This is a genomic window from Prevotella jejuni (genome assembly GCF_900187995.1).
In the GTDB taxonomy this organism is placed as follows: domain Bacteria; phylum Bacteroidota; class Bacteroidia; order Bacteroidales; family Bacteroidaceae; genus Prevotella; species Prevotella jejuni.
This window is the reverse complement of the sequence record NZ_FZNZ01000027.1, coordinates 1-53,215: the sequence shown is the minus strand read 5'-3', so window position 1 is coordinate 53,215 and position 53,215 is coordinate 1. Positions and strand designations below refer to the sequence as shown.

Genomic DNA, 53,215 nt, shown 5'->3' with positions numbered 1-53,215 from the left:
AATATTCTTTATGACTCTCATCGTTATTACGAGTTAATTTTATTTTAACTGGCCGCAAAGGTAGTGAGAATATATGAAACAAACAAGAAATTAGCAAAAAAATATAAAAAAAGAAAGTGAATTATCGCTGTCCGTTTCCCCAGTCTCTATGTGGCTACTCAAAGAAACCTTGTATTGAGACATAACTCATAAGTAGAATTCTTATCATTGTTGCCAAGCCTGAGAAGCCCCTGGGTCTCTTTATTTTGTTCTTCACAAGTGTTACAGGCAGATTGGCTATAAGCGTAATCCATATTTTTGTTTTTATAGCATTCGCACTCTCTCCATAGAAGTATCTTAGAGGGAAATTCTGTTTTAATTACTTAAATAAAGTCTCTATTTGCCATCCTCTCTTATAGATAGGTATAATATCTTCTGCCGACATCTGAAAATCATTGGTCAGCAGAGATATTAATCTGATCTTCCCTTTCTTGGTCTTATCCTAATATGTGATTTTTCTTGCTTTATGGTAGATATCTTTTTCTCTGGTATTCTTTTTCTCACAGAGTTATACTGAAGAACAGATTTCACAAAAACAATTCAGAGGCGTTAAGCCAAACCGATAACACAGAGCGTTTCAGCTATTGTTGGGTGTTGGGTGTTAAATGTTAGGTGTTGATGGTTAGCAGAAAGGCTCTGTGATATCTATCGTCGCTTGTCGGCGTTTGTGGGTTCTCCCTGTTCGCAGAAAGGTTTCTGTTCATCTGTGAGAATCTGTGAGAAAGAAAATACCCAACAGGCTTCTTGTGTTCTAAAAATTTGTGAGAGACAAAAAGTTCAATGAGTTTTTCTTGTGTTTGTATTTCAAAATATTCAACTTATCTATACACAAAAGTAAGGAAACAAAATTGGGGATATACTTCTCCTTTTATCCATACGAACATTAAAGTCGGATAAAAGAGATGTATATCCCCAAACTCTGTCTATCTAATTTATCAAGAACTTATTCCGTGTACAAGAAGCGCTTGATAGATTTCTTTGGTGTCTTCTCAAACTCTTCTTCATGAATACGTATCTCTGAAACCTTACAATAGGCCGGTACAATAGCATTCAACTGTGTACGATTCTCTTCCATGATATTCTTAATATCGTCAGCATTAAGTCCTAAGTTCTGAGCTTCATCATAATCAGGATGTACCAAAGCTATAAGCTTCTCGCCACTCTGAATAACCAAGCATTCATTTACGAGAGGAAGAGAGTTTAACTTGTCTTCTATCTCTTCTGGATAGATGTTCTGCCCATTACTACCTAAAAGCATATTCTTCGAACGTCCTTTAATAAAGACATTCCCGTCTTGGTCCATCAGACCAAGGTCACCTGTATGGAACCATCCGTCCTTGTCGATTGTCTGACTTGTGGCTTCTTCGTTCTTATAATATCCTAAGAGGACATTAGGACCCTTGGTAAGAATTTCTCCTGGAATGTTCGTTGGATCAGGACTATCTATACGCACTTCTTGATGTAAGGCAGCTTGTCCACAAGAACCTTGCTTAAAGCTATGCCAATCACGATAACAAATAATTGGACCACACTCCGTTGCACCGTAACCTACCGTATACGGGAACTCTATACGACGTAAGAAAGATTCAATCTCACCATTGAGGGCTGCACCACCAATAATAATCTCATATAGATTACCACCAAATGCTTGATAAACTTGCTCACGTATTTTGGCACGTACCTTCTTATTAATAACTGGCATGTTAAGAAGCAAACGCATACGATTGTTCTGTATCTTTGGAAAGACCTTCTTACGAATAATCTTCTCTATGACCAATGGTACGGCAATCATGATTACTGGCTTAACTTCCTGCAAAGCTTGCGAAATAATTGCAGGAGAAGGTATGCGAGTTAGGTAATAGATATGAACACCTGAGAGGAACTCAAAGATAAACTCAAATGCCATTCCATACATGTGGGCCATCGGAAGGATACTGATGACATTATCGCCTGGCTTTATGATATTACCTAACACATGCTTTGCGAAATCAGCATTACTCCACAAAGAACGATAAGGAAGCATAACACCTTTTGAACGTCCTGTCGTTCCACTTGTGTAATTTATCAAAGCCAATTCATCTGGACTCTGTTCACGATAGTAATGGATATTTTCTTGACGGAAATACTTCGGATAACGACGCCCAAACTCCTCATTGAGATGTTCGCGTGCATAGGTTAATTTGTCTGTACGACTTACTACCAATGAATAATCAGGGATATAGATGATACCTTCCAACTTTGGCATCTTCATGGCGTCAACCTGTGTAACTACGACGTCACCAACAAAGAGTAGTTTTGCATCAGAGTGATTAACAATATTATGAATCTGCTCTGGCATAAACTCATGCAAGATAGGTACAGCTACTGCGCCATAGGTGAGTACGGCAAGAAAAGCAGCTGCCCATGCAGAAGAGTTCCTTCCACAAAGCGCTATCTTATCTCCTTGTTTAACACCACTTGCCTCAAACATAATGTGCAATTTCTCTATCTTTCTTGCAACATCATGATATTGGAGGGTCTTACCCTTATAATCGGTTAGAGCATCACGATCCCAAAATTCGATGATACTCTTCTCTATTAACTCATTAAAACTTGGAATCTTTTCCATTGCACAATATTTCAAACTCTGTGCAAAGATACATATTAATAAGCACATTTCAAAATATTATGTGCAGAAAAGTACAAAGATGAATTGAAAAGAAACATAAAAAGCGACGTGTCTAAACGAACAAAAAAAATGCCCCCTTAACACCAACAATGGTGACAGGGGGCGTCATACATTCATACGACTTGTCCCAAACGAGTGTATACAATATTAAAGAACTCAAAGACAACAAGCCATTTTATCACAATTGTAGCATCTTAGAAGACAAAGGGTACATCAGTGCGGAAAATCAACTTGACATTTTTGATATTGTTAACATCAGGCTTGAATGTCCATATAGGCTTATCCAAAAGAACTAAAAGCCAACCTTCAACCCTATAGCAAAGGTAAGAAAGAGGATTGAAACAGTACTTTCACAACTTACAAACCAGTTCCTCGTCATCAGAAAGTACGCCAAAGAAACATGCGCTCTTTTTGTCCGAATAGTGGGAAAAGTCTGTACGATGACCGCATTAGAACACATCAACTACATTATCAACAAACCTATAAGCAGGTTCAAATACACGCTGATTTAATTCCACCAATGGGTTGAGACTATCAAATATACCCGAAAAGCATAATATACATCAAATGTCAATACACTTATAAAATTATGATCAAAGTGTTTGGTAATCTCGAGAATATCGTAACATCTGCTCTGTGTATGACTCAGAATAATCTACGACAACATCTATTACTTCACCAAAATCATTATAAACAGGTGTAAGGACTGGGTTTATAAACCCTTTATAAGGTACTATATTCAAGTTTTCATAGCGACGTAATACTTCTGCATGAAGAACAGGATTCAGTTTGATAGCATACTTCTCCACTAAAGCACGAGCCATATAGAAGTCTCCTTCGCTCTTAATACGCTGTATCTCTGCAAGTTGATAAGCAAAGATATACCGTAAAGTTTCATAGTCATTAATACGCACAAATGTTTTTGATTGGCCTGTCTTTCCATCTTCACGAGTTACAAGCTCTACAACATTATCATCTTTTCCTAACTCCAAAGCCCATTGCGCAATAAGTGCACGGTTCTGCATGTGCGACTCTTCTATCTGTTTGCCAGGTTTAATACGGACTTGTTGGGTGAGCAAACCATTCATCATATAGCTATAATACTGCGCCTTATAAGCTTCTTCATTATCTAAGAGTCCAAGCTCTAAAAGTTTCAGATCTGCTATATAATATAACCCAAATAAATCAGCACGAGCCTCTTCTATAGTATTACCATAGTTCTTCAACGCATCAGGATCAGTACCAGGCAGTAATCGTCCACTCCCATGTCCTAAGCATTCATGAAGATCTGTATGAAGATCATCGGTCTTATCAGCATATAGTTCTAATAGTCTTCGTGTATCATCGTCAATGACAAACTCCTCCCGAAAGCCATTTCCTTTCGCAGCCATATTGTAAGCATGGGTAAGATTAGATATTGTCACACTCTTCGAACCATACTCTGCTCGAATCCAGTCAGCATTTGGCAGATTTATACCTATAGCTGAAGATGGATACTCATCACCTCCCAACATTGCAGCACAAACAACATTTGCTGTAACACCTTTTACAACCTCTTTCCTAAACAAAGGCTTAATTGGTGAATGGTCCTCAAACCACTGTGCATTAGCAGATATAGTTTGTGTACGGTGTGTGGCTTTAAGATCTTTATATTCAACGATACCTTCCCATGAGCCTTTCAATCCCATAGGGTCACCATAGACCTCAATAAAACCATTGATAAAGTCTATACGCCCATTCTGCTCACGTAACCACTCAATAGAATATGTATCGAAATCATGTAAATCACCTGTCTCATAATAACGAATTAACAATTCTATCACACGATGCTGTCGTTTGTTTTCAACAAATTCTTTTGCACAATTTAGCCAGAATACTATCTGTCTAATCGCAGCCCCATATTTCCCTTCTATTTTCCAGACATCTTCACGGATTAAATCACCTTCTTTTACAAGAGTAGAATTTAATCCATAAGATGGCACTTCACTTATTGGGCCTTCTTGCTTTAACTTAGCATAAAATTCTTCAACCTCCTGCTGAGAAACTCCGTCATAATAATTACATGCAGAGGAGCGTACTATATCTTTACCATCCGACTTATCAACTCGCTTTGGAAGAACTGTCGGATCAAAGATTACAGGACATAGCTCATCGAGCAAAGACGTAACAGTCTCTCCCTCGTTAAGCGGAAGCTGATTGACTTCAAGCGCTAAGACTTCTTTACGAAAGAAATCTTCTGTAAATAATGGTGAGAACTTATCGCACGCATAATGATGATAAATACCATTAGCAAACCAAACGTGCTTCAGATATTCCTCTAAAGCACGAAAATTATAATCTAACTTTTCACCATTATAGTTCAAATAGACAGCCTCTAAAGTCTTTCTAATACGGAGGTTGTATTTGCCGAACTGATCAAATGTTATATCACGTCCAAATAGCGTAGCTTGCGACAAACAATATATTAATTGTTTTTGCCTAATTGTCAGTGATTCGAAATCCGGGAGCCGATATCGTAATAGTTGTATATCGGCAAACCGTTCATCCTGAAAGTTAAAAGTTTCCTCTCCTATTGATTCGAACATTTTTTATTTATTTCTTAAGCGGTTTCTTCACACGTACATCTTCAGATGAGTGTTGTGTTGAATGCCGCATTCTATAGTCACGTGGGGTGACACCATTTAGTTTATAGAAAGAAGCATAGAATGATTGTCTGTTTGAGAAACCCACCATATCACTGATATCTTCCATATTCAGCTCTTGATAACGTTTATCAACCAATAGAGCCATAGCCTCCTCTATTCTGAATTTGTTAACGAATGACGTATAGTTCATGTGAAATCTCACATTTACTACCGCCGAGATGTAGCGTGTATTAGTCCCCAAGTCCTCAGCAAGTTGCTTGGCAGAATAATTCTTGTCTTTGTAACGTTGCTGAATAAGAATGATATTAAGGATTTTCTCCTTTAATTCATCCATTAGTTGCGGACTGACCAAACTTCGGTAAGCAGCTACCTTCTCTTTCTTTTCAGTTAAATTGTACTTAGCCATAATCCGTGTATTTTTAGTTACCTATTTGTTATTACACTGCAAATATAACATTTTTAATTAAGAATGTCAAGTTTATAGCAAGTTTTTTAATATCTATTAGTTATTAAATTTCACAAAGAAATCATTACACTCTCTATTATCCATGTATAAATTATTTACATATATAATCTTAACATCTTTTTATACAAAGCGTTTCCGATTTTATCTTTTTACGTTCTTCTTTACATAAGACAAATCTTATACGTCGTAAACAAAGAACCATCACCTTTATATTTTTTTAACCTTACCCCGTCACAAATGTTACCTTGTTCACTTTCTTTCATCATATACCTTTGCATCCGAAAATAACATTATTGAAATAAATATAGAACTAAGAAACATGGCAGAAAACAAAATGTTCTGTTTCCAATGTCAGGAAACAGCAAAAGGTACAGGGTGTACTATTCAAGGTGTATGTGGTAAGAAAGCAGACACAAGCCGTTGGCAAGATTTGTTACTTGGTGTTGTAAGAGGTGTTGCTACTATAGCAGATTCACTTCGCAAAGCTGGTATAGAAACGAATCAAGAGGTTGGTGATTATCTCGTAGACGCACTTTTCGCTACGATTACAAATGCCAACTTTGACGATCAAGCTATATTAAATAAGGTGGACAATGGTGTACGAATTAAGCACGAACTTCTCTCTCTTGCAAAGGAGAAGAATGTAACTCTACCTGATTACCAAGAAGTAAATTGGGGAGGTGAGAAGGCTGACTACGAAGCAGAAGGTAATCGCGAAGGTGTACTCCGTACAGAGAATGAGGATATACGTTCGTTGAAAGAGTTGACTGTCTTAGGTTTGAAGGGTATGGCTGCTTACTACGAGCATGCATCACGCCTCAACGAGCGCAACGAAGACATCATCGCTTTCATGGAGAAGGCTCTTGCTACCATTTCAAACCCAGCTGCTGACATGGATACATTGCTGGCTACAGTAATGGAAACTGGTAAATTCGGTGTAGATGCAATGGCATTGCTTGATAAAGCGAACACGCAGGCTTACGGCAATCCAGAACTTACAAAGGTTAATATTGGTACTGGTAGCCGTCCAGGTATACTTATTTCTGGTCATGACTTGAAGGATATCGAGCAGCTTTTGGAGCAGACAGAGGGTACTGGTGTAGACGTTTATACTCATGGTGAGATGCTCCCAGCTCACTATTATCCACAGTTGAAGAAATACAAGCACCTTGTAGGCAACTATGGTAATGCATGGTGGAAACAGAAAGAAGAGTTCGAGACATTCAATGGTCCTATCGTCTTCACGACGAACTGTATTGTTCCTCCATCACCAAAGGCAAGCTATAAGGATCGTGTCTTCACGACTAATGCAACTGGTTTCCCTGGTTGGAAGCACATCGTAGCTGATGAGAATGGTCATAAGGACTTCTCTGAAGTAATTGAGATCGCAAAGACATGTAAGGCTCCAACAGCTATCGAACAGGGTGAGATTGTCGGTGGATTTGCTCATGCACAAGTATTTGCGTTAGCCGATAAGGTCGTTGAGGCCGTTAAGAGTGGTGCTATACGCAAGTTTGTTGTAATGAGTGGGTGTGATGGTCGTATGAAGAGCCGTGATTATTATACAGAGTTTGCAGCTCAACTACCAAAGGATACTGTTATCTTGACCAGTGGTTGTGCTAAGTTCAAATACAATAAACTGAACCTTGGTGACATCAATGGTATTCCACGTGTATTGGATGCAGGACAGTGTAATGATTCTTATTCATGGGCTGTAGTTGCATTAAAGCTGAAAGAAATCTTTGGTGCAAATGATATTAACGACCTTCCTATCGAGTTCAACATCGCATGGTATGAGCAGAAGGCAGTTATCGTCCTACTTGCCCTACTCTACCTTGGTATCAAGAATATTCACATCGGTCCTACATTGCCAGCCTTCGTTTCTCCAAACGTTTTGAAGGTGTTGGTTGAAAACTTTGGTCTGGGCGGTATTACCTCTGTTGAGGAAGACCTCAAGAACATGGTAGGATAAATTAATCACATATATAAACTTGAAGCTCATTCTTTTTTTGAATGGGCTTTTTTTATACCTTTCAGAGAAATGAGTAATAGAACCTGTTAAAGAAAGGAGATATACATCTACCTCCTTTCTTCCTTCTACAAGTGAAAATCTAAATAATAAGATTTCAGCTATAAAGTAGCTAATAAAAGAAGTGAGAACGTTAAACAAACACGAAGAATACGTTAGACATTTCTGTGGATAATCTCCTTCTACTTGAGGAAAGGGCAGGAGTAAGACTATTATTCATGCGTTTATGTCAATATTTTTCACCCTCATCAATTCTAACACATGCTCTTTAAGTTCATAGGAAAGCCTTATTTACGTTCAAGAACATGCCCTTCTTACATATTGAAGACGCCCTTCTTGAAGCAAAAGAAGCATCTTCTTTATTCATGCATATAACCTACTGAAACACAATTTATTATACAACCAATGCCAAGAGGAGGTATAGTATTATTTTGAGAAGATTACACACATCTTAATGTCATGCTTTTTCATAATCCTACCGATTACCTTGAAGTGTAGAGCAATTACTGATACATCATTATGAAGATGCTGGCAAATAAAGTAAAGCAAATCCATCTTTCATTGAGAAATGGGAACTGCCAACGACTTTCTTGCGTGTTATCTTATGAGTAGAACGAAGTATCCAACAACTTGAGGTACACAGAGAGTGTACATGTGAAGAGCTTACAACAATCACAAACTTAATCAAAAAACATGCAGAGAAACAAGTTCTAAAGCATAGGAAAGTTTGCACATATCCCTCGAAAAGGATGATAAACGAAACAATAGTTGGGTTCAAACATCATAGTTAGAATTAAATTAAATATAAATTTAAGGTTTATTATCCGTAAAAAGATAAATTATTAATAATAATTTGTATCTTTGTGCAACCATAGGAATATAATAATATCATCATAAAATATAATGCAGAAAAAAGCACTTATCACGGGTATTACAGGCCAAGATGGTTCTTATTTGGCAGAATTGTTACTCGAAAAGGGTTATGATGTGCATGGAACTATCCGTCGTTCATCAGTAGATTTCCGTGAGCGTATAGCTCATTTAGAGGGACGTCCTCATTTCCATTTGCATTATGCTGACCTCAGTGATTCAATGAGTATTCTTGGAGTAATCAGCAAAGTACGCCCTGATGAGATTTATAATCTTGCAGCGCAAAGTCATGTACAGGTCAGCTTCGACTCTCCAGAGTTTACAGCTGACGTCGACGCTGTGGGCGTATTACGTATTCTTGAAGCTGTTCGCCAGTTAGGAATGACAGAGACTTGTCGTATCTATCAAGCTTCGACATCCGAATTATACGGCAAGGTTGAGGAGGTTCCACAGAACGAAAACACCCCATTCCACCCTTACAGTCCCTACGCAGTTGCTAAGCAATATGGTTTCTGGATTGTGAAGGAATATCGTGAGGCTTATAATATGTATTGTTGCTCTGGTATTCTTTTCAATCATGAGAGTGAGCGTCGTGGCGAGACTTTCGTTACTCGTAAGATTACACTTGCTGCAGCTCGTATCAAACAGGGTAAGCAAGACAAGCTCTACTTGGGCAACCTCGGTTCTCTTCGTGACTGGGGATATGCTAAGGACTACGTAGAGTGTATGTGGTTAATCCTCCAACAAGAACAACCAGAGGATTTCGTTATTGCAACGGGTGTACAACATAGTGTTCGAGAGTTCTGCTATTACGCTTTCAAACGTGTAGGAATAGAACTTGAATTCCAAGGCGAAGGCATGGACGAAAAGGGTATTGACAAGGCAACTGGAAATGTTATCATTGAGGTAAGTCCTGATTTTTATCGTCCAACTGACGTTGTCAATCTCTGGGGAGACCCAACAAAGGCAAAGGCAAAACTTGGATGGAATCCTAACAGTACCAGCTTTGAAGAGCTTGTCAACATTATGGTAGACAGCGACATGGCAAAAGTTGCATCTGAAGGTGCTGCTGAGAAGGTTAGGACAAATCTTGAAGAGTATTTGGAGAAAGGTATCGTTAAGTAGGACATCTTTCGTCATTCTCTCTCCTCAGCGAGAGGGATAATTACCGCTTATGCTGATAGTTGGCGATTCTCAATAGTCGCTTTCTATCAGCTATTGTTACTTTTTACAGTCTATTCAACAAATACGCAATGAATAAAAATAGTAAGATATACGTCGCTGGACACAATGGATTGGTTGGCTCAGCAATATGGAACAATCTTCTACAACGAGGATACAAGAATCTTGTTGGACGAAGTCATAAAGAACTGGACCTAACTGATCAGCAAGCTGTAAAGCGATTCTTTGATGAGGAAAAGCCTGATGCTGTTGTTCTCGCAGCTGCATTTGTAGGAGGAATTATGGCTAACTACCTCTATCGGGCAGACTTTATCATGCAAAACATGAAGATACAATGTAATGTTATCGAGCAAAGCTATCTTCATGAAGTAGAGAAACTCCTCTTCCTTGGTAGTACATGTATCTATCCAAAGAATGCACCACAGCCAATGCACGAAGACTCTTTATTGACTTCTCCTTTGGAATACAGTAATGAAGAGTATGCTATTGCAAAAATAGCTGGACTGAAGATGTGTGAAAGCTATAACCTTCAATATGGTACGAATTACATAGCAGTTATGCCAACAAACCTCTATGGGCCTAATGATAATTTCCATTTGGAGAACTCTCATGTGATGCCAGCAATGATGCGCAAGATTTACCTTGCCAAATTAATCCATGAGAATGATTGGGATGCTATACGTAATGATATGAACAAGCGACCTATCAATCCAACCGACAAGTTGCGTGCAGAGATTGGTGAAGGTAATGTTGATGGTAAGAATACAGAAGAACGTATCTTGAAAGCACTCGCTTTCTATGGCATTGAGAATAATAAGGTAACGCTATGGGGTGACGGAAGTCCATTACGTGAGTTCCTTTGGAGTGAAGATATGGCTGATGCCAGCGTTCATATCCTATTGAACGTAGATTTCAAGGACATCATTGGTATTGAGAAATACTCAAGTGTTTTCTATGGTGCAAAGATTGATGGTGTAGTCGACCGAAACAATTCTGAAGGCCGTGGTGGTGCTATCCCATCATTAGGAGAGATTCGTAACTGCCACATCAATGTAGGTACTGGCAAAGAGCTTACCATCAAAGAACTTGCAGAACTTGTCAAGAAGACAGTTCACTTTGAAGGAGATATAATCTGGGATACTGAGAAGCCGAATGGTACACCACGAAAACTCATTGATGTAGAGAAGTTGCACCGCCTTGGGTGGACACACAAAGTGGAAATTGAAGATGGTGTTGAGAAACTCTACGAGTGGTATCAAGAAAGCTTAAAGTAATTTATATTATTGATTGGGCATATTGGGCATATCAGCCCAATAAGCCTAATTAGACTAATAAGTCCACTCTATCGCAAACAACATTCATTCATTAAAATCTTTACTATATGAAGAAACAAGTATTACTAACCGCAGCATTATTGTCTGCCACAAGCATGATGGCACAGAAGCTAACGTATCCACAAGCTCCAAAGGATGGGACTGTAGACACCTATTTTGGTGTTCAAGTTGCCGATCCTTATCGCCCATTAGAGAATGATAGTTCCAAAGCTACTGCTGAATGGGTAGCTGCTGAGAACAAGGTTACACAGGAGTATCTCTCTCGTATTCCGTTCCGTGGGAAACTCCTAAAACGTATGAAGGAGTTATCAAACTATGAGAAGGTATCGGCTCCCTCCTATATCAAATCTATTGGAAAGTGGCTCTTCTACAAGAATGATGGTCTGCAGAACCAAAGTGTACTGTATATCATGGATCGACTTGGGGATGAGAAGAACGCACGTGTATTCCTTAACCCTAATCAACTGTCATCAGACGGAACCGTTGCATTGAAGGGTATCTACTTCTCACACAACGGCAAGTATGCAACCTACTCTATCTCTCGCAGCGGAAGCGACTGGCAGGAGTTCTATGTAATGGATGTCAAGACAGGAAAACTGCTTGATGACCATATTAATTGGGCCAAATTTTCTGGCGCATCTTGGCAAGGTGACGGTTTTTATTACAGTGCCTATGATGCTCCACAGAAAGGACATGAGTTCAGTAATGTCAATTCTGTCCAGAAAATCTACTATCATAAGATAGGTACTCCACAGTCTGAAGATGTCCTCTTCTACCAAAATCCAGCAAACCCAATGCGCTTCTATGCTGTAAGTGTTAATGAAGAAGAGACCATGATGTTCCTCTATGAAAGCGGTGCAGGCTCAGGCAACATTGTCTATGTACGTGATCTCCGTCAACCTAATAGTCAATTCATTCAGATGACTTCTAATCTTGATTTACAGTATAGCCTGATTGAGACTATTGGTGATAAGATGTACTTCCTTACTAATGATGGTGCACCTAAGAACCGACTGATGGTCACAGACCTCAAGCACCCTGGTTTCAGTGAATGGAGGACCCTTGTACCAGAGTCTAAGGACATGCTTGAAGGAGTTACCTTTGCTGATGGAAAGATGATTCTCAACTATATGAAAGATGCTTCCAGCCACGCGTACGTTTATTCTATGGATGGTAAACAACTCTCAGAGATTAAACTTCCGACATTAGGTAGTGCGGCTTTCTATGGAGAGAAAGATCGTAAAGAGGTATTCTATTCCTTCTCTTCTTTCACCGTACCAACTACCATCTTTCAGTATGACCTCAGTTCTGCAAACAGTAAGGTATATGCAGCACCAAAGGTTAAGTTCAAAGAGTCTGACTATGTCTGCGAACAGGTATTCTATACAAGTAAGGATGGGACAAAGATTCCTCTCTTTATCACTTATAAGAAAGGCTTGAAGCGCAATGGTAAGAACCCAGTATTCCTCTATGCATACGGTGGCTTCAATATAGCCTTGACCCCATACTTCTCTTCTGTACGTATTCCTTTCATTGAAAATGGTGGCATCTATGCACAAGCATCCCTTCGTGGTGGTAGCGAGTACGGAGAAGATTGGCACACAGCAGGTACGAAGATGCAGAAACAGAATGTTTTTGACGATTTCATTGCAGCTGGTGAATGGCTTATCGAGAATAAATATACAAGTAAAGACTACCTCGCTATCGTTGGTGGCTCAAATGGTGGTTTGCTCATAGGAGCTTGCATGACACAACGTCCAGACCTTTATAAAGTATGTATCCCACAAGTAGGTGTTATGGATATGTTACGTTATCATAAGTTTACTATTGGTTGGAACTGGGCTCCAGACTACGGAACAAGTGCTGACTCAAAGGAGATGTTTGATTATCTCCACGCTTACTCTCCACTCCACAACCTCCGTCCTGGTACAAAGTATCCTGCTACTTTGATAACAACAGCCGACCATGACGACCGTGTTGTACCTGCGCACTCATTTAAGTTTGCAGCTACATTGCAGGCTGATAATGCTGCTGACACACCAACACTTATCCGCATTGATACCAAGGCGGGACACGGAAGTGGCAAACCTCTGTCTAAGCAGTTGGAAGAACAAGCTGACATTTATGGCTTCATCCTTTATAATATGGGATTGAAATATTAAGAGTTTAAAGGGGTTATGCCTATTGCTCATATCCTAAGGGCTATCTTTAATAAAGGTATAACCCCTTACCATTTTTATATTTCTCGACAGGTAAAATATTGTCCTAACTCCATTTCACCCTTTTAATCCTAAGTTTTCAATCAAATGCAGATACTATTAGCATCCGCTAAAATAATGAACAGTACCACAACGGTACCAACTCCTAACACTCATCTGCCTCGTTTCCATAAAGAAGCGGGGCAGATGGCGTTAGAGCTAAGCAGCCTTTCTGTAGAAGAACTTGCCCAAACGATTCCATGTAACGCTAAGATAGCACTTGAAAACAAGCTACGCTATCAAGATTTCTTCAATGAAGAAGCCTTTCTCCCTGCTCTCCTCGCCTATTACGGACAAGCATATAAATGTCTTAAAGCACATGAGTACAGTCAAGAAGACTTCAGCTATGCAGACAAACATCTCTGGATAACAAGTTTTCTCTATGGCCTCTTACGTCCATTAGACCTTATCCATCCTTATCGTCTGGAAGGGAAAGCAAAGCTACCATCGGCTGAAGGCAAGAATATGTTTGCATATTGGAAACCACTCCTCACAGACCTCCTCATAGAAGCAGTGCATGCTGACGATGGTATCTTAGTACATTTAGCCACAGAAGAGTTCCAACACCTCTTCGATTGGAAACGTTTACAAAAAGAGGTACGCATTATTCAGCCACTCTTTATGGTTGACCAAGAAAGTCGCCTAAAGGCTGTCAGTGTATATGCAAAGAGTTGCCGTGGCGCAATGACAAGTTACATCCTCCGTAATCAACTGGCCTCGCCTGACGAGCTCCTCACCTTTGAGTATGATGGTTTCACCTATCATAAAGATTATGGAGATGAAAACCATCCACACTTTATACTAAAGTCTTAATCAATAGTGACACCTTATTATAAATGTAAAAGTCAAATTAATTATGTCAATAGAAGAATATCGTCAACAGATCCTAACCTCCCTACTTGCCAAAACCAATAGTAAGGGAGAACCACGTTTTGATGAAGCAGCTGCAAAGGAACTACTCGCTCAACTGTCAGACGAGGAGTTAGAAGAAGGCATCATGTTCAATACACCTGATGACGTTGCAGAAGTTCTATCAGAAGTCGGAAAGCTTTAATAGATAGTCAAGGGGTTATTAACCTTGAAATAGAGTGATTGACTAAAGAGCAATTATACATCTTTCACACGCCTATCAAGGTTTAGTAGGAATACAAAGTGACATTCCTACACATGCCGTAAAAATGGCTCTAATAAGAGAGAGACTATAACCTCTATTATATAAATAAAGTTTTAAATTCATTTGCTGTCATTTTTAACATTTGATGTTAGTATGCTATAAATTAATAAGTTAAGTGTCTACGAAGAATGACAACAATGACAGGAAATTAAGTTTAGATGAATTAAACAACTTAATCACTCAAGACTTCTAATCATTTTGTGATTATCGTTATTGAAACACCCTACGAAGAGCAATTATGACAACAGCAACAAAAAAGGTAAAAGAGAGAATACTCCTTTACCTTTTATGCTTTATATCTTTATATAAGTTCCTTAGAAGCGATAGCCAACAGTGAGTAGCAACTGACTTCTGTTATTCTTAACATCAGTAGTTGTAGCCACGTTAGACTCTGTTACAGTTGTCGTACCAGAAGGTATAGATATGTTCCTAATATTAGAGAATGGTGCAAAAGAGCCATTCTGTGCACTATACTGGTAAGCCAAGTCAATATTGAAATTCTTAACTTGATAGCCAACACCTAATGTGAAGCGGTTGATTGCACTCCAATTAGTGTAGTCTGTTGCAGAAGCATAGGCTGTACCAAAAGAAGCAATACCTGGGTCTTTCTGCACATCCTTATCGTACATTGCACTAACATAGTTATAACCCATACGCAAAGCAACATTGCTTACTGGTTTGTACTCAACACCTAACTTCAAAGTACTTACACCTTTCAGAACCTCCTTAGTGTGTGCATTCATATTCTTGTCAGCAGTTGATGACTCGTAGTACTGACCATAGTAATAATCATAGTATCCACCATCGTTGACTCTACTGTTTATATTACTAAAGTTCTCATACTCGTAAGTTGCACCTAAAGCGAGGTAATTACCAACGGTGTGACCAAGAGAGAAACCAAACTTCCATGGTGTCCACATCTTGAAATCGTATGAATTACTAATAGATGAATCCGTGCTTCGCACACTCGTTGTACTTGGGGAATAAACAAGACGAGTATTATTTGATGTCGTCAAGTCATACCATGTTGGAGACTTCACGTATGCACCTATTCTAAATGGAGACTCAGCCACTGGACGAACGATAACACCAGCAGTGATATCAAAACCTGAACCTGTTATCTTTCTTTCATCACGGACAAGCACACCACCAGCATTGCTGAAATTCTCACGATACTCGCTATATCCCTTATAATTAACATCCTTCATACCGAATGTCAGACCAAGATAAACCCTGTCATTGAAATTCCCGCTCACAGCAAAGTCATAATTACCAATATAACCAGTGTTTGCACGAGCAAGATTATAGCCCGAAGCCGACTCATAGTTAAGCCTTCCTGTATTTTTATCAGGGATAAGATTATTCCAATAGAGGTAATCAATCTGACTCCAAGTGTATGCGACATTCTCTGATGTAGAATTTACATAACCGATATTCTCACCATACTTATTCTTATCAACAAAGAATCCACCAGAATTCTCATTAGCAAGCATACCCTTAATATATGACTGCTTATTCTGTGAACTTCCGTCCAATGAGTTAGCAGCATTGAGGATATAATCAAAGTTCTTACCCTTATGATAGTTGAAACCAAAGTTAATGAACGATTTCTGTCCACTACGAGTAGAATAAACACCACCTATCTGGTCGAAGCTCAGATTAGTCTTTTTGCCGTTAGAGAAGTCCTTACCATCAGACTGCATAAGTAGTCCACCACTGATACTGACATTGCTATGACGGAACAGACCGATACCAGCTGGATTAGTACCAATAGTAGAAATATCAGCACCCAAAGCTTCCATAGCTCCACCCATACCAACATAGCGTGCAGTACCATTCAAGTCCTCGCCTGCTAACTTAGCATTCTCGTATGTCTCTTGTGCGTTTGCTGACAAAGCAGCAAACAACGATACTGCGAAGAAAATATATTTACTCTTCATATCTGATATGCTTTATTAATTAAATATTCATTATCCCAAATACTATCTATGACTACCGAAGGCACTGCGTGAGCCACCAGAACTGCTGCCTCCACCACCTGAATATGAACCGCCGAAGCTACCACCACCACTTCTTGCACCACCGAAAGAGCTTGGTGAAGGCTGTGAGAATGTTGAACGTTCTGGCTGAGAATAGCTACGTGTCTGATTCTGATAACCATTCTGACGTGCACCACCAAAGCGGTCATAATAATTGCTCATATCATTACGTGGAGCTGCTGTATTACCATACTGGTTCACATTACCACGACGATTTGAGTATGTAGATTGTCCATTGCTATAGACATTACTTCTTGCTTGAGAGCCAAAGTCCCTTTGAGAACTACCCCAGTGATTGGCAGTACCAGTGTGTCCATTGTAAGCATAGTAGCCACTTCTTCCGTAACCATAGTAAGGATAGCCACCATAATAGCCATAATATCTGCTCCAAGGACTGTACCAACCATAACCAGCATAACCGTAATAGTATGGATAACCGCCGTAGTAGCCATAATATGGATAGCCACCGTAATAACTATAATAAGGATAACCACCATAATAACCATAATACCATGGGTCGTCCCAAGTGTCATACCATCCACTATAATAAGGTGAACGCCAACCCCAACCTACATAGAACGAAGAACGACCAGCATACCAAGGGTCATAATAACCACCCCAGAAGCCATCGAAGCGACTCATTCTTCTGCTATAAGCAAAGTCATCGTTATCACTTTCGTACTGACGAGTAAAACCTCCATAGATAGTATCTAACACTACAGAGTCGCCATGCAACGTAGAAACACGTGACATAAAGATATCATTACCCAAAGAGTCAACACCTATCTTCTTATAGTTATACTTACCACGACGATTGTATTCGTCATTAGACTTACCAATGCCACTATAATAGACAGGACGATCTTCCTCTATCTTATTCTGTTGATAAGCAGACTGCTCTGCCTTTGACGGGGTAAAATAAAGGTCATCTTGTGCCATTGAAAGTAATGGCATAGCTCCAAACAAAACCGAAAGAAAAACTAATCGTTTCATATACCCTATATTTAATTACTAATTGTTCTTTAACACCAACAACAGTGTATATACACTATTTCGATAGTGCAAAAATAAGACAACTTTACTTGCAAATATACGGATTTTCCCTAATCCATGGTAGGTTTTTCCCTATTTTTTATAATTTTGCAGTAGAAATTTAACACCAAGATGAAATATATACAAGTAAAGTTTACGGCAGAACCTGATTCTCAGGACGTAAGAGACATTATTGCAGCCCTTACAGGTGAAATAGGATTCGACTCCTTTACGGACGAGCCTGACGGACTCGTTGGCTACTGCCAAGAAGACCTTTTCAACGAAGATACACTCACTGAGACCCTACATAACCTGCCTCTACCAGACGTAACAGTTACTTTTACAGCTAATCAAGCCGAGGATAAGAACTGGAATGAGGAGTGGGAAAAAGCTGGCTTTGAACCTATTATCATTGACAATCGCTGTGCTATCGTCTGCAAGAATATGGAGGAGGAAGCTATTGCTAACTATCCTCAACTTGAGACTATCCCAATGAAAATACTTATTGACGCACAACAAGCATTTGGCACAGGTACACATGAGACGACACAGATGATTGTTTCCTTGTTACTAAACCAAGACCTGAAGGACAAGAGAGTTCTCGATTGTGGCTGCGGTACGGGTATCTTAGGTATTGTGGCCGCAAAGTGCGGTGCAAAGGAAGTTGTAAGCTATGACATTGATGAGTGGAGTGTGCGCAATGCCGAGCATAATGCCAAACTAAATGGTGTAGAGTTAGATGTGCTTGAAGGCGACAAGCGAGTCCTCTCACACGTGAGTGGAGTCTTTGATGTTATCTTAGCAAACATCAACCGTAATATTATCCTTGAAGACATAGACGAGTTTGTCAGTGTTATGACAACTGATTCAAAGATTATTCTGAGTGGATTTTATGAGCAGGACGCAGAGGCTATCCTTCAGAAAGCTAACGATCTCGGTCTGAAAGAGAGTCAACGTTTATTGAATCATGACTGGTGCTGCTTACTTCTTGAACGTCAGTAACATCTTCTTGTATAAGTAGTTGCTGCAAGTCATAGAAGCTACCATTGTAGATGTTTAAGTCTACGTATCCCTTAATACCTGGCAGTTTCCCAGCATCGGTATGCTGCCAGAATTTCCAATTCCCCTGATACTCCATCTGATGAACATAGTAGTGAGCTATCCAATAAGGGTAGTCATCAAAACGAGAATCTGAGAGATATTGGTCCTTAAACTTATAATAGGTGTAGATGATAGGCTTCACATGATACCTATCTTCTACTATATGCAACCATGTAAGAATATTCTGTTGGAACTCTTCCGTACTTATATTCTTCGGTTTGTGCTCAACATCAAGTACAGGAGGCAAATCTCCAGGCTCAAGATGAACCATAGCTAAGAAGAAATAAGCTTGTCTGCGCGCAGAAGAATTATTACTCCAGAAATGATAAGCGCCACGTATAAAGCCCGACTCCTTTGCATTATAGAAGTTATCCCTAAACTTCATGTCAACATGCCCATCGCCCTCTGTTGACTTAATTATGATAAACCTTATGGGTAAACGGTCTATCATTGCGTTCCTAAGACGGTTCCAATTAATCGTACCTTGATAACGACTCACATCAATACCATATATCGTGTAACCCTCAGGATAATCAGGGTCACCATAAATAGCACGCCATCTAAAACCTGTAGGTGCGACAAATAGGAAATAAAACAAGAAACTATATCCTGCAGCAAGACACAATCCTCCAGCCCATCTCATCCAACCTGGCATCTGACTCCAGGTCTTTCTCAATGAATGAAGTACTTTGGGAATAAACATGTTCTTACTGATTGATAATTTAGAATTCTACTTTATCTTGCATTAGACGGTTACTTTCACAAATTCTTTTCATGAAAAAAAATATTTCTTGTCGTGAAAAAAAATATTTTTTATCGTGAAGAAAATTATTTCTTGTCATGAAAATAAATTAGTAAAGCAGCTGAATATGCTGAAAAGATACTGTTTCTTTTGATTTAATAAACAATGAGGAAGCCAACAATTAAGCATGGATTACAGTCGTAATCATACGATTGAGGACTTGCATTAACACGATAATAATAGATTGAAAACCAAAGGTATAACTAAACCTTAATAACTAAACACTTGAAATAAGTGTATTGTATAAGAACAGACAATAGTAAAAAACAAAAGAAGAAACAGAGGACACAATTATCCCCTATTTCTCCTTTATGAATATACTATTACTTAGCCTGTTCTAATTCAAGCGTCTTAGTAGTCAAATCACATACTGAAGAAGGACCCCAGTACTGGATAGGACCTGGATAAACATAGCATGTTTCCTTAGCCCACTTATCACGCTGAGCAGCGAAAGTCTTGAATGGAGCGCCATCAAGCTCAACCAGTGCCTTACGGATAACAGGCTTCATTTCACCATTACGTCTCTCCATGTTCATCATCATAGTGATTGGCACACCACCAGCCTTCCACTGGTCAGCAGGTGCTGTGGTATTCTTAACGATAGCCATATAGCCCGTCTTACCATTAGCAATCAGCTGAGCTGCAGATGAACCAAGTGCATAGCAGTAGTCTGCATCAAAGTTAGAAGGAGCTGCGCAACGACCCTCATAACCGAAGAAATGGTGCTGAGCAGCAAACTTACCTGTGTATTTGCCTTCCTTCTTCCACTGATCAAGCTTAGCAGCAACCATCTCTGAGATAAGTTTCTCAGTCTCAATGAGAGACACCTGTACGTTTCCGTGTGGGTCACGGTCAAGAGAAAGCTGACGTGCTACACCTTCTGGGAGTGTTTCGAAAGTAGCCTTGTTCTCTGCAGAGAGATGTTCAAGGATATATACACGCTGTGCCTGCTTGTCAAGGTTCAAGTATTCTGCACCGTGAGCAGCCAATAAGTCATTCAATTCCTGGATTAGACGACCAATAGCAGGGACAAATTCAATAAGGCCCTCTGGGATTAATACAACACCAAAATTGTTTCCCTGTGCTGCACGATAAGCAACAACTTCAGCAATGTTCTCAACGATATCGTTCAAAGTCTGGTCCTTTGCCTCAATCTCTTCAGAGATTAGACAGATGTTAGGTTGTGTCTGCAAAGCACACTCAAGCGCAATGTGAGAAGCAGAACGGCCCATCAACTTAATGAAGTGCCAGTACTTACGAGCAGAGTTACAGTCACGCTCGATATTACCGATAAGCTCAGAATAAGTCTTCGTTGCTGTATCGAAACCGAAAGAAGTCTCAATCTGACTGTTCTTCAAGTCACCGTCGATAGTCTTAGGACAACCGATAACCTGTACGCCATACTGTTTAGCGGCATAGTACTCAGCCAATACGCAAGCATTGGTATTAGAGTCATCACCACCAATGATTACTACAGCCTTGATATCTAACTTACGAAGAATCTCAAGACCCTTCTCGAATTGATCCTCTTTCTCGAGCTTTGTTCTACCAGAACCAATCATATCGAAACCACCAGTGTTGCGATAAGCCTGAAGACTCTCAGCTGTTATCTCGATATAATTGTGGTCAACAAGACCGCCAGGACCCATGAGGAAACCATAAAGACGGTTCTCTGGATTCAACTTCTTAACCTCATCAAAGAGACCAGAAATAACGTTGTGACCACCAGGAGCCTGACCACCAGAGAGGATAATACCAACGTTGATCTTTGCATTGTTAGCTGAATCAGCTGGAACAAACTCAACGAGAGGCATTCCGTAGGTGTTAGGGAATAGCTTCTTGATATCTTCCTGATTGTCAACACTCTGTGTAGGAGCACCTTCCTGCACCTTTACTGCACCCTGAAGAGCCTTAGGCAACTTGGGCTGATAGCCTGCTCTTTCCTTCTGCAATGCGCTAATTTCCATGTGTTTAATTTAATGTTTGAAATATAATAATTCTTTGTTATATCCTTATCTACTCTGCAAAATTACTTTTTTTATCCGATAATAGAAAGGAAAAGACGCTAAATTAAAATTTTAACTCTATTTTTATGTAAGAAAGCCTTGCCTTTCTAATTTTTTACTTATCTTTGAACGATGAATATAAATATAGCTATTTAGGATTAATATGAGCAACAAAAGAGATTTAAAACGCACCATCAATTATATTTGTGGTGACTTGTTTACAGAGGGTATCGCAGCATCCCTCTATGGTGAAGAGCATGATAATGATAATACTGAGGCAATCCTCACGTCAATATTGGTAATGCATAGCAACTACATCAGACGCGTATCTCATGTAGAACCAGGCATGCCTGCCAAGGTATACTTCAATGATTTGAAAGATAAGTTTAGTAAAGAAGTCAATGAGATAGTAGACCAACTCAATAACCTTGCATAATGTTACAGGCTATAGCTAAGTGGCTACTTTATAGTTTTATGGGGTGGAAGAAAGATGTTAGGTACACTTTACCTGACAAAGCTATTATTTGTCTTGCACCCCATACGAGTAATTATGATTTCCTTATAGGACAACTCTACGTAAGGGCCGAACAACAGAAAAGCAACTTCCTAATGAAGAAGGAATGGTTCTTTTGGCCGTTGGGTCCTATCTTCCGTAGGCTCGGTGGAATTGCTGTATGGCGAGACAAGCATACGAGTATGACCGACAGACTGGCCGAACATGCTATGAAGGCTGATAGTTTTCAACTATGTATTACGCCCGAGGGTACCAGAAGTCTGAACCCTGAATGGAAGAAAGGCTTTTATTATATAGCCTTAAAAGCACAGCTACCCATCCACCTTTACGGCTTAGATTACGACAAGAAGCTAATTCAATGTTCGAAAGTAATCATACCATCGGGCAACATTGAGGAGGATATGAAGGAAATCAAATTGTATTTCAAAGACTTTAAGGGTAAACATCCAGAACTGTTTACGATAGGAGAATTAGACGGATAATGAAGATAAAATTGCTTTGTACTGCACTTCTTGCTATGTCATTTGCTACAACAAATGCACAAACAGGTAAGGCGTCATGGGGAAGAACGAATTATGAAGATGCACCTTGGGTTAAGAATGTATCCCGCCCGAATGAAATAACAGATGGCTTACAGAACAGACACCTTTCTGTTTGGTCATCTCATGGAAGATATTATGATGCTAAGAAAGGTGGATGGAGATGGCAAAGGCCTATCTTATTTGGTACTACCGAGGATCTTTATACACAAACGATAGTTCTCCCTTATCTCATACCCATGCTTGAAAACGCAGGAGCAATTGTCTACTCACCACGTGAAAGGAACTGGCAAAGGAATGAAATCATAGTTGATAATGACAATAAAGTCAACTATAAAGAGGAAAGTCTTAAGAAGAAATGGAGCAACACAAGTGAGAAAGGCTTTGCACTTCACTATGGTAGTTATAACGATGGAGAAAACCCGTTTATTGCTGGTACGGCTCGACAGGTCAAGGCAAGAAAGCGTGATAGCAAGCTGAGTTCCGTTGTCTATCAACCTACTTTCCCCGAAACAGGACGTTATGCAGTATATGTAAGCTACCAGACACAGAAGAAGAGTGTGGAAGCAGCGGAGTATATTGTATTCCACCAAGGCCAAGAAACTCATTTCCACGTCAATCAGCGCATGGGTGGCGGCACATGGGTTTATCTTGGAACATTTGAGTTTGACAAAGGAAACAGTATCAACAACTCTGTTGTACTGACTAATCATAGTTCGCATAGAGGCATAGTAACTACTGACGCAGTACGCTTCGGTGGTGGTATGGGTAACATTGTTCGTGGAGGAACATTGAGTGGCTTACCTCGATTCCTTGAAGGAGCGAGATACTCAACACAATGGGCTGGTGCGCCTTGGAGTGTCGTCAGCAAGAGTAATGGCTCTAACGACTATAACGACGATATCAATTGTCGATCACTGATGACGAATTGGTTGGCTGGAGGGTCATGCTATCTCCCTGACAAGAAAGATGGGAAGAAGGTGCCTATCGAGCTTGCTTTGGCTGTTCATAGTGATGCTGGATATAAAGCCGACAATAGTTTTGTGGGTACCTTAGGAATTTGTACAACCCAAGAAGGGAATAAGACATTAGGAGATGGCCTTTCACGTAAGGTTTCAAAAACACTTGCAGAACAGTTGGTTAGCAATGTTAAGAGAGATATAGACAATGCCTTCCATGTGAACTGGGTCACTCGTTCTGTGTGGGATCGCAACTATAGCGAGACTCGTCTGCCTGAAGTACCATCAGCCATACTTGAGACACTATCACATCAGAACTTCCCTGACATAATGTTAGGGCAAGATCCTAACTTCAAATTCACGCTTGCACGCTCGGTCTATAAGACTATCTTGAAATATGAAGCTAACATGCACGGTAAGACCTATACCGTACAACCCCTTGCACCAAGTAATTTCAAGATTGAATACATATCCCCTAAGAAGATTAGACTACAATGGAAACCAACCTTCGATGCCAATGAGCCTACAGCAACTCCTACCTCTTACAACGTTTATGTTGCTATGGGAACAACCGGATTTGACAATGGTATGAACGTTCGTAACCCGTCTTTTGAGATAGAGCTACAACCTGGTTTAGTCTATAACTTTAAGGTAACGGCTTGTAATCGTGGTGGTGAGAGTTTCCCAACAGAGACCCTTTCTGCCTTACGTAACGATGGTGCAAGTCAGACAATACTTATTGTCAATGCCTTCCACCGCCTCTCTTCTCCAGCTGTGGTGAACACAAACGCAGAACAAGGGTTTGACCTTGAGGCCGACCCAGGCCTTAGCTATGGTCCTGTCGCTGGATGGGCAGGAAGACAAGCTAACTTTAACAAGGCTATGATTGGTAAGGAAGGACCTAACGCCTTAGGCTATGGAGGAGAGGAACTTGTTGGTAAGATTATAGCAGGAAACGACTTCAACTACGTAAGAGAACATGCAGAAGCATTACGTCATGCTGGTAGATACAACATTGTTAGTTGTAGTAGTAAAGCCGTTGAGAATGGTGAAATAAACCTTTCAAAGTATGCTATGGTAGACTTACTCCTTGGCAATGAGAAAGATGATGGGCATAGTTTATTATATTATAAGACCTTCAAACCATCCCTTCGTCAACAACTCACAAAGTATCTCAATGGCCGTGGCAATCTCTTTGTCAGTGGTTCTTATATTGCATCAGACATGCAAGGGACTGACGAACAAGACTGGTTGAGAAACAACCTCAAGATTACATTTGACAGTGCTAACCCTGATAATTATAACTCTATCGTCACGGGTATGGGTATGTCGTTCGATGTCTATCGAACTATCAACGAACAACATTATGGTGCTTACACGCCAGATAACATCCAACCTGCCGACAACGCCTTCAGTACATTGACTTATGCCGATGGCCATACAGCGGCTGTAGCCTATAAAGGAACCAACAACAGTGTGTTTACACTCGCCTTTCCTTTTGAATGTATCAAGGATGCTGCTACCCGCAATAGTATTATGAAGGGAATAGTTAACTTCTTGCTAAAGAAATAAATAGAATTATCTAAAAACGCAATTACTATGTATAAAATTCAAGCAAACGCTTCTGGCACACGAAGCATTGAGATAACAGACTGCCATCTTGAGACTATCAAGAAGTATTCACTCCTATCAGGACTGGTCAACTCCAATGGGATTATCGACGAAGACATCCTTGACAAACTTAAGTTTAACGTACGTGGTCTGCTTGAGTCAGAACCGGGTAAGGACAAAGACTTACTTGACTTATGTCTTGATGTCATCTATAATCAAAACATGAAGGGTATCGGACTGAAGAATCTTGTTGCTCTCTATAAAGAATGGAGTTTGTCTCATCAAGACACTGAAGAGTAGACGATGATGTCTATCTATCTGTGTTCAAAACAATAACAAGCCCCTATGCGTAGGAAATAGCTTATCTCCTCAGAAAGTAAATCAATTAAAACAAACATCATTTGAGTTCACAAAAAGGAAATACAAGACCTGCTAAGCAGCATAAGAAAACAACACCAACTCAACAACAGAACAGAGAGCGTGTTGTTAAGAAAGAAGAGAAAGTATTAAAACCATCAAGATTTCAACTAACAGATTTCCTCCCTACCACTAAAAAAGAGGTGGAACTGCGTGGTTGGGACCAGTTAGATATTATCCTCTTCTCGGGTGATGCCTATATTGATCACCCTGCCTTTGGAGCAGCTGTCATAGGTAGAACACTTGAAGCAGCTGGCTATAAGGTGGCTATCGTACCACAACCCGACTGGCATGGAGACTTCCGTGACTTTAAGAAGTTAGGCCGGCCGCGCCTTTATTTCGGTATTTCGCCAGGCGCAATGGACTCGATGGTGAACAAATACACCGCTAATCGCCGTCTACGCTCCGAAGATGCCTACTCTCCTGATGGTAGACACGACTTGCGACCAGAGTATCCAAGTATAGTCTACTCTAATATTCTCCGACAGCTCTATCCCGATGTTCCTATCGTCTTAGGCGGCATTGAGGCTTCACTACGGCGTCTTACCCACTACGACTATTGGAAAGATTGCCTTCGTAAGTGTATTCTCTGCGATGCACATGCCGACATGATTATCTATGGTATGGGCGAGAAACAGGTGGTTAGCATTGCACAGGAGTTAGAGAATGGGGCTCATATCAAGGACTTAAAGCATATTCCACAGACTGTTTACCTCTGCAAAGAGGATGATATCCCAGGTGGGATTAATGAGGATGACATCCTACTTCATTCGCATGAAGCATGTCTTCATAATAAGAAATATCAAGCGGAAAACTTCAAGCATATAGAAGAAGAGTCTAACAAGAAACACGCACAACGTATTCTGCAGGCTGTCGACAACGTCTATGCTGTCGTCAATCCGCCCTATCCTACGATGTCAACAGCAGAGGTAGATGCGGCTTACGACCTCCCATACACACGTGAACCACACCCAAAGTATCGTGGTAAAACAATCCCAGCATACGAGATGATTAAGCACAGTGTGAACATTCATCGTGGATGCTTCGGTGGTTGTTCGTTCTGTACCATCTCTGCTCATCAAGGTAAGTTCATTAGCTGCCGCTCAAAAGAGAGTATCTTGAAGGAGGTAAAACAGGTTGTTCAGATGCCTGATTTCAAAGGCTACCTCTCTGACCTTGGTGGTCCGTCAGCAAATATGTATGGTATGGCGGGCAAAAACCAGAAGGCGTGCGAACATTGCAAACGTCCAAGCTGCGTCAATCCAGAGATTTGTCCTAATCTCGAAACCGACCACACCAAACTACTTGAAATCTATCATGCAGTAGACGAGCTGCCAGAAATCAAGAAGAGCTTTATCGGTTCAGGTGTACGCTACGACTTACTGCTTCATAAGAGTAAGGATGAGAAGAGTAATGAAGCTGCCAAACAATATACGCGCGAACTGATAACACGCCATGTCAGCGGCCGTCTGAAGGTTGCACCAGAGCATACCTCTGACCGAGTACTGCACCTCATGCGCAAACCTTCTTTTCAACAGTTTTATGCGTTCAAAAGGATTTTCGACCGCATAAACCGTGAGGAGAATATGCGACAACAGATTATTCCTTACTTCATTTCCTCCCACCCTGGATGTCAAGAAGAGGATATGGCCGAGTTAGCAGTACTGACGAAGGACCTCGATTTCCACCTCGAGCAGGTGCAAGACTTCACCCCTACCCCTATGACTGTCTCCACGGAAGCATGGTACACAGGCTACGACCCCTATACACTTGAGCCTATCTTCTCGGCAAAAACACCAAAGGAGAAACTTGCTCAACGCCAATTCTTCTTCTGGTATAAGCCTGAAGCACGTCGTGACATTGAACGAGAACTTCATCGCATTGGGCGTAGTGACCTGATAGCCAAGCTCTATGATAATCCGTCAAAACAGCATCCACGTGCTGTCTACGACCCTAAGGCGATTGGAAGTACACCTGACGTCCCTAACAAGAAACGTAAAGGACGCGAAGAAAAGCCGACGGACAATCGCAGAAAATCGGCAAAACAAAATGATAAGCGACCCAAGAGTTTCAATCCAAACTTCTCTGGTAACCATCGTCGTAGACAAAAATAAGACATCTGAAGAAGGAGTTATGACCCATTAATCATAGCTCCTTTTTCAGCTTTTAATGATAGCAGAGACGAGATTTCACTGTCGAATAGTTTTTATAACATACCAAGTACTTTGAGTGAGGAAATACAGAAAGGACTATGAAAACTAACTCTACATTGTTATGAAATAATATGACAAAATAAAAGATAACCAGTTCATAATCCTTCTCGAAGGTAAGCTCTCAACAAATTCATAACCGACTAATATCCAAAGAGATAGAAACAGCGACAAAGAAGAGGCTTAGCTTGGTTCAAGAAGGGCGTTAATTAGCCCCAAGAAGGGCGTCTTCAACAAGCAAGACAGGCCTTGTTTAGAAGTCAAAAGAGCATGTCTAATTTTCTTGCTCAGATTTTTTATTACAAAACAAAGGGATAAGTGACGAATAAAGAGACGACAAGCAACTCCTTTTATCATCTATGACACGATAAAGGATGGGCATAAATGATATACTTTACAACAGACTATTCTCCCCTACCAAAGACTTACTTTCACCCACAGACATGTACAATCAGATATAAACAGAAGGTATGAAACACAAATCCTTAACAATATTTAAAGAGGTGAAGATAACTATCTCACCCTTTTTTAGTAATTTTGCATTTGATTCAGTAAGAAGGGCTCTTAATTACATAAGTGAAAGTAGCAGAGGAGCCTACTGACAAGATGAATAGATAACAATAAGAAGCTATAAATAAGAAAATAAATTCAAATTATGAGTAAGCAAACAGAAAAGATCAAGGCACTCGTGGAGAAGCGCGAGTTAGCACGCTTAGGTGGTGGTCAGAAGGCCATCGACAAGCAGCACGAGCGCGGAAAGTATACTGCACGTGAGCGTATTGAAATGCTGGTTGACAAAGGCAGCTTCGAGGAATACGATATGTTCAAACTCCATCGTTGTCATAACTTCGGTATGGAGAAGAAGCAGTACCTCGGTGATGGTGTTGTTGCTGGTTCAGCAACTATCGACGGTCGTCTCGTCTACCTCTATGCACAGGACTTCACCGTAAATGGTGGTTCGCTTTCTGAAACAATGGCTCAGAAGATCTGCAAGGTAATGGATATGGCTATGACCAACGGTGCACCAGTCATCTGTATGAACGACTCTGGTGGCGCACGTATCCAGGAGGGTATCTCTGCTTTGGCAGGTTACGGCGAAATCTTCGAGCGTAATATCCTCGCTTCTGGTGTTATCCCACAGATCTCAAGCATCCTTGGTCCATGTGCCGGTGGTGCAGTTTACTCTCCAGCATTGACAGACTTCATCATCATGAAGGAGCAGACAAGTTACATGTTCCTAACTGGTCCTAAGGTTGTAAAGACCGTAACTGGTGAAGATATCGACGCAGAGCACCTTGGTGGTGCAAGCGTTCACGCTTCAAAGAGTGGTGTAACAAGCTTCACAGCTAAGACTGAGGAAGAGGCAATGGACCTTATCAAGAAGCTCCTTTCTTACATTCCTTCAAACAACCGCGAGGAAGCACCACGTGTAGAGTGTACCGACCCTATCGACCGTAAGGAAGACCTCTTGAACGAGATTATCCCAGACGATCCAAACCAGGCATACGATATGTACAAGGTAATTCAAGCTGTAACTGACAACGGAGAGTTCTTCGAGGTTCAGCCAAAGTTTGCTAAGAACATCATCACTGGTTTCGCTCGTTTCAATGGTCAGAGTGTTGGTATCGTAGCTAACCAGCCATCAGCCTACGCAGGAGTATTAGACACTAACGCAAGCCGTAAGGGTGCGCGCTTCGTTCGTTTCTGCGATGCTTTCAATATTCCAATCGTTTCACTTGTTGACGTACCAGGTTTCCTCCCAGGTACTGGTCAGGAGTATAACGCTGTAATTCTTCACGGTGCACAGTTGCTCTATGCTTACGGTGAGGCTACAGTTCCAAAGATTACTATCACATTGCGTAAGAGCTATGGTGGTTCACACATCGTTATGGGTTGTAAGCAGCTCCGTTCTGATCTCAACTTTGCATGGCCAAGCGCAGAGATTGCCGTTATGGGTGCATCTGGTGCTGTTGCCGTTCTCTGTGGTAGAGAAGCTAAGGAAGTTAAAGAGCAGGGTGGCGACGTTAAGCAGTTCCTCGCTGAAAAGGAAGAGGAGTACTCAGAGAAATTTGCTAATCCATATCAGGCAGCTCAGTTCGGCTACATTGATGATGTTATCGAACCACGCAACACTCGTTTCCGCATCTGCCGTGGCTTGGCTCAGTTGGCTCATAAGAAGCAAGACTTACCAGCTAAGAAACATGGCTGTATGCCAATGTAATAAGGAGGCACGCGACTATGGATAAGAACGTATATGCAGCTATTGCAATGGCACTCTATGAGTTTGCCGGAAACAATGTTCACGATAACGAACCAGGCTTTATCACTATTCTGCCAAAGCAGACAATGTGGGATGCTAAGTTCGAGATAATGACAAAGAAACCATAATAGACAACAATGAAAGAATTCAAATATACTATCGACGGCAAGGAATATAAAGTCGAGATTGGTGAGATTAATGCCGAGAATGTTGCAGAAGTATCTGTCAACGGAGAGCAGTATGCAGTACAGATGGAACAGCCTGCTGAGCCAGAGAAGAAGAAGATTGAGCTTGGTAAGCCAGCTGCTGCTGAGGCAAGTGAGGAGGCTACTCCTGCTGTTGCTATCAACAGTTCTGCAGCTGTTAAGGCTCCACTTCCAGGAACCATCACATCTGTTGAGGTGACTGTTGGTCAGGAGGTGAAAGCTGGCGACACTGTTGTTGTCCTCGAGGCAATGAAGATGCAGAATAACATCGAAGCCGAAAAGGATGGTAAGGTGACTGCTATTGCTGTGAAGGTCGGTCAAGCTGTGCTTGAGGACGACCCATTGGTTGTTATTGAATAATTCAGCTTTCAGCTGACTAATGTCAGCTGGCACTGTATAACATTTTCTTAAAGAGGGTATGTCGACATGATATACCCTCTCTTTTTAGTATCTCATTTTTCCAACTAAGCGCAAGCTATCTCCTAATAAAACAAGAGTAGGATTAGAATAGGACTTGAACTGAAAGCAAATTGACCAAAAATAATTTTGCTGTCATTCCTGTCATCGTTAATAGTTGTATAACAAATTAGTTCACAAAGGATTATACGAAATGTTAAAAATGACAGCAACTTAATTTAAAACTAAATCGTAGTATTAGGTTAGTATCATACGTACTTGTATGATGCCCAATATGAGCATCACAAAAGAGTAAGCTTCTTTCACTTACACCTTACCCTTTCTGAGAGGAAATGAAACTCGAATTATCCTATGACTCTACAATTTATAGAATAGTATTAGAAACTCTGTAACACGATTTAGGAGAAAGAAGATAGATGGACTATATTATATAAGGTATAGTAAGTCACACACAATAAACTGATATAGGCTAAACTTTTATCGTGTATCTCTCAATAAAAAACAGACAATCACATACCCTCCTCCAAGTTACCCAAGCACCGATTTATTATAAGTTCGAACTTATTAATAAATGGCCCCTTTGTCGAACAATGGAGAACGAAATGTGATTGTATGGTTATAAAAGTGTGAGCTATGCACCCACCACTTATAAATTCGAGGGATTAAAGTCCCTACAACCAGCTTACAATATCTACTTACAGTTTATTACCTTCCTTTGGAAAGACAACAGAAGGCTTAAAGGATTTTGCCTCTTCAAAATCCATCATTGCATAAGAGATGATAATCACCTCATCACCAACTACAACTTTACGGGCAGCTGCACCGTTAAGACAGATACATCCAGAGCCTCGCTCACCTTTTATAATATAGGTCTCGAAGCGTTCACCATTGTTGTTATTTACAATCTGAACCTTCTCGCCTGCTATCATATTAGCTGCATCCATCAAGTCTTCATCAATGGTAATGCTTCCCATATAATGCAGATTGGCCTCTGTCACAGTGGCACAATGCAACTTACTCTTTAATACTTCAATCAACATCTTTACTTATTATCCTCTGTATTTTATATGGTCAATAAGGCGGATAGGCGTATGACCACAATAAACCGTAATACAACCAACAACGTAATCCTCCCATGTATTTACTTTAAGGAGTGTGTTGCCATCTACAATCTCAAAATATTCAACCTCAAGTCCGTCAACTGCATTAATCTCATTAACGACCTTCTCTTGCGTCTCAGCAACACTATGCGACTGAGAGTAATCAACACTCTTGCGCAAGGCCTCATATATCTTCGGTGCTATCTCCCGTTCATCAGCTGTCAATAGCATGTTGCGAGAACTCATAGCTAAGCCATCCTGCTCACGTACGATTGGACATTCAACTATAGTAATACTGTCCTTCATACCGATAAAGTCGACAAGTCGCTTAATGACAGCTATCTGTTGCCAATCTTTCTCACCAAAGTAAGCCCTATCAGGACGAACAATATAAAACAATCTACTGACAACTTGGCAAACACCATTGAAATGACCAGGACGCTTTGCACCCTCCATCACTGTTGACTGGGGCGAGAACTCAAATTGACGATTATCTGGTTTTGGATAGATATCTTCAACTGTTGGAGCAAAGACATAATCTGCACCACACGCTTCAAGAAGCTGGCAATCAGTCTCTAACGTACGAGGATAACGTTCTAAGTCACCTTTATCATTAAATTGGGTAGGATTAAGAAAAACTGAAACGACCGTTACATCATTCTCCTTGACACTTTGTTTCACAAGTGAAGCATGCCCAGCATGCAACGCCCCCATCGTAGGAACTAAGCCAATCGTCTTATTGTTCTTACGGTAAGAGAATAGTTCGTTCTGAAGTTCAACAATCTTTTGAATAACTTTCATCAATCATTATAGTTTTTGACAATGCAAAGTAACAACAAAATAATTAAATAGACGAGATTTTAATTAAATAATCTCAATGTGCTCTACTTTTTATTTGTTTTCAGAAGAAAGCAACTGTATTATCAGTTTTTTTTAGTAACTTTGCACCCAATAAGTTGCGCCTTGGAGTTTATACATTCTTGGCGCATACTTATTATAGTTGCGAAAACAAAAATGATAAGATAAGAATGGGAAAAAAAGTATTATTTGTTAATCAAGAAATCATGCCCTATGTGCCAAAAACAGAGATGTCTTCTTATGGCGCTGAAATGCCACACATCATGCAAGAAGCGGGATTCGAAATTCGCACTTTCATGCCAAGATGGGGAAATATCAACGAACGTAGAGGGCAGTTGCATGAGGTTATTCGCCTTTCAGGTATGAACTTGATTATAGACGATACCGACCATCCATTGATTATCAAGGTGGCAAGTATTCCGCAGACACGTATACAGGTTTATTTCATTGATAATGAAGACTATTTCCAAAAACGCCCAGCTATGACAAAGGACGAATTAGGAAATGACTACCCTGATAATGGTGAGCGTGCCATCTTCTTCGCAAGAGGAGTTCTTGAGACTGTTAAGAAACTTAGATGGACACCTGATGTAATCCACTGCCAAGGATGGATGTCATCTGTAATCCCATTTTATGTAAAGACAGCTTACAAAGATGAACCACAGTTTGCCAACTCTAAAGTAGTTACCTCACTCTTTGCTGAACAACCACAAGATAGCTTAGGGACAAACTTTAAGCATTGTCTTGAGTTCCGAGATGCAAAGGCTAAGTACTTAAAGGAGTATGGTGATAACTTTGATTTTAAGGAGTTAGGTAAGTTAGCTATCGATTATTCGGATGGTGTTATTGGAACCAGTGATGGAGTACATACTGACCTTATTAATTATGCAAAGAGTAATGATAAGCAGTTATTAGAACATCCTATTGATGACACTGAGCTTAAAGAGAAATATTCAGAATTCTATAACAAGCTATTCTGAGATACTTAGATTATTACAAATACGATATTCTAAATGAGAAGGAAGATTATTGCAGCTTGTATGCTTGCAGCTTGTATCGGCATGATATCATGCGATGATACCACAAATACCATCGGCGACTCACTAATTGACAATGGCGACAAGCTCTCTATAACAGCAGATACGTTCAGCGTAGCCTCTGAAACAATGGTTGCAGGACGAGTTATTGCTCGTTCATCAACTGGATATCTGGGTAGAATGGTTGACCCTGAGACAATGACAACTGTTACGGGTAACCTTATGTCACAGTTTCATGTACTGAGTAATTATGAGTTACCAGCGAAAGACTCTATCATGAGTCGTGATGCTAACAATGAGATTATTGCTGACTCTTGCGATATAAGATTGTATTATAGCACCTACTATGGCGACTCTCTTAGCCAGATGAAAATGACAGCATACGAGCTTTCAAAGCCTGTTAAGGAGGGAGAGAGCTATTACTCTGACTTTGATCCAGAGGCACAGGGTTATATCCGACCAGCTGCACAAGGTGGTATAGCAGAGAAACGTTCCTTTACTCTAACAGATTATACGGAAGCTGATAGCATAAGAAATAGAAGAAACTATAACCGAAACATCATTGTCCGTCTGAATAAACAGTATAAGGATAAGAATGGAGTAACGTACAATAACTATGGAACTTACCTGCTACGCAAGTATCAGCAAGACCCATCTGCATTCCGTAACCCTTATCGCTTCTTACATGAGATTTGTCCAGGATTCTACTTTAAGGTAGATGGTGGCTCTGGTTCAATGGCTCACATCCAGCTTGCACAGCTGAACATCTATTTCAAAAATAAGCAGAATGGTAAGGTATCAGAGATATCTACTAACTTTGTAAGTACTGAGGAGGTACTTCAATTGACTAATTTCTCTAATGATAACACCAAGTTGCAACAATTAGCCAACGAGTCAGGTCATACTTATCTCAAGACTCCTGCAGGCTTATTTACAAAGTTGACGTTGCCAATGTCTGACATTATGGCAGGACATACGAGTGATTCTATCAATACGGCAAAGGTTGTCCTTCACCGAATAAACAACAGTTCAATTTCTGACTATCAATTCGGAATACCACACAATGTCGTGATGGTACCTGCAGACAGTCTGCAATCGTTCTTTGCAAATAACCGTTTACCAGATAATAAGACCTCATTCATGGCTACTTACAATAGTAAGACAAACGCATACGAGTTCAATAATATATCTGGTATTGTCAACCTCTTCTCACGCAACAGAACTATGCCTGCATGGGGAAAGGTGGTTGTAGTACCCGTTGAATTACAGTCTGTTACACAAGGAACTGGTAGCAGTAAGAAAACTGTTATTACCAAGGTCTCTAATGATATGGGCCTATCAAGTACAAAGCTCTTGGGTAACACATCTACAGGCAAGAATATTCAGATTTCGATAATATACGGTAAGTTCAATGGCAGATAACTATTTAGAACGACATCGTGAGGAATATGAGCAGCGCAAAGAGAGGTGGCTTCGTAAGAAAAAGAACCTGAGACGACCTGTGAAGATAAGACTTCAGAAGCCAGACGACGAAGCACTATAACATAAAATATACATATAGAATCGAACTTACAATATAGATGTACGTTCGATTCTTATGTTTTTGGCATAACATTTGTTTGTAATGACCAACTAAAAGAGGACATATTGTCCACAGAAACAAGTAAAAAAAGAAAGGTTAGGATATGATGAATCAATTTTCACCAAAGGTTTCTGAGGTTCTTTCATTCAGTAGAGAGGAAGCAGAGAGACTGACGAGTAAGTCGGTAACTCCCGAACATATCATGCTTGCTATCCTACGAGAAAAGTCAGGACCAGTTTGGGAACTATTCAGTAAATGGAAGGTTGATATAGACAATATAAAGAGAGAGATAGAAAAGAAGGTTCAAGAGAAATCCATTGATACTACGGTTTCAATACCAGACATTATTTTGGACGAGCAAGCTAATAACATTTTAAAGTTAGCTGTACTCGAAGCTCGTATGCAACATGCTGAGACTGTAGATATTCTACATCTATTCCTTGCCATCCTACATGACTCATCTAACAATGGTGCAAAGGTAGTTTTGGAAGACAGTGGATTCAATTATAACAACGCAATATCAATGTTACAACAACGTGCAAACCAGCCAAAAGACGGTATAGGGATGGCTGATGAGGAAGAAATGGATGATGACATGATGTCGTCGTCATCTAATAATGGTGGTAACACAAAGACAACACAAAGCTCACGAACAAAGTCTAAGACGCCAGTACTCGATAGTTTCGGTACCGACCTCACTCAGGCTGCAGCAGAGGGGAAGCTCGATCCTGTTGTAGGAAGAGAGAAAGAGATTATGCGCGTTAGTGAGATTCTTGGTAGAAGGAAGAAGAATAACCCAATCCTTATCGGTGAACCAGGTGTTGGAAAGAGTGCTATTGTAGAAGGCTTAGCACAACTTATTGTAAAGCATCTCACCTCTCCTATCCTTTTCGATAAACGAGTCATCACACTCGACCTAACAGCTGTAGTTGCAGGTACCAAGTATCGTGGTCAGTTTGAGGAACGCATCCGTGCGTTGATAAAGGAAATTGAGCAGAACCCAGACATCATCATCTTCATTGATGAGATTCACACGCTTATCGGGGCAGGCTCTTCTCCAGGCTCTATGGACGCTGCTAATATCTTGAAGCCAGCCTTGGCAAGAGGTACAATACAGTGTATCGGTGCTACGACACTTGATGAATACCGTAAGTCAATTGAGAAAGATGGAGCCTTAGAGCGTCGTTTCCAAAAAGTTTTGGTCGAACCAACAACAGCAGAAGAGACGCTTCAGATTCTTGAGAATATTAAGGATCGTTATGAAGGCCACCATCATGTGCGCTACACAGAGGACGCTTTAAAAGCTTGTGTTAAGTATGCTGAGAGATATATCACCGATCGCTCATTCCCAGACAAGGCGATAGATATTATCGACGAGGTTGGTTCACGTGTTCATTTACAGCATGTTAAGGTACCACAGTCTATCCTCGACATTCAGAAAGAGATTGAAATAGCACAGGAGAAGAAGCAGGCTGCTGTAAAGAATCAGAACTTCGAACTTGCTGCAAGCTTCCGTGATAAACAAACGGAACTTGAACAAAAATTGAAAAATGAGCAGGAAAGATGGCAAAATGGCGACACCGAAGATAAGATTGAGATTGGAGAAGATGCCATTGCTGATGTTGTCTCTATGATAACAGGTGTCCCTGTTCAGCGCATGCAAGAGGCCGAAGGCATCCGATTAAAGAACATGAATAACGATCTCAAGCAGGTTGTCATTGCTCAAGATGCTGCTATCGACAAGATGGTTAAGGCTATTCAGCGTAATCGTGTCGGTTTAAAGGATCCTAATCACCCTATCGGTGCGTTTATGTTCTTAGGTCCAACGGGTGTAGGTAAGACTTATCTTGCCAAACGCCTTGCTGAGATGATGTTTGGATCAGCCGATGCCCTGATACGTATTGACATGAGTGAATATACGGAGAGTTTCAACACCTCACGCCTTGTTGGTGCTCCTCCAGGATACGTAGGATATGATGAAGGAGGACAGTTAACCGAGAAAGTGCGTCATCACCCCTACTCTATCGTCCTACTTGATGAGATAGAGAAGGCACATGGCAACGTGTTCAACATGCTTTTACAGGTACTTGATGAAGGTAGATTAACTGATGGTAACGGTCGATTGATAGATTTCCGCAATACTGTCATCATTATGACATCCAACGCTGGTACACGTCAACTGAAGGAGTTCGGGCAGGGTGTTGGTTTCAAAGCAACTAATCTGAATGGCTTATCACAGAATGAAGGTGACAAGGAGCGTGCTCGTGCTATCATTCAAAAGAGTCTTAGCAAACAGTTCGCACCAGAGTTTCTCAACCGTTTGGATGAGATTATCACCTTCGACCAGCTCGACCTCGAGGCTATCAAGAAGATTATCAACATTGAACTCAAAGGTTTGTTCAAGCGTGTGCATGAATTAGGCTACGAGATGGAGATAACAGATGAAGCTAAGGAGTATGTGGCAACGAAGGGATATGATGTACAATTTGGTGCACGTCCATTGAAGCGTGCTATCCAAAATCACATCGAGGATGGATTAAGTGAACTCATTCTCTCTGGCGAAATCAAGGCTGGTGACACCATCAAGATATCAAAAGAGAAAGATAATGATAAACTGAAATTTGATATTCTACCAACAGAATAACAGCTAAGAGTGGGAGTTATATCTCCCCCGCTTGTGCTATCAGTCCATAATAAGCTTACTTTTGAATGTAAATAAAATGTTCACATGATTTCTCATTAATCTTTAATAAACGTTCAAAAGAGACTTAGTAAAAAAAATAAAAGGTGTTTAGTCAACAGCTGACTAAGCACCTTTTTTTATGCTCTTTTGTCATTCTTATTGACTGATAAATTCAGATAAGAAAGGATAACACGCTACTCATGAAAAGAGACAGCCGTAATTACGTATTATTACAAGAAAAGTTTAAAATTCATTTGCTGTCATTTTTAACATTTCATGTAACTATACTGTAAGCTAACAAGTTAAGTTCATGAAACGAATGACAGATATGACAGCAAATTTAAAACTATGGGAAAACACTCAATAAGCCGTCTATTAAAAAGTGGCCACACCGGGATGCGATAACTTCATCTTTCTACACAATATAGAGAATATAAGAGTTCTACAAAATAATTCATATCTAACAAACGCAGATTTATAGATATTATATAATACTCGCTTTTATTCTTACTAATACCAACACAAAACTTTACTCGTCTTAAAAAGGGTATGCAAGGTTTTATATGTACAGAAATATCAAAAATAGTATCAGAGAGCTACCTTCCAACTTCTCCTCCATAGTAATCACTACCTATACCACCAACAATTCAAAGAGGAACAGGAACTGTGCCTGAACCACCTAATCAACAAAAAACCGCACTGCCTTTTCTAAAAGTATTCGATTATTTTAATTGTTCTTCAATGACCAAGGAAAATAAAGGTCTATCACAAGAATGACTTTTGTAAGCCCTTATGTAAGATTCAGATCTATTACAACTGTTTTGCACGTAATTGTAATATGACTCATTTGGAGTTCTATCATAATACCAACTATCATCTAAATCCTCTATTGTAGAATCAGTCAAACTATATACATCACCACCTAAGATTGGAATCAATAAAAGTTTGCATATTTGCACTATTTTAAGTGCTTCTTGGTCTGGAAAAGCATAACCATCAATACCTAAATGCTTCAAGGAATAATATTCAGAAACATTATTATCTTGAATAATAGACATTATATCACTTTTTTCCATTTACAAGAGACTAAATAATCTATGACTTGAAAGGCTAAAATATCAAATAGCGTAGCACACTAAAAGAGACAGAAAGCTATCCAAAGATTTATATACAAGAAGGCATAAAACAATAAAAAGCAGGAGTTTCCACAAATAAAACTTTATAGAGACTCCTGCTTTAACTATAATATAAAGCCCTCGCAAATATTATCAAAGGCTAAAAATAGACCATTACAAACCCAAACTCTTCTTGATAGCCTCAATCTTTTCACAAGCACGCTGCTCGCAAGCAGGGAAATCAGAAGCAGAGTTCATTGTATCCTTTATCTCAAGATAGAACTTAATCTTTGGTTCAGTACCTGATGGACGAACGCTCACCTTAGTGCCATCAGTGCAGAACCACTGAAGAACATTGCTTGTATCAGGCATATCCATCTTCTCCTTAGAACCGTCAGCTTTCGTTAGCTCAAGGCTCTGGAAGTCCTTGTAAACATTGATGACACTACCACCAAGCTCCTTAGGAGGATTAGAACGGAAATTCTTCATCATCTGCTGAATCTCGTCAGCACCGCTCTTACCAGGACGTTCCACATTGATTGTGAACTCATGGCTGTAACCATACTCCATATAAATATCCATAAGAATATCATACAAAGTCTTACCATGATCCTTTGCATACGCACAAATCTCAGCCAACAAAGCACAAGCACTTACAGCATCCTTATCTCTTACGAAGTCTTCTGCAAGGAAACCATAGCTTTCCTCACCACCGCCAATATACTGCTGCTTACCCTCAGAGAGTGCAATCTCACGTGCAATCCACTTGAAACCAGTGTAGCAATCACGCATCTCTACGTGCTGTTTCTCTGCAATCTTACGAATAACCTCTGTTGTAACAATGGTCTTTACGATAAAGTCTGTTGGCTTCATCTTGCCCACAGCCTGGCGATTAGTGATAATATACCACAAGAAGATCAAGCAAGTCTGGTTACCATTAATCAGTACCCATTCGCCATCACTATTCTTACAAGCCATACCTACACGGTCAGCATCTGGGTCAGAAGCCATCAAGATATCGGCATCGAGAGCCTTCGCATCACGCAAACCGAGTGTCAAAGCTTCTGCTATCTCTGGGTTTGGACGGTCGACAGTTGGGAAGTTACCATCTTTCACCATCTGTTCCTTCACACAATGAACATTGTCAAAGCCCCATGAAGCCAACGCACGTGGAATAATTACGCGACCAGCACCATGCAGCGGAGTATAGACAATCTTAAGGTCATGCTGATTCTTAATGACCTGCGGGTCAATACTGATGGTCTTTACCTTATCAAGATAAATCTTATCAATCTCTTCGCCGATAATCTCTATCAGTGCTTTATTGCCTTCGAACTTAACATCCTCGACCTTAACTTTGTTCACTTCATCAATGATTCCCTTGTCATGGGGCGCAAGTACCTGTGCACCATCCTCCCAGTAAGCCTTGTAACCATTATATTCACGTGGGTTATGACTTGCTGTAATGTTCACACCAGCCTGTGCCTTCAAATGACGAATAGCAAAAGAGCACTCTGGAGTAGGGCGAAGATCGTCGAAGAGGTAGACCTTTATGCCATTAGCAGAGAAGATATTAGCAACAGTCTCAGCAAAGAGACGAGAATTGTTACGGCAGTCATGACAAACAACGACGCTAATCTGCTTCATATCCTTGAAGTTAATCTTCAAGTAATTAGCAAAGCCTTGAGTTGCCATACCCACAGTATAGATATTCATACGATTAGAGCCAGCGCCCATAATACCACGAAGACCACCTGTACCGAACTCTAAGTCCTTATAGAATGACTCTATGAGGTCAGCCTTATCTTCGTTGTTAATCATAGCCTCAACGGCTGAACGAGTCTTGTCATCGAAAGCAGGAGCCAACCACTGCCGTGCTTTCTCTTCGCATTGAGCGATGAGTGTTTGGTTATTGTTCATAATTTAAGTATTTTCTCATTTATGACTTATATCTGCAAATGTACTCAATAATTCTGAGAAAGCCTCTTTTAGATAGAGTTTTTTTTGTATTTTTGCACCTACAAAATTTGGAGTTTGCTAAGAATGTCATGTTTATTAGCATTTCTCACATGCTTACAATTAAATCTATTCTTAAACTTATCTGAAATGGAATTGAATTTTCAAGGTATTCTACTGGCCGTGTGCACGTTTCTTATCATCGGACTTTGTCATCCATTAGTCATAAAGACAGAGTATTATTTTGGTACAAAACCATGGTGGATCTGGCTCTTAGCGGGTCTTACTTGCTGTGTTTCTGCTCTTTTTATACAAAGTCTTTTCTGGTCAGCATTGCTCGGTGTGCTTGGAGCTTCCTTCCTTTGGGGCATTGGCGAACTCTTTTCTCAAGAGAAGCGTGTGGTCAAAGGTTGGTTTCCTATGAACCCTAAGCGTAAGGAACACTACGAGAAACTTAACAAGGACGAGTCTATCTGTCCTGCTTGCAAGCATAAGAAATAAGCGTTCCTATTTATTTCTTTTCGTCGTGCAAAGGCTAATAACTGATGGGTGTTGGGTGTTGAATGTTGGGTGTTAATGGTTAGAGTAACTATTTTCCATTGTTTATAACCCATAAACCTACAGCATACTTTATCTCGTTAGACACCTACTTTCACTCGAGCAGAGGGGTAGAGAAGAGAGCTTTTCTTTACCCTTATGTCAACTTTTTTCACTCCTCTTGACTGTAGTACACGCCCTTTAAGGTGAAAGAAGAGGCCTAACAATCTTCAAGAACATGCCCTTCTTGGATATAGAAGACGCCCTTCTTGGGGCAAGAAAGGCGTCTTTTTCAATGCTAAACATAACACATTGATATCTTGATGGTTACAAACTTGATTACAGACTATATTACACTCCTATTTTGAAGGTACTTAGTACTATATTATGTAATGATTTTTTACGCCCTTACAGTTCCTTTCACTGTATGGAGTAAAAACGATTTCGATAGCATGGAAAGGTGGCCCCTCCCCATCCTCTCGCCCATAGAAAGTGGTGTAATTACCATGTTACACCAGAGAAGATACTAATAGAAGGGAGAGCCTACTCCATCATAGAGATTTTATAATCTATCCTTTGAATAAGACATTATACTCACCAAAGCCATAATATCAATTAAACAAACCCACACTAAAACCTACATTATATAGATTAGGATGCCCAGCGGAGTTAGCAGAAGTAAAGTCACCGAACGCTTTCACAAACCACATAGCACGTGACTTCTTAATAGTTAGAGGGAACTGATACATCACCTGCAAGCGTCCATGAAGTAGGTTGGCTTCATAATAAGGTAGGTCTTTCAGCAAGACACGCTGTGCCAAGACAGAAGAGTCATCTGCTAATTGCAGGTCGGCACGTGTAGAAACACTATACCCAAGTGTCAGATCTGCCGTAAGATGCTGTTTGAACAATGAGATACCATTCTCCAACTGAAAATTAATACGGCTATAATCAGATGATGACAACGGTAGAAGATGTCGATTGCTTGCCTTGTGCGTATCTATTGATAAGCCAGTATAACCTTTGAGGGAGGCCGTTGCCTGCTGAAGAAGACGTGAGGGAGCATCGTTGAGGAAGTTAGCACGATAGCGGAAAGCGCAATCGAACGTACGCACCTGATAGCGTTTACGAAACTCCAACTGCTTCTCGTATGTGTAAGACGTTGTCCCTATCTGTGGGTCATCCGTGATAATCAACTGTTGACGATACTCATCTGCATAGCCTTGTTGCCAATCCATACGGACGTCAACTTGGTGTAACACGCTCCCAGTGAGCAATCTGTTTTGCGACTGTACATTATATAAATAGGTGAAGTATCGACCCGGTTCGTATTTATACGTACCGTATGCATACTCCTCTCCACGACTAATACCAAAGCTATTCAGCGTATGGAAGGCATCAGACCGGTATCCGTAATCCATAGCTACACCCACTTGGTGGTTCACCCACTCCCTATTAAAGCTCGAATAACCGCCTATTGTCCCCGTTGCATACTCCATTCCAGAGAAGAGATAATAGGTAAGTGTGGCATCACTCTGCACTGTTACTAATGGTCCCATCTTCTCTTTACGACGATCATAATAGCCCGATAAGCCCAGCGTATGACCACCCATCGTGTAAGAAACAGACGGAGTCAGACGGTAGTCAAGCAACTGCGAACGTGAACGAGGGTCACGAAGGCGGGAGAGATCGCCCAACTGATAGTTTAATTGAAGGCCGAAACGCCACCCAGAGAAGTCTGTCGTACCTACAGAAGCTACCATATCAAAGTCTTGATGGTCGTAACTACCTGCAATGGCACTACCCGACTGATAGGGATTAGAGTTGTAAGGGCGATACTGGTCGGCAAAGGAACGATCCTTGGTACGACCGAGGTTGAAGTCTACCTTACCATAGCTGTATAGATATCGACCCAATCGTTGATAGCGTTCGGTAAAGAACTGCATGTTATTCATTGCTCCCCCCTCCTGCACACGATGGTAGTCGCCACCACGATGGTTGAACCCTATGGAGGCAAAGCCACGATTAGGCGAATCGTCAAGAGAGAGTCCAGCGGCATTACTTGTGTTATGCCAGAGTTGTGTAAGGTTCTTATAGCGATATTCAGGCTCGCCCACAAGAGAGTCAGAAGGCATCTGTGCCATCGTTGGGAGCGTAAACATCAATAAGAAAAGCCTTCCCCAGCCTCTCCGAAGAGAGGATTGTACAAAGGCAGAAAAGGTGGAGAAGGAATATGAAGTATTCATAAGCGATGATAATTAATATGTATGTGTGTGCAACAAAAATAGTTTGTAAAACCGATAAAAGTCTCTGAAAGAATTGAATACGCAAAGAACTTACGACATTTCAACCCCTTCAGACACGATTCAAACTACCTTAGAAAGTCCTTGGTGCTATCGTTGTTGACACTTGAAAATCATTAGAACTATTGTTTGTATCCATGAGTATGCTTTGTCCTGCAGCTGTTGTAGAAGTCACCTTACGGTAGACGACCTCACCCGACAGACCTGCTGTGGCATTAATACTTATATAACCCGCATCAATATCACCATAAAGACGCTTCTCGCCAACGTCCGTCCCTGTTGCCTTATGACGAATGAAATCAACGCCATCAATGATATATCGCTTAGGTAGAAGACCATACTGTGTACCGCTTGTCTTGCCAAACTTGTAGGTAAGTTTCAGTTGACTGATGTCTGCAGAAGTGCGGAATATCACCACCCCTTGGCCTGTTGTGAGGATATTCATGTATGAAATGCCCGAATAAATATTAAAGACATTCTGCAAAGCAGGTACCTCTGGGTTGTTTAACATCTTCCCTTTCACGTCCTTTGCCTCAAAGTCTGCTTTCAAGAGACTATGTTCCATCGGACTGTTAAGACTATGGTCTACAGCACTATTCACCAAGAGTACGGTTCCTCCAGGAGCCACCATATAATGCTTATCAGTAGGAATACGGAACACCTGCTTGACCAATACAACCGAATCAGCATAGTTTGTCTTGAGGTTATCGAGGGTATAAGCCTGTGGAACATCGGTCTCAAGCAGTCCGATATATAGTCCGGCTACATCCACAGAGTCGTTAGATTGATTATAAAGTTCGATATACTGACCTGCAACATATCGTTTATTGTTTTTATCCTTAGACCCAGCAGCATATATCTTACTGATGACTATGTCTCGTTTCACAGAGAGTGTCGTTGTGAGAAGCAGGGGTTGTGAACCGTTGATAAGCTGCGCATTGAGGCTACCAGATACTGTTGCACCATCATTAACCTGACTACTTCCTGTAATCCTATTATACTCTGACGACGTTATATCCCATGAAGTCGAGATATTATAGACATCAGGAACAATATTAGAAAAGGTTGCCACGCCTGCAGCGTCTGTCTGTGCTGAATAGGTAACACCATTCAATTGGAGGGAAACGGTATGTCCCTCTAAGCTCATGTGCCCCTTAAGAACGTCTGGGAGTTGTAGTTGAACCTTAGCAGTAACAGCCTCTGAAGCATCCGAATAGTCTACACAAGCACTACAAACAAGGGCTATTGCGAGGATTGAAAATAAATACTTTATTGCTTTCATATCGTTACAAATTAACATAAAGCTCTACACCAAAACTGAACTTACCCGTGTTACGCTGGCTTAACGTGAGTGAGTTGTTGCCTGTTAGGTATGGCTCATAATAAATCATATTGTTTACATAAAGGGAAAGACCACCAAAGTTACTTAGCTGTTTAGTAAGTCTTCCTTGCAAGTTCCATTCTATTGGTGACTTTGAAGGCTTATTGTCGCTGACACGGACAGTAAGGTCATTGATTGCAACTACGTCTATTCCTGCTGGACGAGAGGCATAATACTGACCATCCATACCCAAGAATCCTGACATCATGTCGGCTGTTATAGGATGCTCAACGAGGTCTGCTCCAAAGTAGCCGATTGGGTTCTTATTTGCTTTAAAGGACGTATGCCAATCATACCAGATTGCCTGAGCTGTGAACGAAGCCACCATCTTGAGTGCTGGGATATTCGTTACGACACGCAAGGTATTAAGGAAACGACGATAGTTCTCGTAGTCTTGTCCTGAAGGATAGACTACTCTAAATGGCGTAACACTGTAACTTGAATAAGAAGTTGGCAATAATGCTGCCTTTACAGCTTCTGTATTGCGCCCTGTAGAATATGTCTTTGTCTCTGAATATGCGCCACTAAAGAAGAGTGATGTATGCAAAGGACGAATCTCGCCAAGCTCAAAGTCGAACTCTAAACCCTTATTAATAGAGGTGTTTGTATTACCAACAGCACCCGTTGTCATATAGCCATTAAAGGTACGATAAGGGTTGGTAAAATCAATAGTGGTAGCTTGTCCGGGTGTTATATTCAGTCCCTGCGCCTGCGTAAAGATACTATAAGGATAGACAAAGAACTCACCTAAGGATTCAAAACCATTCGGTGTGCGGTCACGATAAGCAAGAATACTCAGACGACGACCCCCCTTAAACTTGAAGTCAACGCCTAACTCTACCTTTGTGGTTGTCGCATTCCTTAGGTTCTTAGAGTAGTCTACCTTGTAAGCCTGCGTGTGATAGACCAGCAACTGCGCCGTTGGGTCACTCTGAGGGAAATAGTTAGCAGCCACACGGTCGTCATACTTCGTGTCAGGATACAGATAAGCAAGTCCTGGAGTCTTAGAGTTCATACCTATTCCACCATGGATATCAAGCCAAGGAGTAATGCTCAACGAAAGATTCAGACGTGGTGAGAGTGCTGTTGTAGCCACATCACTGAAGGGCTGCATGGCTGTGAAGCGAAGACCAAAGTTCGCTCGGAGTCTGTTAACCTTATTGATATTCCACAAGAAATTATCCTCTGCGTAGGTAGCAAGCTGATGTAAGCCAGGCACATCACTAAAGGCACGAGGACGACCATTGCTGTTTGGCTGTAATGGTAATAAATCATTATCATTATAATAACCCTTTCCACTGTTCCAATCGTAGCGGTATTCCACACCAACCTTAAAACTCTGGCGGGTCTTACCAGCTTTGAAATAGAAGCTGTCATTAATCTTTGCAAACAGATTACCGGGTCTGCTCTCTGTTCTTCCAGTAGCTTTATACGACTGAGTCATCCATGGTACGTTGAAATAACCTGTCTCTCTTGAAGTTAAAATAGGAAGTAGACCAGTGCTAACTGGTACGAATGACGTTTGAACATTGTCTGTTCCGCCATAGCTAAGACCTAAGGTATAATTGAGAGAACGCATGAAGAGCTTATCAACTGAGAGTCGTCCGTTATGCGTCAGACCAACTGTTACAGTCTTATTCTTGGTCTCTGTACCATCTTGAATGGCGTCAGGGTCATTGCCCGACCAGTCCTGTGAAGACAAGAAACGGAGTTTTGTCTCTGTGTGCCAATGCTTATTGAGGTCGTAACTATAACCGAGGTTGAAGGTATAACGGTCATAACTGCGTGTCTTCTGACGTGGGTCACCCCACGCCTTAGCGTAGTCTAAGTTTACATTCATTATACCTGCTTTGTTCAAAGAGAAGCCTTTTGTCAACGAAGCATTCGTCATTGCAGGATTTACCTTAGCCTTTATCTGCCACGGTGTGACACCCATCTTAGAGTGAACTACTACAAGACCGCTTGTCAGATCACCGTATTCAGCAGAAGGAATACCGCGTATCACCTCTACATTATCTATGTTGTCGGCAGCTATCTGACGTAGGTCAGTACCTGTAAAGGCCGTGGAGGAGAACTGTCCCTGCGTCACTTGGCCATTGTTAGAGATAGGAACACCATCCACAACAATGCTCGAGCCGAAGGCACTTGTGTTATTATTACGTAGCGTACGGAGCTGTAGATTTGCCTTCTGAGTCATGTCCACATTCCCCATCTGCATACCTGGAATAAGCTGCATGACGTCGGCTAAGGACGAGGCCTGTAAGTGGTCGATTGCTTGACGGCCTATGATAGAAGACGTAGAAGCACCAGATGCGTTCTGTTTTGCAGTCACGACGACCTCCTTTAAGGCTAAGGAGGTAGGAACAAGCTGTACGTTAACAGTCAAGTCCTTATCTACCTTCAGCGTACTTGTATAAGTCTCATAACCCACATAACTAACTTTCAGCGTGAACACTCCCGTTGGAACCTTTTGAAATAGTGCTTTTCCGTCTATATCAGTCACATTAAAAGAACCCAACGGGTCGAGCGAACAGTTAGCCATAATTACACTTTCCTTCGTGTTCTTATCGTTAACAAAGATGCTGACAATATGGTTTTCTGTTGTTTTTGACGTCTCTTGAGCCCAGACACCTTGCCCTATCACCAACAATAACAATAGAGCTACGAGCTTTATTACCTTCATTTAAAAATCCTGAAATTAATACCTTTAATTGTTAATCACTGTGCAAAGATATGGAAAATACTGTTATTCAGCAATACTCTAAATTAGGTATTCTCCACTTAATGAGTAGGAACACTTAATTTGATTGAGTCACACAGACTACGTTTTCACCTTGTTTTATATACTATTTCATGGTCGTAACCTCTCCAAACATTCATTATTTTGATGAGAGTAGATGGTAAACACGCCATAAGGCGTTGGGCGGTAATCAGTAGAACTTATAGTAAAAAGCAAACGTCCATAGTAGCGTTTATCATTCTACTATGGACGTATATTATAACCATAAACCATGAATACACTTCTTGTCTATGGCATGAAAGGCACTAAAACGATTACTTTACGGTCACACGACGCTCACGAATCAACTTAATCTGACGCAATAAATCGTTGTAATGAAGGAGGTTGATGCCTTCACTCTGTGCTGCTTGCGCCTTACAGAACTGCTCAACAGTATCCAATTGCTGCATAAGGTAGAGCATTATATCAGAGTTGCTTGCACGGTCAGCAACACTTGCCTTATCTTTAGGAACAGGGTTCAAGAGTGTATTCAACTGGTCTACATAGTTGCGCTCAAGCAATCGGCGTGTACGTACCTGCATATCATTAAGACCATTTAGTGGCTTCCAAACGACATGGAACAGGTCATTCAGATAGTCTTTGAACTGATAAGCACCTGCCTCACGCTGGTCCTTATAGATCTTATCCATGATAGTTCCGTTCATCATCACCTTTAGTATGCGGTCTTGATAAGTACTGATTTCGTCGACAAGGTCGGTCCCTGCGATGTCTGTCATTGCTGAAGGATAGAGCCAAAGCGGTGCTTCAAACACCTGCCGGCCGATATAATCGACAGCATCACGGCCCTTCTTGGCTGGTGCAACCTCGTAAGGTTTCTTCCCAGGCATATTGTTGATATAGCGACCACCTATGTTCTTCAGTACGTGATTGGTGTAACGTCCATACTGTCCAACAACACTTCTCCACATTTCCATGCGGTCTTCGTATTGGTCGTTAGGCTGACGTGTCCATTCAGGGAGCTTTGCTATGATACGTTTTAAGTTCTTAATACCATAGTCACTCGCCTTCACATTGTCATCACCAAGGTCCTCTGTCTGTGCACGTGGGTCTTCATTCTTACCCTCACCACCAAACCAAAGGCGTGGATTCTTCGCAAGGATAGCAGTAGTCTCAGTCATTAACTTCTCCTTCTCGTCCATCTCATCTTTGAACTCTGGCCGATACTGATAGCCCCAACGGATTGCCCACTTATCGTAATCATTCACACGTGGGAACAAGCCACGCTCTGAGACGCCATCTTCTGGCTGTGCAACGTAATTGAAACGAGCGTAGTCCATGATGCTGGCAGTGTGCCCGTGTTCCTCAACCCATTTCTTATCACGTAGTTTCTCTACTGGGGTAGCATGGCTTGCACCCATGTTATGACGCAATCCGAGCGTGTGTCCAACCTCATGACTTGATACAAAGCGAATTAGTTCACCCATCAGTTTGTCGTCCATGTGCGCTGTCTGTGCTCGTTTATCCAATGGAGCGCACTGCGTAAAATACCACTTTGTCAAGAGGTTCATCACGTTATGGTACCAACAAATATGACTTTCGATAATCTCACCACTGCGTGGATCAACGATACGAGGGCCGTATGCGTTCTCAATCTCAGCCGGAAGATAACGGAGAACATTGAAGCGAGCATCGTCAACACTCATCGTTGGGTCGTCAGGCCACTCCCTTGCCTGTATAGCATGCTTAAAACCAGCAGCCTCAAAAGCAACATTCCAATCCTCAATACCCTTCATCAAGTATGGAACCCACTTCTTTGGTGTTGCTGGATCGATGTAGAATACGATGGGCTTAACGGGTTCTGAGAGTCTACCCTTTGCGTATGCCTTCTTATCTTTAGGCTCCAAACGGAATCGAGAGATAAACTGCTCGCGGTCTGTCTTTGTCTGGTCGTCACTGAAGATGGTGTATCTATTTGTGAAGTAACCCACCCGATTGTCCCATACACGCTTGCGCATAGGTACTTTTGGAAGCAGGACAACACTGGTGTTAAGTCCGATTGTCATCGCACCCGTATAAGAAGCGGGTACAGTAGAAGGCGAGCTTGAATAAGTGCGGGTCGTAGCTATCTCCACATTAATAGGATAGACTTTCATCGTGTCAATGAACGTTCGGTCGGCCATTAACCCTCCTAACTTCAGCTGCTTAGAGTTGTCTGACGACACACTCAGCACTGCATTGTCTTTAATAAACAATGGTGTGACATCAATCAACTGTGCCTTTGTATCCTTGTTACGTCCAATCACCTTGAACGAAGCGACGATCGGGTCGGCAGTAGATGCCTTCAACGTACGCGAAATACTGCTTTTCGGATCAGCTTCTTGCGTAAGTACGTATGCACGAAGCAACAATGTCTTGTCGTCACGTTGCTCAAAATAAACCGTCTGTTGGTTTACTGCCTCTCCAGCAAACTTTCCAAAGTTCTGTGGAACAGCTGTGAAACGAGTCACAGCAAGCAAGTATCTACCGATAACAGAGTCTGGAACCTCAAAGTACCATTGGTCATCAATATGTCTGACGGTGAAGAGTCCCTGCTGAACACTTCCTTTTTTCTTTACAAGTTGGTCGTAGGCAGAAGGTTTCTCCTTCTCTTTCTCTGTTGCTTTCCCTTTCATAACATCCTGTTTAGTAGTGTCTTTGTGCTGCGTGATAGTATCTTTTACGGCACGATAGACAAACCTGTTACTTGCCACACCTACTCCACTTCCGAGCATAAGGGCTAACAGACAGGCTGCTGCTTTTCTGTTGATTGACATAAATTTATTAGTAACTTTACATTATATTTACAATTAGCTATAATAAAGACAACCTTACTTCAGTACGGTTGCTTTACGGATACGGACATCAGCCAATGGTCGGTCGTTGGCATCAACAGGCTGACGCTGGATACGGTCTACGACATCCAATCCGTCTAACACCTGTCCGAAGACTGTGTACTGTCCGTCTAAATGAGGTGATCCACCCACTTCTTTATACATCTTTCGTACCTCTGGTGTCATCTGCACCGTACTGTCTGTATGTTCGTTAAGGCGTTTCTGTGCCCAGTCAAGCTGTCCGTCAGAGAACTTTATACCCCATACAATATAGAACTGTGAGGCAGATGACTCACGTTTAGGATTGACATCATCGCCCTCACGTGCCGCTGCGACGGCCCCACGACGATGTAACAACTTAGGATAAACAATCTCTGCTGGGAGCGAGTAAGTCTCTGGTGTGTCACCTAAAGCCTGTCCTGGCTTGGCGCTCTTAGACCCTAAGTCGCCCGTCTGTATCATAAAGTCTTTCACAACACGGTGGAATAACACACCGTTATAAGCTCCACTACGCACCAACTTCAAGAAGTTGTCGCGATGACGTGGCGTTTCATTAAAAAGTTGGATACGGATGTTTCCACTGTCGGTCTCCAACAATACTTCATGACGTAAGGTGTCTGTCATAGACTGCGCTTGGACATTTGCAATGAACAAAGCCAGCAATAAGGATAATAGTAACTTCTTCATCTTTCTTAAATAAAGCGTAATTTATTCGCAAAGATAAACATTTAAGAACAAATATCCTAATTAAGAAGGAATAAAAAAACGCTCGATTGACCACATATATCAAGTAAACAACGTACCTTTGCACGATGAATGCCAGCCGTAGATAACGTCTCTTGTGAATTATTTAAGTGAGAAGAAGAATTTATTTTCATGACAATAAATATTTTTTCTCACGTAAATAAATATTTATTGTCATGAAAAGAATTCAAAAGAGGAGCGTTATTATTAGTAAAGAAAAGGAAGAGAGCATCCGTAATTACGGCTGAAATTCAACGAATTAACATCATTCTAAGATTTCAAAAACAGCAAATGACACAAACAAAAAGTATATTTCAACGTCCACTATGGGTGGCCGTCTTTGCGCTCACAGCTGCGATTGCATGGGGCTGGGCTTATCCCTTGATTAAATTAGGCTACTCAGAGTTTGCCATCACGGCAGATATGACAGGCTCGAAAATGCTCTTTGCAGGTATTCGTTTCTGTCTTTCTGGACTGATTATAATGTCGATTGCAAGCGTAAAGAAGCGTAATTTCAAAGTGAGAAAACCTACGGACTGGTGGTATATCCTTCTATTTTGCATGATGAATACCACCTTACATTATGCCTTCTTCTACTTCGGTCTTTCGCATAGTGAAGGCTCAAGAGCAGCCATTCTCAATTCGTTAAGTGTCTTTTCCGTTGTCATCTTCGCATGTATCTTCTTCAAGAGCGACCGCATGACAGTGAAGAAAGTCATTGGATGTGTTGTTGGGTTTGCAGGTATCTTGTCGCTGAACTTAGGTGGAACAGAGAGTGGACAGTTCACTTGGATGGGTGACGGAATGATTATTCTTAACGCCCTTTGTGGTGCATCAGCATCACTACTCACACGTGGATTAGGCAAGCGTGTAGATGTCTTTGTCGGTACTGGATACAGCTTAGCGATAGGGGGTGCATTGCTGATTATCCCTGGTTTGCTTTTAGGCGGCGACCTTCCACAAAACACTCCATTAGGTATAATCTACCTACTCTTGCTCATCACTATCAGTACATTAGGTTTCACACTCTACAACAAACTGCTCACCTGCAATCCTGTTGGTAAGGTAGCTATCTACAACTCACTCATCCCTATTGTCGGCGCCATCACCTCTTGTCTGTGTCTCGGCGAAACATTCCATTTCAAATACATGATAGCGGGTGTCTTGGCAGCGGGTGGAATATACATTATCAATAAGAGTTAGTAGACTAAGTATGCGTTTAGTACTATGAAGCCATTGCCATAGATTTTACGAATACAAGGATATCTATGGCGTTCTTAGCCGATAAAAGCATGATAAATCGACGAATGGTATATAATATTAAATCAATGTACAGCCTTCGTACTAAAGTTCCCCCTTTAATTGAATGAAAGCCTCACAGACACGCAGAAGAGGGTGTGTCAAAATTGATACATCCTCTTTTCTATTCTTCCTTTACCTTGTCTACCACATAATTCGTTATTTACTGCAGCTATGCTGCTAATTTCATATAAAATGATTTATTGGGCTTTAAATAGCCTATATAAACTTG

At 41.0% G+C, this 53,215-nt stretch carries 37 protein-coding genes and 1 pseudogene; 22 read left to right on the top strand and 16 right to left on the bottom strand.

What is annotated here, in order from left to right:
- Positions 1-982 precede the first annotated feature (982 nt).
- Positions 983-2,647 (bottom strand): AMP-binding protein, encoded by a 1,665-nt coding sequence (locus CHB62_RS10630; RefSeq protein ID WP_089366827.1) that lies wholly within the window; start codon positions 2,645-2,647, stop codon positions 983-985.
- A gap of 161 nt (positions 2,648-2,808) precedes the next feature.
- On the opposite strand from CHB62_RS10630, the pseudogene CHB62_RS15245 reads away from it, so the two are divergent.
- Positions 2,809-3,219: pseudogene (locus CHB62_RS15245) on the top strand (transposase); the annotation flags it as partial.
- A gap of 81 nt (positions 3,220-3,300) precedes the next feature.
- Here CHB62_RS15245 and CHB62_RS10620 read toward each other — a convergent pair.
- A complete protein-coding gene (locus CHB62_RS10620) occupies positions 3,301-5,292 on the bottom strand; it encodes a dipeptidyl-peptidase 3 family protein (protein ID WP_089366825.1) in 1,992 nt (663 codons plus the stop codon).
- Positions 5,293-5,299: 7 nt separating this feature from the next.
- Positions 5,300-5,758, bottom strand: coding sequence for a helix-turn-helix domain-containing protein (locus tag CHB62_RS10615; RefSeq protein WP_009010604.1), 459 nt, complete (start codon positions 5,756-5,758; stop codon positions 5,300-5,302).
- A gap of 379 nt (positions 5,759-6,137) precedes the next feature.
- Between CHB62_RS10615 and hcp the strand changes: the two genes are divergently transcribed.
- The 6 genes from hcp to CHB62_RS10585 all read left to right on the top strand — a co-directional run bounded on the left by hcp (position 6,138) and on the right by CHB62_RS10585 (position 14,545).
- The gene (gene hcp / locus CHB62_RS10610; protein ID WP_089366824.1) at positions 6,138-7,790 is read left to right on the top strand and encodes a hydroxylamine reductase; all 1,653 of its coding nucleotides are present in this window, start codon (positions 6,138-6,140) and stop codon (positions 7,788-7,790) included.
- Positions 7,791-8,750: 960 nt separating this feature from the next.
- Complete coding sequence (gene gmd, locus CHB62_RS10605) at positions 8,751-9,842, top strand: GDP-mannose 4,6-dehydratase (protein WP_009010601.1); 1,092 nt, start codon at positions 8,751-8,753, stop codon at positions 9,840-9,842.
- Positions 9,843-9,970: 128 nt separating this feature from the next.
- Positions 9,971-11,173, top strand: a complete 1,203-nt coding sequence (locus CHB62_RS10600; protein WP_089366823.1) for a GDP-L-fucose synthase family protein — start codon at positions 9,971-9,973, stop codon at positions 11,171-11,173.
- A 107-nt stretch (positions 11,174-11,280) separates the two neighbouring features.
- Positions 11,281-13,395: a prolyl oligopeptidase family serine peptidase gene (locus CHB62_RS10595; RefSeq protein WP_089366822.1), complete on the top strand. Its 2,115-nt coding sequence runs from the start codon at positions 11,281-11,283 to the stop codon at positions 13,393-13,395.
- Between the two features lie 144 nt (positions 13,396-13,539).
- On the top strand, positions 13,540-14,304 hold the full coding sequence (locus CHB62_RS10590; RefSeq protein ID WP_089366821.1) for a YaaA family protein: 765 nt from the start codon (positions 13,540-13,542) through the stop codon (positions 14,302-14,304).
- 43 nt (positions 14,305-14,347) lie between these two features.
- The gene (locus tag CHB62_RS10585) at positions 14,348-14,545 is read left to right on the top strand and encodes a hypothetical protein (RefSeq protein ID WP_009010597.1); all 198 of its coding nucleotides are present in this window, start codon (positions 14,348-14,350) and stop codon (positions 14,543-14,545) included.
- Between the two features lie 434 nt (positions 14,546-14,979).
- On the opposite strand, the gene CHB62_RS10580 is transcribed toward CHB62_RS10585, so the two are convergent.
- Positions 14,980-16,605: an OmpP1/FadL family transporter gene (locus CHB62_RS10580; RefSeq protein ID WP_089366820.1), complete on the bottom strand. Its 1,626-nt coding sequence runs from the start codon at positions 16,603-16,605 to the stop codon at positions 14,980-14,982.
- A 42-nt stretch (positions 16,606-16,647) separates the two neighbouring features.
- Positions 16,648-17,697: a hypothetical protein gene (locus CHB62_RS10575; protein ID WP_089366819.1), complete on the bottom strand. Its 1,050-nt coding sequence runs from the start codon at positions 17,695-17,697 to the stop codon at positions 16,648-16,650.
- 171 nt (positions 17,698-17,868) lie between these two features.
- On the opposite strand from CHB62_RS10575, the gene prmA reads away from it, so the two are divergent.
- Positions 17,869-18,738, top strand: a complete 870-nt coding sequence (prmA, locus tag CHB62_RS10570) for a 50S ribosomal protein L11 methyltransferase (protein ID WP_089366818.1) — start codon at positions 17,869-17,871, stop codon at positions 18,736-18,738.
- Here the strand turns inward: prmA and CHB62_RS10565 are convergent.
- Together CHB62_RS10565 and CHB62_RS10560 are read right to left on the bottom strand one after the other, a co-directional pair.
- Positions 18,662-19,480 carry a glycoside hydrolase family 25 protein gene (locus CHB62_RS10565; RefSeq protein WP_394341643.1) on the bottom strand — a complete coding sequence of 273 codons (819 nt, stop codon included), beginning with the start codon at positions 19,478-19,480 and terminating at the stop codon, positions 18,662-18,664. The genes prmA and CHB62_RS10565 overlap by 77 nt on opposite strands.
- Before the next feature lie 482 nt (positions 19,481-19,962).
- Positions 19,963-21,606 carry a diphosphate--fructose-6-phosphate 1-phosphotransferase gene (locus tag CHB62_RS10560; protein ID WP_009010591.1) on the bottom strand — a complete coding sequence of 548 codons (1,644 nt, stop codon included), beginning with the start codon at positions 21,604-21,606 and terminating at the stop codon, positions 19,963-19,965.
- A 202-nt stretch (positions 21,607-21,808) separates the two neighbouring features.
- On the opposite strand from CHB62_RS10560, the gene CHB62_RS10555 reads away from it, so the two are divergent.
- From CHB62_RS10555 to CHB62_RS10525, 8 genes are all read left to right on the top strand, one after another.
- On the top strand, positions 21,809-22,081 hold the full coding sequence (locus tag CHB62_RS10555) for a hypothetical protein (protein ID WP_009010590.1): 273 nt from the start codon (positions 21,809-21,811) through the stop codon (positions 22,079-22,081).
- Positions 22,081-22,641 carry a 1-acyl-sn-glycerol-3-phosphate acyltransferase gene (locus tag CHB62_RS10550; RefSeq protein ID WP_089366816.1) on the top strand — a complete coding sequence of 187 codons (561 nt, stop codon included), beginning with the start codon at positions 22,081-22,083 and terminating at the stop codon, positions 22,639-22,641. Before CHB62_RS10555 ends, CHB62_RS10550 begins: the two co-directional genes overlap by 1 nt.
- The gene (locus tag CHB62_RS10545) at positions 22,641-25,229 is read left to right on the top strand and encodes a golvesin C-terminal-like domain-containing protein (RefSeq protein WP_089366815.1); all 2,589 of its coding nucleotides are present in this window, start codon (positions 22,641-22,643) and stop codon (positions 25,227-25,229) included. Before CHB62_RS10550 ends, CHB62_RS10545 begins: the two co-directional genes overlap by 1 nt.
- Before the next feature lie 27 nt (positions 25,230-25,256).
- Positions 25,257-25,568 carry a DUF8442 family protein gene (locus CHB62_RS10540; protein WP_009010587.1) on the top strand — a complete coding sequence of 104 codons (312 nt, stop codon included), beginning with the start codon at positions 25,257-25,259 and terminating at the stop codon, positions 25,566-25,568.
- 101 nt (positions 25,569-25,669) lie between these two features.
- Entirely contained in the window at positions 25,670-27,799 is a 2,130-nt protein-coding gene (locus CHB62_RS10535; RefSeq protein ID WP_089366814.1) for a YgiQ family radical SAM protein, read from the top strand.
- Between the two features lie 751 nt (positions 27,800-28,550).
- A complete protein-coding gene (locus CHB62_RS10530) occupies positions 28,551-30,116 on the top strand; it encodes an acyl-CoA carboxylase subunit beta (RefSeq protein WP_004359500.1) in 1,566 nt (521 codons plus the stop codon).
- 17 nt (positions 30,117-30,133) lie between these two features.
- Positions 30,134-30,283, top strand: coding sequence for a hypothetical protein (locus tag CHB62_RS14910; RefSeq protein ID WP_008822433.1), 150 nt, complete (start codon positions 30,134-30,136; stop codon positions 30,281-30,283).
- Between the two features lie 9 nt (positions 30,284-30,292).
- A complete protein-coding gene (locus CHB62_RS10525) occupies positions 30,293-30,721 on the top strand; it encodes a biotin/lipoyl-containing protein (protein WP_089366813.1) in 429 nt (142 codons plus the stop codon).
- Between the two features lie 752 nt (positions 30,722-31,473).
- On the opposite strand, the gene panD is transcribed toward CHB62_RS10525, so the two are convergent.
- Positions 31,474-31,818, bottom strand: a complete 345-nt coding sequence (gene panD, locus CHB62_RS10520; RefSeq protein ID WP_089366812.1) for an aspartate 1-decarboxylase — start codon at positions 31,816-31,818, stop codon at positions 31,474-31,476.
- 9 nt (positions 31,819-31,827) lie between these two features.
- Positions 31,828-32,679 (bottom strand): pantoate--beta-alanine ligase, encoded by an 852-nt coding sequence (gene panC, locus CHB62_RS10515; RefSeq protein ID WP_089366811.1) that lies wholly within the window; start codon positions 32,677-32,679, stop codon positions 31,828-31,830.
- Between the two features lie 227 nt (positions 32,680-32,906).
- Between panC and CHB62_RS10510 the strand changes: the two genes are divergently transcribed.
- The 4 genes from CHB62_RS10510 to CHB62_RS10495 all read left to right on the top strand — a co-directional run bounded on the left by CHB62_RS10510 (position 32,907) and on the right by CHB62_RS10495 (position 37,999).
- On the top strand, positions 32,907-33,716 hold the full coding sequence (locus CHB62_RS10510) for a glycogen/starch synthase (RefSeq protein WP_089366810.1): 810 nt from the start codon (positions 32,907-32,909) through the stop codon (positions 33,714-33,716).
- Between the two features lie 33 nt (positions 33,717-33,749).
- A complete protein-coding gene (locus tag CHB62_RS10505; RefSeq protein WP_089366809.1) occupies positions 33,750-35,195 on the top strand; it encodes a DUF4270 domain-containing protein in 1,446 nt (481 codons plus the stop codon).
- The gene (locus tag CHB62_RS10500; RefSeq protein ID WP_089366808.1) at positions 35,185-35,316 is read left to right on the top strand and encodes a dehydrogenase; all 132 of its coding nucleotides are present in this window, start codon (positions 35,185-35,187) and stop codon (positions 35,314-35,316) included. Before CHB62_RS10505 ends, CHB62_RS10500 begins: the two co-directional genes overlap by 11 nt.
- 142 nt (positions 35,317-35,458) lie before the next feature.
- A complete protein-coding gene (locus CHB62_RS10495) occupies positions 35,459-37,999 on the top strand; it encodes an ATP-dependent Clp protease ATP-binding subunit (RefSeq protein WP_089366807.1) in 2,541 nt (846 codons plus the stop codon).
- A 761-nt stretch (positions 38,000-38,760) separates the two neighbouring features.
- Here CHB62_RS10495 and imm40 read toward each other — a convergent pair.
- Positions 38,761-39,114: an Imm40 family immunity protein gene (gene imm40 / locus CHB62_RS10490; RefSeq protein WP_240616306.1), complete on the bottom strand. Its 354-nt coding sequence runs from the start codon at positions 39,112-39,114 to the stop codon at positions 38,761-38,763.
- 213 nt (positions 39,115-39,327) lie between these two features.
- Positions 39,328-41,073: a phospho-sugar mutase gene (locus CHB62_RS10485; RefSeq protein ID WP_089366805.1), complete on the bottom strand. Its 1,746-nt coding sequence runs from the start codon at positions 41,071-41,073 to the stop codon at positions 39,328-39,330.
- A gap of 186 nt (positions 41,074-41,259) precedes the next feature.
- Between CHB62_RS10485 and CHB62_RS10480 the strand changes: the two genes are divergently transcribed.
- Positions 41,260-41,610, top strand: a complete 351-nt coding sequence (locus tag CHB62_RS10480; RefSeq protein ID WP_089366804.1) for a DUF4491 family protein — start codon at positions 41,260-41,262, stop codon at positions 41,608-41,610.
- A gap of 647 nt (positions 41,611-42,257) precedes the next feature.
- Here CHB62_RS10480 and CHB62_RS10475 read toward each other — a convergent pair.
- The 5 genes from CHB62_RS10475 to CHB62_RS10455 all read right to left on the bottom strand — a co-directional run bounded on the left by CHB62_RS10475 (position 42,258) and on the right by CHB62_RS10455 (position 51,627).
- Complete coding sequence (locus tag CHB62_RS10475; RefSeq protein WP_089366803.1) at positions 42,258-43,892, bottom strand: DUF6850 family outer membrane beta-barrel protein; 1,635 nt, start codon at positions 43,890-43,892, stop codon at positions 42,258-42,260.
- A 130-nt stretch (positions 43,893-44,022) separates the two neighbouring features.
- Entirely contained in the window at positions 44,023-45,231 is a 1,209-nt protein-coding gene (locus tag CHB62_RS10470) for a DUF4876 domain-containing protein (RefSeq protein ID WP_089366828.1), read from the bottom strand.
- Between the two features lie 4 nt (positions 45,232-45,235).
- Positions 45,236-48,013, bottom strand: a complete 2,778-nt coding sequence (locus CHB62_RS10465) for a TonB-dependent receptor (RefSeq protein WP_089366802.1) — start codon at positions 48,011-48,013, stop codon at positions 45,236-45,238.
- A gap of 371 nt (positions 48,014-48,384) precedes the next feature.
- The gene (locus tag CHB62_RS10460) at positions 48,385-50,883 is read right to left on the bottom strand and encodes a zinc-dependent metalloprotease (RefSeq protein WP_089366801.1); all 2,499 of its coding nucleotides are present in this window, start codon (positions 50,881-50,883) and stop codon (positions 48,385-48,387) included.
- A 54-nt stretch (positions 50,884-50,937) separates the two neighbouring features.
- On the bottom strand, positions 50,938-51,627 hold the full coding sequence (locus CHB62_RS10455) for a peptidylprolyl isomerase (RefSeq protein WP_089366800.1): 690 nt from the start codon (positions 51,625-51,627) through the stop codon (positions 50,938-50,940).
- 348 nt (positions 51,628-51,975) lie between these two features.
- Between CHB62_RS10455 and CHB62_RS10450 the strand changes: the two genes are divergently transcribed.
- Positions 51,976-52,887, top strand: a complete 912-nt coding sequence (locus CHB62_RS10450) for a DMT family transporter (protein WP_089366799.1) — start codon at positions 51,976-51,978, stop codon at positions 52,885-52,887.
- Positions 52,888-53,215: the final 328 nt, after the last annotated feature.

What these genes read in the sequence shown, in the direction of transcription:
- CHB62_RS10630 (WP_089366827.1), bottom strand. Translation starts at nt 2,647, where the DNA reads ATGGAAAAGATTCCAAGTTTTAATGAGTTAATAGAGAAGAGTATCATC.
- CHB62_RS10620 (WP_089366825.1), bottom strand. Translation starts at nt 5,292, where the DNA reads ATGTTCGAATCAATAGGAGAGGAAACTTTTAACTTTCAGGATGAACGG.
- CHB62_RS10615 (WP_009010604.1), bottom strand. Translation starts at nt 5,758, where the DNA reads ATGGCTAAGTACAATTTAACTGAAAAGAAAGAGAAGGTAGCTGCTTAC.
- hcp (WP_089366824.1), top strand. Translation starts at nt 6,138, where the DNA reads ATGGCAGAAAACAAAATGTTCTGTTTCCAATGTCAGGAAACAGCAAAA.
- gmd (WP_009010601.1), top strand. Translation starts at nt 8,751, where the DNA reads ATGCAGAAAAAAGCACTTATCACGGGTATTACAGGCCAAGATGGTTCT.
- CHB62_RS10600 (WP_089366823.1), top strand. Translation starts at nt 9,971, where the DNA reads ATGAATAAAAATAGTAAGATATACGTCGCTGGACACAATGGATTGGTT.
- CHB62_RS10595 (WP_089366822.1), top strand. Translation starts at nt 11,281, where the DNA reads ATGAAGAAACAAGTATTACTAACCGCAGCATTATTGTCTGCCACAAGC.
- CHB62_RS10590 (WP_089366821.1), top strand. Translation starts at nt 13,540, where the DNA reads ATGCAGATACTATTAGCATCCGCTAAAATAATGAACAGTACCACAACG.
- CHB62_RS10585 (WP_009010597.1), top strand. Translation starts at nt 14,348, where the DNA reads ATGTCAATAGAAGAATATCGTCAACAGATCCTAACCTCCCTACTTGCC.
- CHB62_RS10580 (WP_089366820.1), bottom strand. Translation starts at nt 16,605, where the DNA reads ATGAAGAGTAAATATATTTTCTTCGCAGTATCGTTGTTTGCTGCTTTG.
- CHB62_RS10575 (WP_089366819.1), bottom strand. Translation starts at nt 17,697, where the DNA reads ATGAAACGATTAGTTTTTCTTTCGGTTTTGTTTGGAGCTATGCCATTA.
- prmA (WP_089366818.1), top strand. Translation starts at nt 17,869, where the DNA reads ATGAAATATATACAAGTAAAGTTTACGGCAGAACCTGATTCTCAGGAC.
- CHB62_RS10565 (WP_394341643.1), bottom strand. Translation starts at nt 19,480, where the DNA reads ATGAGATGGGCTGGAGGATTGTGTCTTGCTGCAGGATATAGTTTCTTG.
- CHB62_RS10560 (WP_009010591.1), bottom strand. Translation starts at nt 21,606, where the DNA reads ATGGAAATTAGCGCATTGCAGAAGGAAAGAGCAGGCTATCAGCCCAAG.
- CHB62_RS10555 (WP_009010590.1), top strand. Translation starts at nt 21,809, where the DNA reads ATGAGCAACAAAAGAGATTTAAAACGCACCATCAATTATATTTGTGGT.
- CHB62_RS10550 (WP_089366816.1), top strand. Translation starts at nt 22,081, where the DNA reads ATGTTACAGGCTATAGCTAAGTGGCTACTTTATAGTTTTATGGGGTGG.
- CHB62_RS10545 (WP_089366815.1), top strand. Translation starts at nt 22,641, where the DNA reads ATGAAGATAAAATTGCTTTGTACTGCACTTCTTGCTATGTCATTTGCT.
- CHB62_RS10540 (WP_009010587.1), top strand. Translation starts at nt 25,257, where the DNA reads ATGTATAAAATTCAAGCAAACGCTTCTGGCACACGAAGCATTGAGATA.
- CHB62_RS10530 (WP_004359500.1), top strand. Translation starts at nt 28,551, where the DNA reads ATGAGTAAGCAAACAGAAAAGATCAAGGCACTCGTGGAGAAGCGCGAG.
- CHB62_RS14910 (WP_008822433.1), top strand. Translation starts at nt 30,134, where the DNA reads ATGGATAAGAACGTATATGCAGCTATTGCAATGGCACTCTATGAGTTT.
- CHB62_RS10525 (WP_089366813.1), top strand. Translation starts at nt 30,293, where the DNA reads ATGAAAGAATTCAAATATACTATCGACGGCAAGGAATATAAAGTCGAG.
- panD (WP_089366812.1), bottom strand. Translation starts at nt 31,818, where the DNA reads ATGTTGATTGAAGTATTAAAGAGTAAGTTGCATTGTGCCACTGTGACA.
- panC (WP_089366811.1), bottom strand. Translation starts at nt 32,679, where the DNA reads ATGAAAGTTATTCAAAAGATTGTTGAACTTCAGAACGAACTATTCTCT.
- CHB62_RS10510 (WP_089366810.1), top strand. Translation starts at nt 32,907, where the DNA reads ATGGGAAAAAAAGTATTATTTGTTAATCAAGAAATCATGCCCTATGTG.
- CHB62_RS10505 (WP_089366809.1), top strand. Translation starts at nt 33,750, where the DNA reads ATGAGAAGGAAGATTATTGCAGCTTGTATGCTTGCAGCTTGTATCGGC.
- CHB62_RS10500 (WP_089366808.1), top strand. Translation starts at nt 35,185, where the DNA reads ATGGCAGATAACTATTTAGAACGACATCGTGAGGAATATGAGCAGCGC.
- CHB62_RS10495 (WP_089366807.1), top strand. Translation starts at nt 35,459, where the DNA reads ATGATGAATCAATTTTCACCAAAGGTTTCTGAGGTTCTTTCATTCAGT.
- imm40 (WP_240616306.1), bottom strand. Translation starts at nt 39,114, where the DNA reads ATGGAAAAAAGTGATATAATGTCTATTATTCAAGATAATAATGTTTCT.
- CHB62_RS10485 (WP_089366805.1), bottom strand. Translation starts at nt 41,073, where the DNA reads ATGAACAATAACCAAACACTCATCGCTCAATGCGAAGAGAAAGCACGG.
- CHB62_RS10480 (WP_089366804.1), top strand. Translation starts at nt 41,260, where the DNA reads ATGGAATTGAATTTTCAAGGTATTCTACTGGCCGTGTGCACGTTTCTT.
- CHB62_RS10475 (WP_089366803.1), bottom strand. Translation starts at nt 43,892, where the DNA reads ATGAATACTTCATATTCCTTCTCCACCTTTTCTGCCTTTGTACAATCC.
- CHB62_RS10470 (WP_089366828.1), bottom strand. Translation starts at nt 45,231, where the DNA reads ATGAAAGCAATAAAGTATTTATTTTCAATCCTCGCAATAGCCCTTGTT.
- CHB62_RS10465 (WP_089366802.1), bottom strand. Translation starts at nt 48,013, where the DNA reads ATGAAGGTAATAAAGCTCGTAGCTCTATTGTTATTGTTGGTGATAGGG.
- CHB62_RS10460 (WP_089366801.1), bottom strand. Translation starts at nt 50,883, where the DNA reads ATGTCAATCAACAGAAAAGCAGCAGCCTGTCTGTTAGCCCTTATGCTC.
- CHB62_RS10455 (WP_089366800.1), bottom strand. Translation starts at nt 51,627, where the DNA reads ATGAAGAAGTTACTATTATCCTTATTGCTGGCTTTGTTCATTGCAAAT.
- CHB62_RS10450 (WP_089366799.1), top strand. Translation starts at nt 51,976, where the DNA reads ATGACACAAACAAAAAGTATATTTCAACGTCCACTATGGGTGGCCGTC.